The sequence below is a fragment of the Candidatus Methylomirabilota bacterium genome, assembly GCA_035315345.1.
Classification (GTDB): Bacteria; Methylomirabilota; Methylomirabilia; order Rokubacteriales; family CSP1-6; genus CAMLFJ01.
In genome coordinates this window covers 1-56,204 of sequence record DATFYA010000174.1, presented here as the reverse complement: position 1 = coordinate 56,204, position 56,204 = coordinate 1, and the positions used below count along the sequence as shown (strand labels likewise).

Annotated in this window: 53 protein-coding genes and 3 pseudogenes (1 of these 56 running past the window's edge); 44 read left to right on the top strand and 12 right to left on the bottom strand. The window is 71.9% G+C overall.

What is annotated here, in order from left to right:
• Both VKN16_22505 and VKN16_22500 read left to right on the top strand, forming a co-directional pair.
• Positions 1-529, top strand: the 3' portion of a protein-coding gene (locus VKN16_22505) for an MFS transporter (protein HME96983.1). 671 nt of this gene lie to the left of the window's left edge; 529 of the gene's 1,200 nt are visible here — the last part of the coding sequence; the start codon falls outside the window, past its left edge; its stop codon occupies positions 527-529.
• Positions 530-679: 150 nt separating this feature from the next.
• The gene (locus VKN16_22500) at positions 680-1,321 is read left to right on the top strand and encodes a hypothetical protein (protein ID HME96982.1); all 642 of its coding nucleotides are present in this window, start codon (positions 680-682) and stop codon (positions 1,319-1,321) included.
• Positions 1,322-1,370: 49 nt separating this feature from the next.
• Here the strand turns inward: VKN16_22500 and VKN16_22495 are convergent, their stop codons facing one another.
• The gene (locus tag VKN16_22495; GenBank protein HME96981.1) at positions 1,371-2,456 is read right to left on the bottom strand and encodes a sterol desaturase family protein; all 1,086 of its coding nucleotides are present in this window, start codon (positions 2,454-2,456) and stop codon (positions 1,371-1,373) included.
• Positions 2,457-2,537: 81 nt separating this feature from the next.
• Between VKN16_22495 and VKN16_22490 the strand changes: the two genes are divergently transcribed.
• A complete protein-coding gene (locus tag VKN16_22490; GenBank protein HME96980.1) occupies positions 2,538-3,503 on the top strand; it encodes a D-2-hydroxyacid dehydrogenase in 966 nt (321 codons plus the stop codon).
• Here VKN16_22490 and ligD (VKN16_22485) read toward each other — a convergent pair.
• The 4 genes from ligD (VKN16_22485) to VKN16_22470 all read right to left on the bottom strand — a co-directional run bounded on the left by ligD (VKN16_22485) (position 3,500) and on the right by VKN16_22470 (position 9,628).
• Entirely contained in the window at positions 3,500-6,154 is a 2,655-nt protein-coding gene (gene ligD, locus VKN16_22485; GenBank protein HME96979.1) for a DNA ligase D, read from the bottom strand. The two genes, VKN16_22490 and ligD (VKN16_22485), sit on opposite strands and share 4 nt — an antisense overlap.
• 2 nt (positions 6,155-6,156) lie before the next feature.
• Positions 6,157-7,365 (bottom strand): RtcB family protein, encoded by a 1,209-nt coding sequence (locus tag VKN16_22480; protein ID HME96978.1) that lies wholly within the window; start codon positions 7,363-7,365, stop codon positions 6,157-6,159.
• Positions 7,362-8,330: a DUF72 domain-containing protein gene (locus tag VKN16_22475; protein ID HME96977.1), complete on the bottom strand. Its 969-nt coding sequence runs from the start codon at positions 8,328-8,330 to the stop codon at positions 7,362-7,364. The genes VKN16_22480 and VKN16_22475 overlap by 4 nt, the downstream gene beginning before the upstream one ends.
• An 83-nt stretch (positions 8,331-8,413) precedes the next feature.
• Positions 8,414-9,628, bottom strand: a complete 1,215-nt coding sequence (locus VKN16_22470) for an MFS transporter (GenBank protein ID HME96976.1) — start codon at positions 9,626-9,628, stop codon at positions 8,414-8,416.
• 46 nt (positions 9,629-9,674) lie between these two features.
• On the opposite strand from VKN16_22470, the gene VKN16_22465 reads away from it, so the two are divergent.
• Complete coding sequence (locus VKN16_22465; GenBank protein HME96975.1) at positions 9,675-10,235, top strand: hypothetical protein; 561 nt, start codon at positions 9,675-9,677, stop codon at positions 10,233-10,235.
• Between the two features lie 33 nt (positions 10,236-10,268).
• Here the strand turns inward: VKN16_22465 and VKN16_22460 are convergent, their stop codons facing one another.
• Positions 10,269-10,586: a putative quinol monooxygenase gene (locus VKN16_22460; GenBank protein ID HME96974.1), complete on the bottom strand. Its 318-nt coding sequence runs from the start codon at positions 10,584-10,586 to the stop codon at positions 10,269-10,271.
• Between the two features lie 116 nt (positions 10,587-10,702).
• Here VKN16_22460 and VKN16_22455 point away from each other — a divergent pair, with 116 nt between their 5' ends.
• The 10 genes from VKN16_22455 to VKN16_22410 all read left to right on the top strand — a co-directional run bounded on the left by VKN16_22455 (position 10,703) and on the right by VKN16_22410 (position 22,337).
• Entirely contained in the window at positions 10,703-11,419 is a 717-nt protein-coding gene (locus tag VKN16_22455) for a haloacid dehalogenase type II (protein HME96973.1), read from the top strand.
• Positions 11,413-12,171 (top strand): glucose 1-dehydrogenase, encoded by a 759-nt coding sequence (locus VKN16_22450; GenBank protein HME96972.1) that lies wholly within the window; start codon positions 11,413-11,415, stop codon positions 12,169-12,171. The genes VKN16_22455 and VKN16_22450 overlap by 7 nt, the downstream gene beginning before the upstream one ends.
• Positions 12,172-12,242: 71 nt before the next feature.
• On the top strand, positions 12,243-13,310 hold the full coding sequence (locus VKN16_22445) for a phosphotransferase family protein (protein ID HME96971.1): 1,068 nt from the start codon (positions 12,243-12,245) through the stop codon (positions 13,308-13,310).
• 3 nt (positions 13,311-13,313) lie between these two features.
• The gene (locus tag VKN16_22440) at positions 13,314-15,398 is read left to right on the top strand and encodes a hydantoinase/oxoprolinase family protein (GenBank protein ID HME96970.1); all 2,085 of its coding nucleotides are present in this window, start codon (positions 13,314-13,316) and stop codon (positions 15,396-15,398) included.
• A complete protein-coding gene (locus tag VKN16_22435) occupies positions 15,395-17,440 on the top strand; it encodes a hydantoinase B/oxoprolinase family protein (GenBank protein HME96969.1) in 2,046 nt (681 codons plus the stop codon). The genes VKN16_22440 and VKN16_22435 overlap by 4 nt, the downstream gene beginning before the upstream one ends.
• A 28-nt stretch (positions 17,441-17,468) precedes the next feature.
• A complete protein-coding gene (locus tag VKN16_22430; GenBank protein HME96968.1) occupies positions 17,469-17,744 on the top strand; it encodes a hypothetical protein in 276 nt (91 codons plus the stop codon).
• Between the two features lie 120 nt (positions 17,745-17,864).
• Positions 17,865-19,616: a PHP domain-containing protein gene (locus tag VKN16_22425; protein HME96967.1), complete on the top strand. Its 1,752-nt coding sequence runs from the start codon at positions 17,865-17,867 to the stop codon at positions 19,614-19,616.
• The gene (locus tag VKN16_22420) at positions 19,613-20,233 is read left to right on the top strand and encodes a hypothetical protein (protein HME96966.1); all 621 of its coding nucleotides are present in this window, start codon (positions 19,613-19,615) and stop codon (positions 20,231-20,233) included. Before VKN16_22425 ends, VKN16_22420 begins: the two co-directional genes overlap by 4 nt.
• Positions 20,230-21,207, top strand: coding sequence for a non-homologous end-joining DNA ligase (ligD, locus tag VKN16_22415; protein ID HME96965.1), 978 nt, complete (start codon positions 20,230-20,232; stop codon positions 21,205-21,207). The genes VKN16_22420 and ligD (VKN16_22415) overlap by 4 nt, the downstream gene beginning before the upstream one ends.
• Positions 21,204-22,337 (top strand): ATP-dependent DNA ligase, encoded by a 1,134-nt coding sequence (locus VKN16_22410; GenBank protein ID HME96964.1) that lies wholly within the window; start codon positions 21,204-21,206, stop codon positions 22,335-22,337. The genes ligD (VKN16_22415) and VKN16_22410 overlap by 4 nt, the downstream gene beginning before the upstream one ends.
• A gap of 37 nt (positions 22,338-22,374) precedes the next feature.
• Here VKN16_22410 and VKN16_22405 read toward each other — a convergent pair.
• Positions 22,375-22,866 (bottom strand): annotated as a pseudogene (locus VKN16_22405) (NAD(P)-dependent oxidoreductase).
• Positions 22,867-23,329: 463 nt separating this feature from the next.
• Here VKN16_22405 and VKN16_22400 point away from each other — a divergent pair.
• The 7 genes from VKN16_22400 (at position 23,330) to VKN16_22370 (ending at position 29,347) form a co-directional block, all read left to right on the top strand.
• Positions 23,330-24,577: a branched-chain amino acid ABC transporter substrate-binding protein gene (locus VKN16_22400; protein ID HME96963.1), complete on the top strand. Its 1,248-nt coding sequence runs from the start codon at positions 23,330-23,332 to the stop codon at positions 24,575-24,577.
• Between the two features lie 117 nt (positions 24,578-24,694).
• The gene (locus tag VKN16_22395; GenBank protein ID HME96962.1) at positions 24,695-25,642 is read left to right on the top strand and encodes a branched-chain amino acid ABC transporter permease; all 948 of its coding nucleotides are present in this window, start codon (positions 24,695-24,697) and stop codon (positions 25,640-25,642) included.
• Positions 25,639-26,970, top strand: a complete 1,332-nt coding sequence (locus VKN16_22390; GenBank protein HME96961.1) for a branched-chain amino acid ABC transporter permease — start codon at positions 25,639-25,641, stop codon at positions 26,968-26,970. The genes VKN16_22395 and VKN16_22390 overlap by 4 nt, the downstream gene beginning before the upstream one ends.
• Positions 26,967-27,725, top strand: a complete 759-nt coding sequence (locus tag VKN16_22385) for an ABC transporter ATP-binding protein (protein ID HME96960.1) — start codon at positions 26,967-26,969, stop codon at positions 27,723-27,725. Before VKN16_22390 ends, VKN16_22385 begins: the two co-directional genes overlap by 4 nt.
• Positions 27,725-28,420, top strand: a complete 696-nt coding sequence (locus VKN16_22380) for an ABC transporter ATP-binding protein (GenBank protein ID HME96959.1) — start codon at positions 27,725-27,727, stop codon at positions 28,418-28,420. The genes VKN16_22385 and VKN16_22380 overlap by 1 nt, the downstream gene beginning before the upstream one ends.
• Before the next feature lie 17 nt (positions 28,421-28,437).
• Positions 28,438-28,845, top strand: coding sequence for a rhodanese-like domain-containing protein (locus VKN16_22375; GenBank protein ID HME96958.1), 408 nt, complete (start codon positions 28,438-28,440; stop codon positions 28,843-28,845).
• Position 28,846: 1 nt separating this feature from the next.
• Positions 28,847-29,347: a proteasome activator gene (locus VKN16_22370; GenBank protein HME96957.1), complete on the top strand. Its 501-nt coding sequence runs from the start codon at positions 28,847-28,849 to the stop codon at positions 29,345-29,347.
• A gap of 161 nt (positions 29,348-29,508) precedes the next feature.
• Here the strand turns inward: VKN16_22370 and VKN16_22365 are convergent, their stop codons facing one another.
• Positions 29,509-29,682, bottom strand: a complete 174-nt coding sequence (locus VKN16_22365) for a hypothetical protein (GenBank protein HME96956.1) — start codon at positions 29,680-29,682, stop codon at positions 29,509-29,511.
• A 97-nt stretch (positions 29,683-29,779) separates the two neighbouring features.
• Between VKN16_22365 and VKN16_22360 the strand changes: the two genes are divergently transcribed.
• From VKN16_22360 to VKN16_22315, 10 genes are all read left to right on the top strand, one after another.
• On the top strand, positions 29,780-31,018 hold the full coding sequence (locus tag VKN16_22360) for an amidohydrolase family protein (GenBank protein HME96955.1): 1,239 nt from the start codon (positions 29,780-29,782) through the stop codon (positions 31,016-31,018).
• 24 nt (positions 31,019-31,042) lie between these two features.
• The gene (locus VKN16_22355; GenBank protein ID HME96954.1) at positions 31,043-31,192 is read left to right on the top strand and encodes a hypothetical protein; all 150 of its coding nucleotides are present in this window, start codon (positions 31,043-31,045) and stop codon (positions 31,190-31,192) included.
• Positions 31,193-31,361: 169 nt separating this feature from the next.
• Positions 31,362-32,510 (top strand): amidohydrolase family protein, encoded by a 1,149-nt coding sequence (locus VKN16_22350; GenBank protein HME96953.1) that lies wholly within the window; start codon positions 31,362-31,364, stop codon positions 32,508-32,510.
• Positions 32,511-32,524: 14 nt separating this feature from the next.
• On the top strand, positions 32,525-33,304 hold the full coding sequence (locus VKN16_22345; GenBank protein HME96952.1) for a class II aldolase/adducin family protein: 780 nt from the start codon (positions 32,525-32,527) through the stop codon (positions 33,302-33,304).
• Positions 33,305-33,314: 10 nt separating this feature from the next.
• Complete coding sequence (locus tag VKN16_22340; GenBank protein ID HME96951.1) at positions 33,315-35,648, top strand: xanthine dehydrogenase family protein molybdopterin-binding subunit; 2,334 nt, start codon at positions 33,315-33,317, stop codon at positions 35,646-35,648.
• Between the two features lie 54 nt (positions 35,649-35,702).
• On the top strand, positions 35,703-36,281 hold the full coding sequence (locus VKN16_22335; GenBank protein HME96950.1) for a Uma2 family endonuclease: 579 nt from the start codon (positions 35,703-35,705) through the stop codon (positions 36,279-36,281).
• A gap of 8 nt (positions 36,282-36,289) precedes the next feature.
• Entirely contained in the window at positions 36,290-37,246 is a 957-nt protein-coding gene (locus VKN16_22330; protein HME96949.1) for a TauD/TfdA family dioxygenase, read from the top strand.
• A gap of 15 nt (positions 37,247-37,261) precedes the next feature.
• Positions 37,262-38,149, top strand: a complete 888-nt coding sequence (locus tag VKN16_22325; protein ID HME96948.1) for an LLM class flavin-dependent oxidoreductase — start codon at positions 37,262-37,264, stop codon at positions 38,147-38,149.
• Positions 38,150-38,317: 168 nt separating this feature from the next.
• Positions 38,318-38,656, top strand: coding sequence for a peptidoglycan-binding domain-containing protein (locus tag VKN16_22320; protein ID HME96947.1), 339 nt, complete (start codon positions 38,318-38,320; stop codon positions 38,654-38,656).
• Between the two features lie 46 nt (positions 38,657-38,702).
• Complete coding sequence (locus VKN16_22315; GenBank protein HME96946.1) at positions 38,703-39,929, top strand: aminotransferase class III-fold pyridoxal phosphate-dependent enzyme; 1,227 nt, start codon at positions 38,703-38,705, stop codon at positions 39,927-39,929.
• Here the strand turns inward: VKN16_22315 and VKN16_22310 are convergent.
• Positions 39,926-41,431 (bottom strand): alpha-L-arabinofuranosidase C-terminal domain-containing protein, encoded by a 1,506-nt coding sequence (locus tag VKN16_22310; GenBank protein HME96945.1) that lies wholly within the window; start codon positions 41,429-41,431, stop codon positions 39,926-39,928. The genes VKN16_22315 and VKN16_22310 overlap by 4 nt on opposite strands.
• 86 nt (positions 41,432-41,517) lie before the next feature.
• Here VKN16_22310 and VKN16_22305 point away from each other — a divergent pair, with 86 nt between their 5' ends.
• The 3 genes from VKN16_22305 (at position 41,518) to VKN16_22295 (ending at position 44,572) form a co-directional block, all read left to right on the top strand.
• Positions 41,518-42,825, top strand: a complete 1,308-nt coding sequence (locus VKN16_22305) for an ABC transporter substrate-binding protein (protein ID HME96944.1) — start codon at positions 41,518-41,520, stop codon at positions 42,823-42,825.
• Between the two features lie 71 nt (positions 42,826-42,896).
• The gene (locus tag VKN16_22300; GenBank protein ID HME96943.1) at positions 42,897-43,715 is read left to right on the top strand and encodes a sugar ABC transporter permease; all 819 of its coding nucleotides are present in this window, start codon (positions 42,897-42,899) and stop codon (positions 43,713-43,715) included.
• A gap of 2 nt (positions 43,716-43,717) precedes the next feature.
• Entirely contained in the window at positions 43,718-44,572 is an 855-nt protein-coding gene (locus VKN16_22295; protein ID HME96942.1) for a carbohydrate ABC transporter permease, read from the top strand.
• A gap of 20 nt (positions 44,573-44,592) precedes the next feature.
• Here VKN16_22295 and VKN16_22290 read toward each other — a convergent pair.
• Positions 44,593-44,847, bottom strand: a pseudogene (locus VKN16_22290) (NAD-binding protein).
• Positions 44,848-44,948: 101 nt separating this feature from the next.
• Between VKN16_22290 and VKN16_22285 the strand changes: the two are divergent.
• The 4 genes from VKN16_22285 to VKN16_22270 all read left to right on the top strand — a co-directional run bounded on the left by VKN16_22285 (position 44,949) and on the right by VKN16_22270 (position 48,844).
• Positions 44,949-45,836 (top strand): TauD/TfdA family dioxygenase, encoded by an 888-nt coding sequence (locus VKN16_22285; protein HME96941.1) that lies wholly within the window; start codon positions 44,949-44,951, stop codon positions 45,834-45,836.
• A gap of 70 nt (positions 45,837-45,906) precedes the next feature.
• Positions 45,907-47,289, top strand: coding sequence for an aminotransferase (locus tag VKN16_22280; GenBank protein ID HME96940.1), 1,383 nt, complete (start codon positions 45,907-45,909; stop codon positions 47,287-47,289).
• Positions 47,286-47,438, top strand: coding sequence for a hypothetical protein (locus tag VKN16_22275; protein ID HME96939.1), 153 nt, complete (start codon positions 47,286-47,288; stop codon positions 47,436-47,438). Before VKN16_22280 ends, VKN16_22275 begins: the two co-directional genes overlap by 4 nt.
• The gene (locus VKN16_22270) at positions 47,393-48,844 is read left to right on the top strand and encodes an amidase (protein ID HME96938.1); all 1,452 of its coding nucleotides are present in this window, start codon (positions 47,393-47,395) and stop codon (positions 48,842-48,844) included. The genes VKN16_22275 and VKN16_22270 overlap by 46 nt, the downstream gene beginning before the upstream one ends.
• Before the next feature lie 115 nt (positions 48,845-48,959).
• On the opposite strand, the gene VKN16_22265 is transcribed toward VKN16_22270, so the two are convergent.
• On the bottom strand, positions 48,960-50,054 hold the full coding sequence (locus VKN16_22265; protein ID HME96937.1) for a Zn-dependent alcohol dehydrogenase: 1,095 nt from the start codon (positions 50,052-50,054) through the stop codon (positions 48,960-48,962).
• 164 nt (positions 50,055-50,218) lie between these two features.
• Here VKN16_22265 and VKN16_22260 point away from each other — a divergent pair, with 164 nt between their 5' ends.
• A complete protein-coding gene (locus VKN16_22260; GenBank protein HME96936.1) occupies positions 50,219-51,334 on the top strand; it encodes an acyl-CoA dehydrogenase family protein in 1,116 nt (371 codons plus the stop codon).
• A 9-nt stretch (positions 51,335-51,343) separates the two neighbouring features.
• On the top strand, positions 51,344-52,585 hold the full coding sequence (locus VKN16_22255; protein ID HME96935.1) for an acyl-CoA dehydrogenase family protein: 1,242 nt from the start codon (positions 51,344-51,346) through the stop codon (positions 52,583-52,585).
• A 29-nt stretch (positions 52,586-52,614) separates the two neighbouring features.
• Here VKN16_22255 and VKN16_22250 read toward each other — a convergent pair whose 3' ends face one another.
• Positions 52,615-53,502: an ABC transporter substrate-binding protein gene (locus tag VKN16_22250; protein ID HME96934.1), complete on the bottom strand. Its 888-nt coding sequence runs from the start codon at positions 53,500-53,502 to the stop codon at positions 52,615-52,617.
• 60 nt (positions 53,503-53,562) lie between these two features.
• Between VKN16_22250 and msrB the strand changes: the two are divergent.
• From msrB to VKN16_22230, 4 genes and pseudogenes are all read left to right on the top strand, one after another.
• Positions 53,563-53,994, top strand: a pseudogene (gene msrB, locus VKN16_22245) (peptide-methionine (R)-S-oxide reductase MsrB).
• A gap of 11 nt (positions 53,995-54,005) precedes the next feature.
• Positions 54,006-54,188, top strand: coding sequence for a hypothetical protein (locus VKN16_22240; protein HME96933.1), 183 nt, complete (start codon positions 54,006-54,008; stop codon positions 54,186-54,188).
• 3 nt (positions 54,189-54,191) lie between these two features.
• Positions 54,192-55,271: a DUF3500 domain-containing protein gene (locus tag VKN16_22235; GenBank protein ID HME96932.1), complete on the top strand. Its 1,080-nt coding sequence runs from the start codon at positions 54,192-54,194 to the stop codon at positions 55,269-55,271.
• A gap of 144 nt (positions 55,272-55,415) precedes the next feature.
• Positions 55,416-56,204: AI-2E family transporter (locus VKN16_22230; protein ID HME96931.1), on the top strand; the 789-nt coding region annotated here is incomplete at its 3' end.

Genomic DNA, 56,204 nt, shown 5'->3' with positions numbered 1-56,204 from the left:
GAACGCGGTCGCGCGCACCGGCGCCCTCTTCAACATCATCCCGATCCTGGCCCGCGATCGGCTCGCCCTGGATCCGGCGCGCATCGGCTTCGGGCTGGCCCTGGCCAGCGTGGTCGGCCTGGTGCTGGCCTATCCGGCCGGCGTGCTGGTGGACCGCTACGGGCGGAAGATCATCATCGTGCCGGCCACCATCCTGTCCGGGCTCTCGCTCCTGATCTTCCTGCTCGCGCCGACCTACGCCTGGTATCTGGTCGCCTGCGCGGCGTGGAGCGTGGCCATGGGCATCAGCGGGGCCGCCCCCGCGGCCTACGCCGCCGACACCGCGCCGGGCGGCATGAACGCGGCCGCACTCAGCACCTACCGCATGCTCGCGGATCTGGGCTACGTGGTCGGCCCCATCGTGCTGGGCCTGGTCGCGGACCTCGCCGGGGCGGATGCCGCGCTGGCCGCCACCGCGGCGCTCCTCACCGTGGTGGCGCTGGCGTTCGCCCGCTTCGCGCCGGAGACCCTTCGGGCCAGCCGCTTCTGATGCGGGCGACGACGCCGGGCGCTTTCCCCGGACGGGTCGCTGCACTAGGAGACGAGCGCATCGAGCCGCTGGCCCCGCGCCCGCCCGGAGGCCGACATGGCGGAGATCGTGGCAGCCGCGTAGGCCGGGCTCGAGGCGGGCATCGACTTCGTGTACGCCTACGAGATCGAGAGCTGGGACGAATTGTCGGCGCCGCTGTCGTTCCTGATGCCGGCGGGCGACGTGCCGATCGTCACCGTGTACACCAACTGCGCGGCGCCGCCCCTGCCCTCGCCGCGGCGCTGCCGCGAGGTCGACGCCTTCGTGGGCGACTGCATCCGCGGCCGGGCCTCCCCGGAGCGGATCGCGCTCGTGGCCACCGGCGGGCTCTCGCACTGGGGTGGGCACGCTCGAGACCGGGCGCATCAATCCCGACTGGGACACCGCGTGCTCGATCACATCACCCGCGGAGATACCGTGCCTCTCACTCGGTTGACCTCGAGCGACATCGAGCGCGACGGCGGCAACGGCGGCCAGGAGATCCGGAACTGGATCGCCCTGATGGGCGCGGTGCCCGGCTGGAAGGGCGGAGCTGCTGGCCTACGAGCCGGTGGAGGAGTGGATCACCGGCTGCGCCACCGTGGGGGTCCACCCGTGACTCCCGCGGTCTCCTACGCGCTCAACGAGCTGCTGACCGACATCGCGCGGCAGCACCAGATGCGCGAGCGCGTGAGCGACGAGGAGATGGCGGGCCACGCGCTCAGCGAGCCGGAGCGCGCCGCGCTGCGCGCCGGCGACGTCGGCCGCCTCTAGGAGCCGGGGGCCAACCCCTACCTGATCCGCCCCGTCTTCCGCCCCCGCTTCACGATCTATGGCGGAACGGGAAGAGGAGCTGCGCCCAGTAGCCGTCGGGCACCGGCCGGCCGGCGAGCCCGTACGCCGCCGGCCAGCGATCGCCGGGCAGGTGCAGCGTCCCGAAGATCGCGTCGATGACCGGCAGGTGCACCGCGAAGTTGACGTCCACCGGCTCGACCGCGTGGTGCCAGTGGTGATACTGCGGAGTGGCCAGCACCCAGCGCAGCGGCCCGAAGCGCCAGCCCACGTTGGCGTGGATGAGCACGGCCTGGAACGACACGAAGAGCACGTAGGCGAACACCGGCGGCTGCGCGAAGCCCAGCACGTAGAGCGGCACGAAGCTGAGCCCGCGGGTGACCACGATGTCGACGAGGTGCAGGCGCGAGCCGGCCAGCCAGTCCATGGTGCGGCTCGAGTGGTGGATCTCGTGGAACCGCCAGAGCCACGGCACCGAGTGGAAGAGGCGGTGCACGGTGTACTGGCTCAGGTCGGCCACCAGCAGGACCTCCACGAACTGCAGCGCGTAGGGCTGCGCGGCGACCGCGGCCTGCACCTCGGGCGCCACCGCCCACCGGAAGAAGATCGCGGCCGGCGCCATGGTGAGGAACACGGTCAGCTGCACCAGCAAATGGCTGATGCCGAAGTGCCAGAGGTCGGTGCGCCAGCCTTCCCGGAAAATCGGCTGCTCCCGCAGTCGCCCGAAGAGCAGCTCGATCGGCACGAAGATGGCCGAGAGCAGGAACAGGTCGAGCAGGAACCAGTCGAGGCCGACGTGGTGGCCGCGCGGCACCGGGGTGGCCACCGCGACCTCGGAGCCGCCCATGAGCGTGGCCAGCAGCGCGAAGCCCGCCCCGGTGAGGCCGAGCGCCTTCCGACGCTTGGTCAGCACGCTCACCACCCCGAGAGCGAAGCCCACCCCGAGCGCGATCTTGATGGTGGTGCGGACGATCTCCATCGGATAGACGTCGCGCAGCGCGGGAGTCGTCAGCACCGCGGGGAACCACAGGCACAGCACCGCGCCGAACGCCAGCGCGCCCAGCACCGTCGAGACCACGCCGGTCACCCAGCCCAGCACCCCGATCCGGCTCGCCATCACCTGAGATCGTAGCGCCCCCGCGGATTTCCCTCCAAACCCGGCCGCCCGATCCCCGATGACGGTGCTAACGTGTGGGCCATGACGACCCTCCTGATGCTTCCACCGCAGACGGAGACCACGCGCCAGTGGGCGGCCCGCGTGGCCGCCGCGTTGCCGGACCTCTCGGTGGTGGTGGCGGAGGAGGAGGCGCACGCCGCGCGCGAGATCGGCCGCGCCGAGGCCGCCTTCGGCACGATCACGCCCGGGCTGCTGGCCAAGGCGCAGCAGCTGCGGTGGCTGCAGGCGCCCCAGGCCGCGCCGCCGGCCGGCTTCTACTATGCCGACCTGATCGCCCACCCGGTGGTCATCACCAATTTTCGCGAGATCTACAACGACCACATCGGCGCCCACATCATGGCCTTCGTGCTCGCGTTCGCCCGCGGCCTGCACTACTACGTGCCGCAGCAGCTAGCGCGTCAGTGGAAGCCGGCGCCCCTCGACACCGGCGTCGTCCATCTGCCGGAGGCCACCGCGCTGATCGTGGGCGTCGGCGGCATCGGCAGCGAGGCCGCGCGCCTCTGCGAGGCCTTCGGCATGCGGGTCATCGGCGTCGACGCGCGCCGCCGCGACGCGCCGCCCGGGGTGGTCAAGCTGGACGGCCCGGACGCCCTCGACGGGCTCCTGCCCGAGGCCGACTTCGTGATCCTCACGGTGCCGCACACCCCGCAGACGGAAGGCTTCATGCATCGCGGCCGGTTCCAGCGGATGAAGCGGTCGGCGTTCTTCATCAACATCGGGCGCGGCATGACCACGCGGCTCGACGACCTGGTGGCCGCGCTGCGCTCCGGGGAGATCGCGGGCGCCGCGCTGGACGTGTTCGAGCAGGAGCCCCTGCCCGCCGAGCACCCGCTGTGGACGACGCCCAACGTCCTGATCACTCCGCACACCGCGGGCTACGGTCCCTACCTCGACGATCGGCGATGCGACATCCTGCTCGACAACTGCCGCCGCTTCCTGGCGGGTCACCCACTGCGGAACGTGGTGGACAAGGCGCGCTGGTTCTAGCGCGCCCGCGCCGGCCCATCCGGCGGCGGCAGCGGCCGCCGCCGCGAGGCGTACTCCCGCCACGGATCCGACCGCAGCCCGGCCAGACGACGCGGCACGGTGACGATGGTGTAGTGATCCGACCGGCGCCGCGGCGACAGCTCGTCCCACCCGAGCGGGACGGAGACCGGCGCGGCGGGCTTCGCCCGGGTCGAATACGCGGCCACGCTGGTCGCGCCGCGGACGTTTCGCAGGTAGTCGATGAAGATCTTGCCGCCGCGCGCGGAGCGGGCCATCTGGGCGACGTAGCGGCGCGGCTCCTCGCGCACGATCGCCTCGGCGACTCGGCGCGCGAAGGCCGCCACCTCCTTCCACCCGGCGCCCGGCGTGAGCGGGGCCACCACGTGCAGCCCCTTGCCGCCGGTGGTCTTCACGAATCCCTCGAGCCCCAGCGCCTGCAGACGGCGCCGCACCGTGCGGGCGCCGTCGATCACCCGCGCCCACGGCACGTCGGGCCCCGGGTCGAGATCGAAGACCACGCGGTCCGGCCGCTCCAGATCGCGCACCGTCGAGCTCCAGGTGTGGATCTCCAGGATACCGATCTGCACCAGGCCGATCAGGCCGGGCAGGTCGTCGACCACGAGGTATTCGCCCGTCTTCTTCTTCTCCTCGATCGCCACCCGGCGCAGCGTGTCCGGGGCCCAGTAGCCGGTGTGCTTCTGATAGAAGCACGGCCGGTGCGCACCTTCCGGACAGCGCACCAGGGTCGTGGGCCGATCGACCAGGTGCGGCAGGATCCACTCCGCGATGGCCTCGTAGAAGCGGGCGAGGTCGAGCTTGGTGGTGCCCTGCGCCGGATAGAGCACGCGGTCGGCGTGGGTGAGGCGCACGCCCGCGACCACCGGATCGCCCGCGCCGACCTTCTCTGTCGGGCGCGGATGCGAGTCGGCAGACGAGGCGGGCCGGCGCGCGCGCCGGCCGCGCGACGCCGGCGGCGCCGCCGCCGACTCCGCCGGCTCGGCGGTCGAGGCGATCCCCGTCGCCGCGGCCACCGGTTGCTCGCGCACCACCTGGTCCGCCGGCTTGTCCTCGCGCAGCCCCTGGAAGGACGGATGGCGCATCCGGCCGTCGGCGGTCCACTCGCCGAAGGCCACCTCGGCCACCAGCCGGGGCTCGACCCAGTGCGGGCGCCCGATCCCGGTCGGCCGCGTCGCGAACGGAGACGCCGGCCGCTCGAGCGGCTTCAGGCGCTTGTGGAGCATCTGCAGGGTGCGGGCGGTGAACCCGGTCCCGACCTTGCCGACGTACACGAGCCGGCCGCCCTCGTAGACTCCGGCGAGCAGCGCGCCGATGCCGAGTCGCGACCCCTCGGGATCGGTGTAGCCGCCGATGACGACCTCCTGCCGCTTCACGCACTTGGCCTTGACCCAGTCCGCGCCGCGCGTGCTGCGATACGGCGCGTCTCGCCGCTTGGACACCACGCCCTCCAGTCCGAGCCGGCAGGCCTCGGCGAAGAACTCGGCTCCCGAGCCGACCACGTGATCGCTGTAGCGTAGCCCGCCCGGCTCCTCACCGCGCGGACCGAGCAGCCGCGCCAGCGCCGCCTTGCGGTCCTCGAGGCGGGCGCCGGTGAGATCCTGCCCGTCCAGGTGCAGCAGGTCGAAGAGCATGTAGACGAGTGCGTCGCGGTGCCCGCCGTTCATGTAGTTCTGCAGGGCCTGGAAGCTCGTCCGTCCGTCGGGCGTCACCACCGCGACCTCGCCGTCGAGCAGCGCCGCCCGGGCGGGCAGGCCGCGCAGGCTGTCCACCACGCTCGGGAACTGGTCGGTCCACTCGCGGCCGTTCCGGCTCACCAGCGTCACGCGTCCCGCGTCGAGACGCGCCAGGATGCGATAGCCGTCGAACTTCATCTCGTGCAGCCACGCGTCGCCGGCCGGGGGCCGCTTCACGGGGGTGGCGAGCTGAGGCGGCACGAATCGCGGCAACGTCGCGGCGCGCGCCCCGCGCACCTCGACCGGAGACACCCGCTCCCCGCCGCCGTCGCCCGAGCGGTTGGAGTGCCAGACGCGGTCCCGTGCCGCCGCGATCGCGTCCAGCGTGCGGCCGGTGGCCACGCTGTCGGGTCGCGCCTCGACGACGCGATACCGCGCGGTCGGCTTCGCCTCGGCGTCGTCGTGCTTGATGAGGAGCCAGCTGCGCCCCTCGTCGCGCGCCGTCCGGCGATCGCGGATGCGCACCAGCGCCCAGCCGCCGCGCAGCTTCTCGCCCTCCAGCGTGAACTTCAGGTTGCCCGCCCGGTAGGCCCGATGCGGATCGCCCTCCGGTCGCCACGTGCCGCGGTCCCACAGCATCACGGTGCCGCCGCCGTACTCGCCCTTCGGGATCACCCCCTCGAAGCCCCCGTACTCGAGCGGGTGATCCTCCACGTGCATGGCCAGCCGCTTGTCGGCCGGATCGAGGCTCGGCCCCTTGGGCACCGCCCAGCTCTTCAGCACGCCCTCCAGCTCGAGCCGGAAGTCGTAGTGCAGACGCGAGGCGGCGTGCTTCTGCACCACGAACACGCGCTCGCCCCCGCGGGGCTCCGGCGCGACCTCGCCGCGCGGCTCCGGAGTGCGCGCGAACCGGCGCTTGCGTCGGTACTCCCGGAGCGCCGCGCCGCCGTCCTCGGCCATCGTCAGCCCTTGACCGTGACCACCTGGCGCAGGGCGGTCACCACCTCCACCAAATCCGACTGGGCCGCCATCACCGCGTCGATGTCCTTGTAGGCGCCGGGCGTCTCGTCGAGCACGCCCGCGTCCTTGCGGCACTCGATGCCCGCGGTGGCGCGCGCGTGGTCATCGAGAGAAAACACGCGCCGGGCTTCCCCGCGGCTCATGCGGCGGCCGGCGCCGTGGGAGCACGACTCGTAGGAGGCGGGGTTGCCGCGGCCGCGCACGATGAACGAGCGGGCGCCCATCGAGCCCGGGATGATCCCCGCTTCCCCCGCGCGGGCGCTCACCGCGCCCTTGCGGGTGACGTAGCGCCCGGCGTCGCGCGCTCCGTCGCGCGGCTCGATGTAGTTGTGATGGCAGTCCACCGTCTCGACCCCGGGGGCGAGCGGCCGGTCCACCACCGCCGAGACCGCGGCGACCACCGCCGCGAGCATGAGCCGCCGGTTGACCCGCGCGTAGTCCTGCGCCCACCCCACCGCCTCGACGTAGTCGTCGAAGAGCGGGGTGCCCTCGTCGAGCCAGGCCAGCGCCCCGTCGGGAAGCCGGCGCTTCAGGACGTGCGCCTGATCGCGTGCGCGCTGGGCGAAGTACGTCCCGATGCGGTTGCCGACGCCGCGCGAGCCCGAGTGCACCATGAGCCACACCGCCCGGCTCTCGTCGAGACAGACCTCGATGAAATGGTTGCCACCGCCGAGCGTGCCGAGCTGGGCGCGCGCCGGGCTGGCCTTGATGCGCGGATGCTTGCCGAGGATCCGCTCGAACCGTCGATCGAGCGTGTCCCACTCACGCTGCACCGCCGCGGGGGTGCCGCGCCGCTCCTCCCACGAGCCCTTGACTCCCGGCCCGCCGACCGGCACGCCCGCCTCGATGCCCGCGCGCACCGCGGCGTGGCGACCCTCCAGCATGGATGCGGTCAGATCGGTGCGGGTGGCGATCATGCCGCAGCCGATGTCGACGCCGACCAGCGCGGGCACGACCGCGCCGCGCGTGGCGATGACACCGCCCACCGGGCCGCCGATGCCGAAGTGCGCGTCCGGCATGAGGCACACCGCCTCGGTGATCGGCAAGCTCGCCACCTGGCGCGCCTGCTGCAGCACCAGGGGCTCGAGCGGATGCCCGCTCGGCTCCCACACCCGGATGGGCACGCCCGACGAATCGATCGTCTCCTTCACGACGCGCGTCCTCCTGATCGCATGGTACCCCCGGGGCGTCGCGCCCGCGGTGCTCCTCGCGCGCGGCGGGCGCGCTCCGGGAAGACGAGCCGCTCACCCAGGCCGAGCCGCGCGGCCAGCGCGGTGGCGTCGAACGGCGCGCGCACCTTCGCGTCGTTGTCGAAGTAGACGAAGACGTCGCGCCCGGCGGCCCGCGGCGGCGCGGGCGGTGCGGTCAGGGCGGCCCCACGCGGGGTCTCGCCCGCGGCCCACGCGCGCACCCGCTGGGCCCAGACCGCGAGGGCCTCGTCGGTGTAGCCGCTGACGTACAGCTCGGAGTCACCGTGCAGGCGCGCGTAGACGAAGTCGGCGGTGACGTCCTCCATGAACGGCCAGCGCCCCGCGGTGTCGGCGACGACCAGGCCGATCCGGTGTCGTCGCAGCAGCGCGACCAGGCGCGCGTCCCGGAACGACGCGTGGCGCACCTCCAGGGCGTGACGCACCGGCCGCCGCGCGTCCGTTCGCAGCCACACCCGCGGCACCCGACGATCGTGCCGTCGGGCCAGCGCGGCCGCCGCGCGCGTATCGCGCGGCAGCAGCCGGAAGAACGCGTCGAGCCGCGCCTCGTCGAACGGCTGGGTCGGCGGCAGCTGCCAGAGGATCGGGCCGAGCTTGTCGCGCAGCCGGAGGACGCCCGACGCGAAGAAATTGGCGAGCGGCGTCTCGACGCCGATGAGCCGCTTCATGTGGGTGATGAAGCGGCCGCCCTTCACCGCGAAGCGGAAGCCGGGCGGGACCGCGTCGTACCACGCCGCGAAGTACTCGGGCCGCTGCAGCGAATAGAACGAGCCGTTCAGCTCGACCGAGTTGACGTGCCGGGCCGCGTACTCCAGCTCACGCCGCTGCGGCCAGCCGCGCGGGTAGAACGTGCCTCGCCACGGCGCGTACCGCCATCCGGAGATGCCGATGCGGATCTCGACCACGATCGCCTCCGGTTTCCAGCTTCCCACGGCGGGCGAGCGCGGCCCGGCGCGTGCCCGCGCTCTCGCCCGCGGAAAGCGCGCGGCGCTCAGGCGGAGACGGCGGCGGGCTGGGCGGTGCGGCGAACCTGGACGACGGTGGCGATGGTGCAGACCATCAGCAGCGCGACGGCCAGGAAGAGCAGCCGCGGGTCGGCGTGGTCCAGCAGCCAGCCGAAGGCCAGCGGGGTGAGGCAGGAGCCCAGGTCGAGCCCGGAATAGGCGAAGCCGAACACCTTGCCGGAGGCGCCCGGCGGGGTGGCCGCGCGCACCAGCATGTCGCGGGCGGGTCCGGTGACGCCGTAGCAGCAGCCGGTGACGCCGAGGAGCAGCGGGAGGAGGGCGGCCGGGACCGCGCCGGTCGCGAGCACGATCATCAAGCCGGCCGCGACGAGGAGACCGGTCGCGGCGACCACGTCGTGACGGCGGACGCGGTCGGCCAGCACCCCGCCGGCCAGGATGCCGGCCGCGCCGCCCACCAGGAACGCGGTGAGGGCCGCGGTGGCCTCGGCCAGCGGCGTGTCGTACATGCGCATCAGCGTGGTGACGCCGAAGATCTGCACGCCGATCACCGCGGTGGCGATCAGCGCGAAGTAGGCGAAGGCGGCCAGGATCGGCGCGGTCAGCAGCATGCGCACGTCGCCGACCACGCTCCCGGGGCCGCGCGGCGCCGGGCCCAGGACGCCGAAGGCCCGGCGCTGCGCGGCCAGCACCAGCACGACGACGAGGCCGGCCAGGCCAACGCCCACCAGCGCGGCCCGCCAGCCGAAGTGCGCGGTGAGGCCGACGACCGCGCCGGGGGCCACCGCGTAGCCCAGGTTGCCCGAGATGGCGTGCACGCTGTAGCCGCGGCCGATCCGGCGCGGCTCCACCGAAGCGTTGAGGATCGAGTAATCGGCGGGATGGAAGACACTGTTGCCGAGGCCGGCCAGCAGCGCCACCGGCAGCAGCATCCAGTACGACGGCGCGACGCCGGCCAGGGCGATGGACAGCGACAGCAGGGCCATGCCGCCCAGGAGCACCCGCAGCGCCCCGACCCGGTCCACCAGGAAGCCGGACAGCGTCTGCCCGACGCCGGACGAGGCGTAGAACAGACTCATGGCCGCACCCAGGGCCAGGTAGGGCACGCCGAAGACCTCCTTCAGCACCGGAAAGAGCGGCGGCAGCGAGAGCTGAAAGAAGTGGCTGAAGAAGTGAGCCATCCCGATGAGACCGATGACGCGGGCGTCACGACGCAGGCTGGAGGGAGCGATCGGACCGGACACGGGATGCTAGTGTACACTACCCACCGAACGCCAAAGGAGGCTCACCATGGCCAGTGAGACGACGTACTCCCTCGACCAGTTCCTCGCCGACACCCGGGCCACCATCAAGAGCAAGGGCATTCCGGCCGGCCTGGCCGAGATCCGCGACCACCTCGAGAAGCTCCTGCACAATCCGGAGCTGCTCACCAAGCACCTGGGCGACCCGGTCCCCTACACCGAGCGCACCACGATCGGCCACGATCCCGACACCGACGTGCACGTGCTCGTGCACGGCCGTCCGAAGGCGGGCAAGTCCTCGGTGCACGATCACGGCCCGTGCTGGGTCGTCTACGGCAACTACCGCAATGCCACCCGCATGCGCCGCTGGCGCCGCCTCGACGACGGCAGCCGGGCCGGCTACGCGGATCTCACGGTGCAGCGCGAGTTCCTGAACGAGCCCGGGCATGCCGCCGCCTTCGCGGTCGGCGACATCCACTCCATCGAGTTCGGCGACGACACCTTCTTCATCCGCGTCACCGGCGGCGACGTCGAGACCCAGGAGACGAACCGCTTCGACGTCGAGAAAAAGACCGTCGAAGTCGCGAACCGCGCGATCGGCCAGCGCTAGCCGCCTCACGCGGCCTGCCGACCGTCGCCGGCGCTACGCCTTCCCCCAGTAGGTGCGGGCGGACGGGAACAGCGGCTTGCAGCGGGTGGGCTCGGTGGGGCCTTCGAGCACGTCGGCGACTCCGCGCCAGACCGCGTAGTGGGGGGTGTTGCGGTGAGCCTCCAGCGCGGCCTGGTCCTTGTAGACCTCGTAGAAGTAGTAGGTGTTCTCGTCCTTCTCGTCCTGCAGCACGTTGAACCGCAGGCAGCCCGGCTCGTCCCGCTCCGAGCCCAGCGCGTCGTGCTCGATGGCCTTGAGGAACTTCTCCCGCATCGCCGGCTTGATCCGCACCTTCACCCAGATCGCGAGCATCGTCGCCTCCGTCGGTTGAGTTGAGCCGCGCCGCGACCATATCACGCCGGCGGCGGGGCCCGCGGCTTGCCTTGCCCGTCCCGGCCGTCGTAGCATGCGCGACGGAGGAACCTGCCATGGATCCCGCCTCGGTCGGCGCGCTGACCTTCGACGTGTTCGGCACGGTCGTGGACTGGCGGAGCAGCATCACCCGCGAGGGCGAGGCCTTCGGAACGGCGCGCGGCCTGGACGTGGACTGGGCGAAGTTCGCCGACGCCTGGCGCGGCCTCTACCAGCCCGCCATGGAAGAGGTGCGCAGCGGCCGCCGACCGTGGGTGAAGCTCGACGATCTCCACCGCGAGAGCCTGGTCCGCCTCCTCGCCGAGTTCAAGATCACGGACGTCTCGCCCGCCGAGGTCGACCAGTTCAACCACGCGTGGCATCGGCTCGACCCGTGGCCGGACGCGGTGGCCGGGCTCACCCGGTTGAAGCGCCACTACGTGCTGGCCACGCTCTCCAACGGCAACATCGCGCTGATGGTGAACATGGCCAAGCGCGCCGGTCTGCCGTGGGACACGATCCTCGGCGCCGAGGTGGCGCGCGCCTACAAGCCGATGCCCGAAGCGTATCTGCGCAGCGCCGAGGCCCTGGGCCTGGCCCCGGAGCAGTGCCTCATGGTCGCCGCGCATCCCAACGATCTCGCCGCGGCCGCCCGCTGCGGCCTCCGCACCGCCTACGTGCCGCGCCCGCTCGAGTTCGGGCCCGGCCGCGGCGCCTCCGAGCCCGAGCCCGCGCAGCCGTTCGACATCGTCGCGGGCGACTTCGTGGAGCTGGCCGAGCGGCTCGGATGCTGAGCCGCCTCTTCGACCTGGGCGGCAAGGTCGCGCTGGTCACCGGAGGAAGCCGCGGGCTCGGCCGCGCCATGGTGCTGGCCTTCGCCGAGGCCGGCGCCGACGTGGTGATCGCCAGCCGCAAGCTCGCCTCGTGCGAGGCCACCGCGAAGGAGGTACAGGCGGCCACCGGCCGTCGCGCCCTCCCGGTGGCCTGCCACGTCGGGCACTGGGGCCAGGTGGAGGCCCTCGCCGAGGCCGCCTACGCCGAGTTCGGCCGCGTGGACGTGCTCGTCAACAACGCGGGGATGTCGCCGATCTACGATCGCGTCGAGCACGTGAGCGAGGATCTCTGGGACAAGGTCATCGACGTCAACCTCAAGGGGCCGTTCCGCCTCACCGCGCTGGTCGGCGCGCGCATGGCCGCGGGCGCGGGCGGCTCGATCATCATGGTCTCCAGCACCGCGGCGGTGCGGCCCACCGCCGGCGTCATCCCGTACGCGGCGGCGAAGGCGGCGGTGAACGCCATGACCGAAGGCTTCGCGCGCGCCTTCGGCCCCGCCGTGCGGGTGAACTGCATCATGCCGGGACCGTTCCTCACCGACATCTCCAAGGCGTGGGACCTCGAGGCCTTCCGGCTGCGGGCGAAGCAGACGATGCCGCTCGGCCGTGGGGGCGATCCGGACGAGATCGTGGGCGCCGCGCTCTACTTCGCCTCGAGCGCGTCCAGCTTCACCACCGGCGCCGTGCTCGGCGTGCACGGAGGCGCGGCCTGACCGGCCGCTCCTCGCGCGCGGCCGTCGGGGCCGGCGCGCCCGCTCCCGACGCCCGCGCATCGGACGATCCGGTGGAGATCGCCCCGGTCCGCGCCGGCGAGGCGCTCGACTGGGGCGCGCTCGAGTCCTGGCTGCGGCCGCGACTGGCCGGGGCGCTGCCCGAGGCGCGCGGTCCCATCGAGGTGCTGCAGTTCCCGAACGGCAGCGCCAACCTCACCTACCTGCTGCGGATCGGCGATCACGAGCTGGTGCTGCGCCGCCCGCCGTTCGGCCAGATCGCCCCGGGCGCCCACGACATGAAGCGCGAGTTCAAGGTGCTCTCGCGGCTCTGGCGGCACTTCGACCGGGCCCCGCGCGCCTATCTCTTCGGGGACGATCCCGCGGTGCTGGGCGCCGATTTCCTCGTCATGGAGCGGCGGCGCGGCCAGGTGATCCGCGACACGGTGCCGTCGCCGCTGCGCGGTCACCGCGACGTCGGCCGCCGCGTCGGCTTCGCGCTGGTGGACGCCATGGTTGACCTGCACGCGGTCGACCCCGCCGCCTGCGGCCTCGCCGACCTGGGCCGCCCCGACGGCTTCGTGGACCGGCAACTCGACGGCTGGGCGAAGCGCTGGGCGCTCGCGCGGCCCGAGGACGCGGGCGAGGACATGGAGCGCATCCACGAGCGGCTGGCCCGCGGCAAGCCGTTGCCCCGCCGCGTGTCGATCGTCCACAACGATCTCAAGCTCGACAACTGTCAGTTCGCCGCGGAGAACCCCGACCGCGTGACCTCCATCTTCGACTGGGACATGACGACCCTCGGCGACCCGCTGGTGGACCTCGGCACCCTGCTCAACTACTGGCCCGACCCGAGCGACACGGCGGCCACCCAGCGCGGCACCCGGCCGGGGCTGGCCCGCATCGGCCTGCCGACCCGCGCCGAGATCACCGACCGCTACGCGGCCCGCACCGGCGCGGATCCGGCCGCCGCGCGCTGGTGGGAGGCCTTCGCGCTCTGGAAGACGGTGGTAGTGGTCGTGCAGCTGCACCGGCGCTGGGTGCGGGGCGAATCCACCGATCCGCGCATGGCCCACATCGCCGACCGCGCGCCCTCGCTGGTGGCGGCGGCGCGCGTCGTGCTCGACGCGGCGGGACTCTGAGCCGTGTACATCGTGGGCATCGACGTGGGCGGCACCTTCACCGACCTCACCGCGGTGGACGAGGCCACCGGGCGCGCGGTGGTGACCAAGGTGCCGTCGCGGCCCCGCAACGAGGCGGCCGCGGTGCTCGAGGGCCTGCAGGCGCTCCGCATCGCCAGCGCGGACGTGCGCCGCCTCGTGCACGGCACCACCGTGGGCACCAACGCGGTGCTCGAGCGCCGCGGCGCGCGCGTCGCCCTGCTCACCACCGCGGGGTTCCGCGACCTGATCGAGATCGGGCGCACCAAGCGCAACATCCCGGCCCTCTTCATTCCCACCTTCGTGCGGCCGAAGCCGGTGGTCGAGCGCCGAGACCGGTTCGAGGTGATCGAGCGCCTGGGCCCCGACGGCGCGGTGCTCGTCCCGCTCGACCGCGGCTCCATCGAGCGCGCGCTGAACGCCGCGGTCGCCGCCCCCGCCGAGGCCATCGCGGTGTGCCTGCTCCACGCCTATCTCAATCCCGCGCACGAGCACGCGGTGGCCGACGCGGTGAAGGGCCGCGCCCCCGGCCTCCCCGTCTCCTGCTCGGCCGACGTGGTCGCCGAGTACCGCGAGTTCGAGCGCTTCTCCACCACCGTGCTCAACGCCTACCTGCAGCCGCTGATGGAGGGCTATCTCACGTCGCTGGAGGAGCGCTTGCTCGCCACCGGCTACGTGCACGGCGTGCTGACCGTCGCCTCGAGCGGCGGCATGATGACGACCGACACCGCGCGCCGCCTGCCCATCAAGACCATCTTCTCGGGTCCGGCGGGCGGGGTGAGCCAGGCCTGCTTCGTGGGAGCGGCGGCCGGCATCCGCGACTTCATCACCTACGACATGGGCGGGACTTCTACCGACGTGTGCCTGGTCCGCGACCTGCAGCCGCTGACCACCGCCGACGCGATGGTGGGCGCCTTCCCGGTGAAGGTCTCGCAGATCGACATGCACACCGTCGGCGCCGGCGGCGGCTCCATCGCCTGGCTCGAGGTCGACGGCAGCCTCGCGGTCGGGCCACGCAGCGCCGGCGCCGCGCCCGGCCCCGCCGCCTACGGTCTGGGCGGCACCGAGCCCACCGTCACCGACGCCAACGTGGTGCTGGGCCGCATCGGCCCGACGCGGCGACTGGGCGGCAGCATCGTGATCGACGCGGAGCGGGCGCGCGCGTCGGTGGCCGCGCTGGCCGCGCGCCTGCAGCGCCCGCTCGGGGTCGAGGCCCTCGCCGAGGGCATCGTGACCATCGCGGTCGCGCGGATGACCTCGGCGATCCGCGAGATCTCGATCCAGCGCGGCCACGATCCGCGCGACTTCACCCTGATCGCCTTCGGCGGCGCCGGGCCCATGCACGCGCTGGCCATGGCCGAGGAGATCGGCATCCCGCGCGTCCTGGTCCCGCGGCACCCCGGCAACTTCTCGGCCCTCGGCCTGCTCGCCGCCGACATCAAGCACGACGACGTCCGGACCCGCGTCGGTCTCCTGGGCGAGCGGCTGCCCGCCCTGACCGCCGCCTTCGCCGAGATGGAGACGGCGGCCCGGCAGCAGCTGGAGCGCGAGGGCTTCGCGCCCGAGCAGCAGCGCCTCCTGCGGTCGCTCGACCTGCGCTACCGGGGACAGGCCTTCGAGCTCACGCTGGCGCTCGGCGAGACACCGGCCGACGGCGCACTCGCGCCGGTCGACGAGATCGAGGCGCGCTTTCACCGCCAGCACCGGGAGACCTACGGGCACGCGAATGAGGCGGCCGCCATCGAGCTGGTCAACGCGCGGCTCACCGCCTACGGGCTCGTGCCCAAGCCGGCGCCGGAGCGTCGCGCGGCCTCGGGCTCCGGGCTCGACGCCGCGCGCATCGAGCGGCGGCCGGTGTGGTTCCACGGGCGCCCCCACGACTGCCCGGTGTGGGAGCGCGACCGGCTGCCCGGGGACGCCGCCGTGATGGGGCCGGCGATCGTCGAGGAGTTCGGGGCGACGACGGTGGTGCCGCCGGGCTGGCGGGGCGTGGTGGATGGGCACGGGAACTTGATGTTCCTCACCCTGCCCTCTCCCCCGGGGGGAGAGGGAGGTAGAACGGCGAGATGAGTCTGGCGGGGGCGGTGGATCCGATCACGCTGGAGGTGCTGCGCGAGACGTTCTCGTCGATCGTGCGCGAGATGCGCGTGACGCTGGTGCGCACCGCGTACTCGTCGATCCTCTACGAGGGCGAGGACTTCTCCTGCGTGCTGCTGGACGGCGACGCGCAGATCGTCTCGATGTCCAAGGGCCAGGACCATCCGCTCCACATCGTGCCGATCGGCTGGTCGATGAAGGCGGTGCGGGAGAAGTTCGGCGACGACCTCCATCCCGGCGACATCTTCCTGCACAACGACCCCTACACCGGCGGCACCCACCTCAACGACGTGGCCATGCTCTACCCGCTCTTCGCGGACGGGCGGCTCTTCGTCTTCCCGGTGGTGCGCGCGCACTGGGGCGACGTGGGCGGCATGAGCCCGGGCAGCCTCACCGGCGACGCGACCGAGATCTTCCAGGAGGGCGTGCGCATCCCGCCCATCCGCATCGTGGACCGCGGGACGCCGAATCAGGCCGCGCTCGACCTCATCTTCGCCAACATGCGCGGCCCGCGGGAGCGGAAGGGCGACTTCGACGCCATGATCGGCACCTGTCGCAAGGCGGCCGAGCGGGTCGAGGCCCTGGCCGCCCGCTACGGCGCCCCGGTGGTGCGCGCGGCGGTCGCCGAACTGATGGACCGCGCCGAGCAGCGCATGCGCCGCGCCATCGCCGCCCTGCCCGACGGCGAGTACGCCTACGAGTCGCACCTCGAGAGCGGGCGCACCCGGCTCGAGCCCTTGACCATTCGCGCCCGCGTGACGGTGACGGGCGAGAGCATCACGGTGGATCTCGCCGGCACCTCGCCGCAGACCGCCGCGCCGACCAACGTCGGCCCCGCGATGGCGCCGACCGGCGCGTTCACCATCCTCAAGGCGTTCCTCGATCCCGGCACCGACGTCAACTCCGGGGCGTTCCGGCCGCTCACCGTCCTGACCCCCTACCGGTCGATCGTCAACGCGGCGCCGCCCGCCCCGTGCGGCGGCATGGTCGAGGTGAAGTACTGCGTGGAGACCGCGGTCATGGGCGCGCTGGCCCAGGCCCTGGACGGCCGCGTGACCGGCGACCTCAAGGGCGGCGGCAACCACTGCTACGTCGGCGGCCCGGATCCGCGCACCGGCGAGACCTTCATCTTCTACGAGTATCCGGCGGGCGGCACCGGCGGGTTCGACGGCGGCGACGGCAGCAACTCGGTGCGCACGTGGACCGAGAGCGACATGACCACGCTGCAGCCCATCGAGGCCGTCGAGCAGATCTACCCGGTGCGCATCGAGCGCACCGCGCTCCGCGAAGACTCGGGAGGCCCCGGCCGCTGGCGCGGCGGCCTCGGGCTGACGCGCGAGGTGCGGGTGCTGGTGGACGGCAGCCGCCTCTCGGTGCTCGCGGAGAAGGCGGTGCTGCCGCCGTTCGGGGTCTGCGGCGGCGCCGCCGGCGCGACCAATCGCTTCTGGGTGCGGCGCGGCGAGCGCCCGATGCAGCCCTCGCCCCTGCCCGGCAAGGTCGGCGGTTTCCCGCTGGAGCGCGACGACGTCGTCCTGATGGAAAGCTCCGGCGGCGGCGGCTTCGGCGATCCGCTCGATCGCGACCCGGCCCGCGTGGCGGCCGACCTCGCGGAAGGCTACGTGACGCCGGCGGCCGCCGCGCGGGAGTACGGGGTGATCTGGCGCGGCGGCGCGGTGGACGGGGCGGCCACCCGCGCGACGCGCGAGGCCCGCCGAGCAGCTCGCCCGCGGATCCGGCTGAGCCCGGTGGGCGATCTCGATGCCGACCGCGGCCGCCTCGTGCGTCTCGACACGGCCACCGCGGCGCGCCTCGGGGTGTCGCCGGGGGCGATCGTCGAGCTGGTCAACCCGCGCGGCGCGCCGCTGCGCGCATGGGTGGCCGCGCTGCTGCCCGGCAACGGCGCCCGCGGCGAGATCGCCGCCGGCGCGCTCGCGATGCTCGCCCTGGCCGACGGCGCTATGGTGGAGATCCGGGCGGTGCACTCCGGAGCCCTCGGTCCGGCAGACACCCGCTGACGGCAGACACGCACGCCAGGAGGCCCGCATGGCCAGGACGAAGCGACAGGCCGCCAAGCCGAAGCGCCGCAAGCTGCGAACCGCGCCCCAGGAGTCGCCGGATCCGGTGAGGGTGTCGGTGCGCCTGGATCCCCGGCTGATCCAGTGGGCGAAGCTCCACGCCGTCCAGACCGCGTCCTCGGTTCACGAGGTCATCGAGGTCGCGCTCGTCAATCACCTGAAGTCGCACGCGCTGACCCACGAGGAGCTGGACAGCCGCCTGATGGAGGCGGCCAGCCGGCACGCGGGCCGGCGTCGTCGCTGACCGGCACCCTCCCGGCTTTACCGCGTAGGAACGTCCCGGCCGAGCGCGCTCGCGAGGCGATCCGAAGACCCTGTCGCGATCCGTTGCGCGTCGGCACGTGGCTTGCTCCAATTGAAATCGATGGATCGTCTCGGGATCGCACGGGCGCTCGGTGAGACCGCCGACCTGCTCGCCCTCACCGGCGAGGAGCCGTTCCGGGCACGGGCCTATCAGCGCGGGGCCAGGGTCCTCGAGGCCCTGAGCGATGGCGACTTCGGGCGCCTGCTCGCCGAGGGCCGGCTGACCACCCTGGCCGGCATCGGCCGCGGCCTGGCCGTGGTGATTGGCGACCTGGCGCGAAGCGGCCGGTCGTCGGCGCTCGAGCAGGTGCGTGGCGCACTGCCCGGGGGCGCCCGCGAGCTGAGCCGCATCCCCAACCTGGGCCTCAAGAAGATCCGCACCCTCCACCAGGCCCTGGGCGTCGAGACCATCGCGGAGCTGCGCGCGGCCTGCGAGGCCGGGCGCGTGCGCACCGTGAAGGGCATGGGCGTGAAGACGGAGCGGCGCATCCTCGACAGCATTCTCGCGCTGGAATCGGGCGCGCCGCCGCCCGAGCGCCCGGCCGCGCGGGTCCTGCTCTCGCAGGCCCTCGACGTGGCCGACCGCGTGCTCGCCCATCTGCGCACGGTGCCGGGCGTGACCGCGGCCGAGGTGGCCGGGGACCTGCGGCGCTCGACCGAGACGGTGGACCGCCTCGTGATCGTGCTCGCCTCGCGCCGGCCGGAGGCCACGCTCGATGCGGCGCTGGCCTCGCCGCTGCTGGTCTCGCCCGGCACGCGGGACGGCCACCTCGCCCGCGCCATGCTGGTGACCGGTCTCCCGCTGGAGCTGCACGTCACCGCGCCGGATCGGTGGGCCGCGACGCTGCTCGCGGCCACCGGGTCCGCCGCGCATCTGCGCGATCTCGAGCCGCTGGCCCGCGAGCGCCACGTCGACCTGGCGCGCGCGCCCGGCACCGACGAGGCCCAGCTCTACCGGCGGCTCGGCCTGCCCTACCTTCCACCCGAGGTGCGCGAGGGCGCGGGCGAGGTGGAGGCGGCGCGCGCCGGGACGCTGCCCACCGACCTGGTGACGCGCGACGATATCCAGGGGCTCGTGCACTGCCACACCGTCTACTCCGACGGACGTCACACGGTGGAGCAGATGGCCCACGCCGCGGACGCCCTCGGCGTCGGCTATCTCACGATCACCGACCACTCGCCGACTGCGTTCTACGCCAACGGCCTCGACGTCGACCGGCTCCGCGCCCAGTGGGACGAGATCGCGCGGGTGCAGGAGACGGTGTCGGTGCGGCTGCTCCGCGGCACCGAGTCCGACATCCTGGCCGACGGCGGCCTCGACTATCCGGACGCGATCCTCGAGCAGCTCGACGTGATCGTCGCGAGCATCCACGCCCGCTACCGGATGGACGCCGACCGGATGACCGCGCGGATCGTCCGGGCGATGCGCCACCCGTGCTTCAAGATCTGGGGGCACGCCCTGGGCCGGCTGATCAACTCGCGGCCGCCGATCGAGGCGCGCGTGGAGGAGATCCTGGACGCCATCGCGGAGTCGCGGGCCGCGATCGAGATCAACGGCGACCCGCACCGGCTCGACCTGCCGCCCCGCTGGGTGCGCGCGGCCCGCGAGCGCGCGATCCCGTTCGTGATCTCCACCGACGCCCACGCCACCGGCGAGCTGCACAACGTGCGCTACGGCGTGGCGATGGCCCGGCGCGGCTGGGTGCGTCGCTCCGAGGTCCTCAACACGCTCGACGCCGACGGCTTCCTCCGCGCGGTCTCGCCGCGGGGCCGGCCCCGCGCCGCGGCGCGGCGGCAGCGGACCGGCCGATGAGCCGGCGCCGCCGGGTCTTCCTGCTGTCCCCCGCCCATTGCGGCGGCGAGCGCGCGCAGCTCCTCTTCCGGGACGGCGCCAGCTTCGACCTGGCCCGGCGCGTGCGCCGCGCCCCGGGCGCCCCGCTCGGCGAGGTGTTCTCGTTCCTCAGCGGCCTGTACTTCCGCGGCAAGCTGGCCTACGCCGAGGCCTTCGCCACGCCGCCGTCGGGTCTGCCCGGCGTCTACGTGATCACGCCCAGCGAGGGCCTGCGGCTCCACGACGAGCCCACCGACCTCGAGCGGCTGCGGCGCTTCGCGCGGGTGGACATCGCCGCCGCCGACGCGCGCTACCACGGTCCGCTGCGTCGCGACGCGCGGGCTCTCGCCGAGATGCTCGACGCGGCCTGCGAGGTGGTGCTCCTGGGCAGCGTCGCCACCGCGAAGTACGTCGATCCGCTCGCCGAGACCTTCGGCGACCGGCTCTGCTTCCCCGCCGAGTTCGTCGGCCGCGGTGACATGAGCCGGGGCGGCCTGCTCCTGCGCTGCGTGCGGGCCGGGCGGGAATTGCGCTACGTGCCGGTGGCCGGCGCGGTGCGACGCGGGCCCCGGCCGGCCCGGCTCGGGCCGCCGCGATGAGCCCGCGCGCGCCCGCTCGCCGCCGCGCGTCCCGCGGGGCACCCGCGTCGGCCGCGCCGCGGCTGCCCCGCGACGTCGACACGCTGCAGGTGCGGGTCGGCGGCCGCACGGTGACGCTGACGAACCTCCGCAAGCCGTTCTGGCCGGAGGAGGGCCTCACCAAGCGCGACCTGCTGCAGTACTACGCCGACATCGCGCCGGTGCTGCTGCCCCACCTGCGCGACCGCGCGATGGTGATGAAGCGCTATCCCAACGGCGCCGGCGGGCCGTTCTTCTTCATGAAGCGGGCGCCGTCGCCGCGGCCCGACTGGATCGAGACGTGCTCGATCGAGCACGCCTCCGGGAGCGTGATCGACTTCCCGATGGTGCAGGACGTGGCCTCGCTCCTCTGGGTGGTCAACCTGGGCTGCATCGACCTGAACCAGTGGTACGCGCGGTGCGACGACACCGACCGTCCCGACTACGTGCACTTCGATCTGGATCCGGTGAAGGGCGCGGACTTCGAGCAGGTGCGGCAGAGCGCCCTGGTCCTGCGCGAGGCCCTCGACGGCCTTCAGATGCCGAGCCATCCCAAGACCACCGGCTCCCGTGGCATCCACGTCTACGTGCCGATCGTGCGCGGCCCGACCCAGAAGCAGGTCTGGGGGGTGGCCAAGGCCATCGCGCAGGCGCTGGCCGCGGCGCGGCCGGCGCTCATCACCGCGGAGTATCGCGTGGCGAGACGGCCGGTCGGCCGCGTGCTGGTCGACTACAACCAGAACGCGTGGGGCCGCACGCTGGCGTCGGCCTATTCGGTGCGCCCCCGCCCGCGCGCGCCGGTGTCCGCGCCGCTGACCTGGCGCGAGGTCGAGCGCGGCGTGCGCATCGAGGACTTCCGGATGGACAACATGGCCGCCCGCGTGGCCCGCCACCGCGACCTGTTCGCGCCGATGCTGGCGCGCAGCGGCCGCTTCCGGCTGGAGCGGCTGCTGTGAGCCTCCCGCTGCGTCCGCCGTACGCCCCGATGGAGGCGCGGGTCGTCGACGAGATCCCCACCGGCCCCGGCTGGCAGTACGAGCCCAAGTGGGACGGCTTCCGCTGCCTGGCCTTCCGCGACGGCGACCGGATCGAGCTGCAGTCCAAGAGCGGCCAGCCGCTCGCGCGCTACTTCCCGGAGGTCGTCGCGCACCTGCGCGCGCTCTCCGCGCATACCTTCGTGCTCGACGGCGAGCTGGTGATCCCGGTGGATGGCCACCTGTCGTTCGACGATCTCCTGCAGCGCATCCACCCCGCGGCGAGCCGCATCGACCGGTTGTCGCGCGAGCGCCCGGCCGTGCTCATCGTGTTCGATCTGCTGGTGGATGCGGCCGGCCGGTCCCTCGTGGATCGGCCGCTCCGAGAGCGCCGCCCGAGGCTCGAGGCCTTCGCGGCGAAGCATCTGGCCGGCCGGGACGGGCTGCGGCTGTCCCCGGCCACCGAGGACGCGGCCCAGGCCCGCGGGTGGCTCGATACCGCGGGGCCCACGCTCGACGGCATCGTGGCCAAGCGGGTCGACCTGTCGTATCAGACCGGCGAGCGCACCGGCATGCAGAAGATCAAGCGGCGCCGGACCGCCGACTGCGTGGTGGGCGGCTTCCGCTACGCGTCGAAGTCGACGGCGGTGGGCTCGCTGCTGCTGGGGCTCTACGATGCCGACGGCCTGCTCCATCACGTGGGGTTCACCTCGGGCTTCCCGACCGACGCCCGCAAGGCGCTGCTGGCCAAGCTCCGGCCGCTCGTCGAGGAGCCGGGCTTCACCGGGCGCGCGCCGGGCGGGCCCAGCCGGTGGAGCAGCGAGCGATCGGGGGAATGGACGCCGCTGGCCCCGCGCCTGGTCGTGGAGGTGAGCTACGACCACTGGAGCGGCGACCGCTTCCGTCACGCCACCCGCTTCCTGCGCTGGCGCCCGGACAAGGCGCCGCGCCAGTGCACCATGGGCCAGGTGGTTTCTAGTAGCCGCGACCCCGATCCACCAGGTTCAGCAGCGGTTGCCCCTCCAGATACCGCCGCAGGTTCTCGGCGAAGAGCACCGAGCACTTCTCGTCGTAGCTCGGCAGGAAGCCGGAAACGTGCGGGGAGACGATGACGTTGTCGAGGGCATAGAGCGGATGGCCCGCGGGCGGCGGCTCCTCGGCGAACACGTCCACCGCCGCGCCGGCGATGCGCCGCTCCCGGAGGGCGGAGGCCAGGGCGGCCTCGTCCACGCTCGCCCCGCGGCCCACGTTGATGAAGTACGCCGAGGGCTTCATGCGGGCGAAGGCGCGCTCTCCCATCATCCCGCGCGTCTCGTCGGTGAGCGGCGCGCACAGCACCACCGCGTCCGAGCCGGCCAGCAGCGCGTCGAGCTGACGGTGGCCGAGCCATTCGTCGGGCAGCCGCCCTTCCGGATCCCCGGTGCCGGGCAGGCGGTACCCGTCGTCGGCGCGACGTGACGGATCGCGCTTGAGGGCCAGCACCGTCATGCCGAAGGCCGCCTTCGCGATGCGCGCCAGCTCGCGCCCGATGCTGCCGTAGCCGATGATGCCGAGGGTGGCGCCGCGCACCTCGGCGGGCACGAACAGCTCCCAGCGCCGCTCGTCGGGCGGCCAGCCGCCGCGCTGCTGCCATTCCACCATGCGGGGCACGCGGTGGGCGAGGGCCAGCAGCATGGTCACCGCGTACTCCGCGATGGTGGCCGCGTGCACGCCGCTGGTGGTGGTCAGCGGCAGCGCGGTCTGCGTGTAGAGCGGGTGGTCGGCCAGCGCGTTGACGCCGGCCATGTGCAGCTGCACCCACCGGAGCGCGGGGGCGCGAGCGAGATCGCGCGGCGGGGCGCCCGCGTAGAGCACGTCCACCTTGGAATAGTCGGCGGTGTCGGCGTCGGCCTGCGATACCGAGACCTCCGGGGACACCGCCCGGAGCCGGTCGAGCTGGGTCCGATCGAAGCGCATGGTCACGAGCACGTTGAGCATGGGCGCTATCCTACTGCTTCTTTGACTTCCACCACCGGGCGGGATACCCTCGCCGTGCCCGACACATGGACGACAGCGCGTCCGGCGCGCCTGCCGCGCGGCCGGCGCCACTCACAGAGGAGGTCCCATGCTCGACCGGCTCGATCGCATCCTCTCGTCGCTCCTGGCTCTCGCCCTCGTGCTCTCGGCCGCGCCGGCCGACGCGCAGGGCACGATTAAGATCATGTACACCGATCCCCTCTCGGGTCCGTTCGCCCAGGTGGGCGACCAGAACCTGCAGCAGTTCAAGTACATCATCGACTACATCAACGGGCGCGGCGGCGCGCTCGGCCGGAAGTTCGAGCTGGTCTCCTTCGACAACAAGTCGCAGCCCTCGGAAGCCCTGCTGGCGCTCAAGGCGGCGACCGACCAGAACATCCCGGTGATCATGCAGTGCTCGGGCTCCAACATCGCGGCCGCCCTCATCGAGGGGGTGGACAAGCACAACGAGCGGAACCCGACCAACCGCATCGTCTACGTCAACTGCGGGGCGGTGGCCACCGAGCTGACCAACGAGAAGTGCAGCTACTGGCACTTCCGCATGGACGCGCACGTGGGGATGAAGGCCGAGACCATGGTGCGGGCCCTCCCCAAGGACGTGACCCGGGTCTACCTGCTCAACCAGGACTACCTCTTCGGCCAGTCGGTGCAGCGGGACGTGAAGACCTTCCTCGGCAAGCTGAGGCCCGACGTGAAGGTGGTCGGTGACGAGCTGATCCCCCTCGGCAAGGTGAAGGACTTCTCGCCGTACATCACCAAGATCAAGGCCTCCGGGGCGCAGGCCCTGCTCACCGGCAACTGGGGACCGGACATGACGCTCCTGATCAAGGCGGGCATGGACGCGGGCCTCGACATCCGCTACTACACGATGTACGCCCATCTGGGCGGCGGCGCCACCGCGATCGGGCCCGCCGGCAACGGCAAGGTGCGCTCGGTCATGCCCTTCCACGAGAACATCGCGGTCGAGACCGGCAAGGCCGACACCGAGGGCTGGACCAGGCAGTTCCGCTCCCAGCACGACTTCGACTTCTACGCGGCCGGCTTCCGGACGATCTTCGAGTTCCTCCAGGCGGCCATGAACAAGGCCGGCTCGGCGGACCCGGTGAAGTTCGCGGCCGCGATGGAAGGCCTCACCATCACCGACATGCTCGGGCATCAGGTGACGATGCGGAAGGCCGACCACCAGATCCTGAGCGAGTACTTCGTGGGCGTGTTCACCAAGGGCGTGAAGTACGACTCCGAGAAGACCGGCCTCGGCTGGAAGACCGAGACCACGGTGCTGCCCAAGGACCTCGATCAGCCCAACACCTGCAACATGAAGCGGCCGACGTCGTAACCGGACCGCGGACAACCGCCCCTCACCCCGCCCTCTCCCCTCTCGCCCACCCTCTCCCCTGCGGGGAGAGGGCAGGGTGAGGGGGCGAGGGTGCAGGTGGGGAAACGGCTCTACTAGATGGAAGTCCTGATCGTCTCGCTGCTCAACGGCCTCGTCTACGGCATGTTGCTGTTCATGCTGGCGAGCGGCCTCACCCTGATCTTCTCGATGATGGGCGTGCTCAACTTCGCCCACGCCAGCATGTACATGCTGGGCGCCTACTTCGCGTACTCGATCAGCCGGATCACCGGGTTCTGGCCCGCCCTGGTCCTCGCCCCCGTCCTGTGCGGCCTGCTCGGCGCGATCATCGAGATGTACGCGCTACGGCGCGTGCACAAGAACGGCCACATCGCGGAATTGCTCTTCACCTTCGGGCTGGCCTTCATCATCGAGAAGGGCGTGCAGATGGCGTGGGGCCTGCTGCCGGTGCCGTACCGGGTGCCCGCGGTGCTGGACCACCCGCTGTTCCGCATCTACGGCTCGAACTTCCACGCCTACCGCGGATTCATGCTCTTGATCTCGGCCCTGATGTTCGTGGCCATCTGGCTGCTGCTCACCCGCACCCGCATCGGCCTCGTCATCCAGGCCGCGCTCACCCATCCCGACATGGTCGGCGCCCTCGGGCACAACGTGCCGCGCGTGTTCACCATCGTGTTCGCGGGCGGCTCGGCCCTGGCCGGGCTGGCCGGGGTCATCGGCGGCAACTTCCTGGTGACCGAGCCGTCCATGGCCATCACCATGGGCCCGATCGTCTTCGTGGTGGTGGTGTTCGGCGGCCTGGGTTCCCTCGCCGGCTGCTTCATCGCCTCGCTGATCATGGGGCTCGTGCAGACCTTCGCGGTGGTGCTGGACGTGTCGTTCGCGGATCTGCTCGCGCGCGTCGGACTGCACGTGACCGCGGCCACCCCACTCGCCGAGTTCCTGACGATCCCGCTGCCCCGCGTGGGCGCGCTGCTGCCCTATCTCATGCTCATCCTCGTGCTGCTGGTGAAGCCGCGCGGGCTCATGGGCACGCGCGACACATGAGCGAGCCGCTCGCCCACCCCGCGGCCCGTCCGATCGCCGCGGAGCGGCCGGCCGGGCGGCTGGCCCGGCAGTGGCCGTGGCTGCTCACCCTCGCGGTGGCGGTGCTGGTGCCGTGGCTCTTCTACAACTGGGCGGCGGGACGCCACTCCGGGTTCATGGTCGCGATGCTCAGCCAGATGGGCATCATGATCATCTTCGCGCTCAGCTACAACATGCAGATGGGCCAGGCCGGGCTCCTCTCGTTCGGCCACGCGGTCTTTCTCGGCCTCGGCGGCTACGTCACCGCCCACACCCTCACCGCGGCCCGGAGCGGCCCGCTCTGGCTGCCGCTGGAGATCACCCCGCTGGTCGGCGGGCTCGGCGGGCTCGCCTTCGCCATCGGGCTGGGCTACTTCGCGACCAAGCAGCGCGCCACCGCGTTCGCCATGATCACGCTCGGCATCGGCGAGCTGGTCACCGCGTGCGCGCTCATGTTCCAGACCTTCTTCGGGGGCGAGGGCGGCGTCAGCACCAACCGCATGATCGGCCACAGCCTCTTCGGTCTCGCCTATGCCGCCCCGATCCAGGTCTACTACCTGATCGTGGCGTGGACCGCGATCGCGGTGGCCCTGATGCTCCTGCTCACGCGCACCCCGGTCGGGCGCATGGCCAATGCGTGCCGGGACAACTTCGAGCGCGCCCAGTTCGTGGGCTACGACCCGCGCATGGTGCGCTTCGTCCAGTTCTCCCTCTCCGGCTTCTTCGCGGGCATCGCGGGGGCGCTGTACACGCTGACCTACGAGATCGTGACGTACGACACGGTGGGCGGGGCCATGTCCGCCAACGCGCTGCTCATGACCTACATCGGCGGCGTCGGCGCCTTCGGGGGGCCGGTGATCGGCGCGGTGCTGATCGTGCTGCTCCAGAGCTGGGTGAGCCTGCTCTCCAACTCGTGGCTGGTCTACGCGGGCGTGCTCTTCATCCTGATGGTCACCTTCGCGCCGGGCGGCATCGCCGGCCTCGTGCTCATGCACCAGCCGATCGCGCGCGCCGGGCGGCTCGGCCGGCTCGCCGGGCCGTACCTGCGCCTCATCGGCCCGGGCCTGCTGGTCGCGGTCGGCTTCGTGCTGGCGGTGGAGCTGTGCTCGTTCCTCACCATCGGCGCCGCGCAGGGCAAGACCCTCGCCCTGGCCGGCGTCACCGTCGATCCGCGCCACTGGGGCCCGTGGCTGACCGTCCTGGTCCTGCTCGCGGGCGGCGGCTGGTGGCTGCGGCACGCGGCGCGGAGCTTCGGCCGCGCCTGGACCGCGGTCACCGAGGAGATCAAGGCCGGGGAGAGCCGGCCGTGACCGCGCCCGCGCTGCGGCTCACCGACGTGCACAAGAGCTTCGGCCCGACCGCGGTCATCATGGGGGTGAGCCTCGACGTGGCGCGCGGCACGCGCCACGCCATCATCGGCCCCAATGGGGCGGGCAAGACCACGCTGTTCAACCTGATCAGCGGGCGGTTCCCGGTGTCCTCGGGCACGATCGAGCTGAGCGGGCGGCGCATCGACTCACTCGAGCCGCACCGGATCAACCGGCTCGGCCTCTCCCGCAGCTTCCAGGTGACGTCGATCTTCGCGCGCATGACCGTCTTCGAGAACATCCGCTGCGGGCTCCTGTGGTCGCGCGGCTACCGCTACTCGTTCTGGCACCTGCTGGGCGGCGAGCGCGCGCTGAACGAGCACGCGGCCCGCCTGCTCGCCGACGTGAACCTCGAATCGCGGCGCGACGTGCCGGCCGGGCTCCTCTCCTACGCCGAGCAGCGCGCGCTCGAGATCGGCATCACCATCGCGGGCGGCGCCGACACCATCCTGCTCGACGAGCCCACCGCGGGCATGAGCCGGAGCGAGGCCGACCACGCGGTCGCCCTGATCCGCCGGGTCACCGCGGGCAAGACGCTCGTCATGGTCGAGCACGACATGAGCGTGGTGTTCGACCTCGCCGACGTGGTCACGGTGCTGGTCTACGGACAGGTCATCGCCTCCGGCCCGCCCGCCGAGATCCGGGCCAGCCGCGCGGTGCAGGACGCGTATCTGGGCGCGCCCGCGGAGATCGCTTGATGCTGGCGGTTCGCGATCTCCACGCGTACTACGGCAAGAGCCACATCCTCCAGGGCGTGAACCTGGAGGTGCGCGCGGGCGAGATCGTGAGCCTGCTCGGCCGCAACGGCGTCGGCCGCTCCACCACCTGCAAGGCGATCATGGGGCTGGTCGAGCCGGTCGGCGAGGTGCTGTGGAAGGGCAAGAGCCTGGCCGGGCTGCGCCCCGATCAGATCGCGCACGCCGGGATCGGCTACGTGCCGGAGGACCGCCAGGTCTTCCCCACCCTCACCGTTCGGCAAAACCTCGAGCTGGGCCTCAAGCGCGCGGGACGATTCGGCCGCTGGTCGTTCGACGACATGTTCGCGCTGTTCCCCCACCTCCGGGAGCGGCAGTCCAACCTGGCCGGCGTGCTGTCGGGGGGTGAGCAGCAGATGCTGGCGATGGGGCGCACCCTCATGGGCGATCCCGAGCTGGCCATCATCGACGAGCCCACCGAGGGATTGGCCCCGATGCTGGTGGCCCAGGTGGGCCGCTTCCTCGACGAGATCGCCCGTCGGGGCGTGTCCATCCTCCTGGTCGAGCAGAAGCTCACCATCGCGCTCACGATCTCGCACCGCGTGTACGTGATGGGTCACGGGCGTATCGTGTTCGGAGGCACGCCCGCGGCCCTGGCCGCCAACGAGGCGGTGCGGAAGGAAAACCTGGAAGTCTGATCGAGGAGACGGCACCCATGAAGGCGTCGCGCAAGGGATACAAGCAGATGGTGGACGAGGCGAAGTCCCGCATCACGTCGATCACTCCGGAGGAGGCCAAGGGGCGGCTCGGCCGCGACGAGGTGGTCTTCGTCGACCTGCGGGACGTCCGCGAGCTGGAGCGGGAGGGCATGGTGCCGGGTGCCTTCCACTGCCCGCGCGGGATGCTCGAGTTCTGGATCGACCCCGACAGCCCCTATCACAAGGACATCTTCGCGGGCGACAAGCAATTCGTCTTCTACTGCAACGGGGCGTGGCGCTCCGCCCTGGCCGCCGATGTGGCCCAGCAGATGGGCCTCGAGAACGTGGTGGAGATGGAAGGCGGCTTCACCGAGTGGAAGAAGAAGGGCTTGCCGGTGGCCGAGCGGCCCACCCGGAAGGCGTAGCATGCCGATCCGCTCGTCCGATCACGAGCCGGAGCCGACGCCCGCGCCGGAGCCGGAGCCGCAGCAGCTGCCGATGATGCTGCCGCCGGCCCAGGGGCCGGCGGTCGAGCAGCCGGCCAAGCTGATCCGCATCGCCGCCATGATCCGCGAGCTGCTGCAGGACGTCCGGCAGTCCACCCCCGACGAGGCCGGGCGCAAGCGTCTGCGCGACATCTACGGGCGCGCGGTGGCCGCGCTGAAGGAAGGCGTGTCGAAGGAGCTGCAGGACGAGCTGGAGACGCTGGTGCTCCCGCTGGGCGACAGCCCGAGCGAATCGGAGATCCGGCTCGCCCAGGCGCAGCTGGTGGGCTGGCTCGAGGGACTGTTCCAGGGCATCCAGGCCGCGCTCTGGACCCAGCACATGCAGGCCCGCGCCGAGATCGAGGAGATGCGGCGCCATCGCGGCCTGCCCCCCGGGCCGGGCGGCGATATCGTCCCGCGCGATCCCGGTCAGTATCTCTAGATCCAGCGGGTCAGCAGATCCGACGGGCCGACGCAGAACGGGCGCCCGTGTCGCCACGAGCGCCCGCTCGACCCGGAGCCGGGATCCGCTACCGCTTACTCACCGGCCGTCCTCTTACACGCCCGTCCTGGTCTCTCCGGGCCAGGGAGAGATGGCGGCAATTACCGTGTAAGTCTTTCTGCTTCCCGGATCAGCGCGTCCTCGCTCGGCGTCACCTTGACGCCGTGGGTCGGAAACGCGCGGAGGTGCCGCACCCCTTCGGTTTTCGCGTCGGGCTCGGTGCGGAACATGACTTCGTAACCGCAGTGCGTGCAGGTCATCATGTAGCTGGCCATCGGGTCGGCCCTCCTTGACCGTGGGAATAGAGCAAGTCGGGTGCCATCGCGATCCCGCGGCCGCGAGCGCGCCGAGGCGGTGCTAGAATCCGCGATCATGACGAGCCGACTGATCACCGGCGTGCGGATCCTGGACGGGACGGGCCGCGAACCCTTCGCGGGCTCGGTGCGCATCGAGGGCGACCGGATCGCGGAGGTCTCGCCGACACCGCTGGCCGCGCGACCGGGAGAGCCGGCCATCGACGGACGGGGGGCGACCCTCATGCCCGGCCTCGTGGAGCCTCACGCCCATCTGAGCTTCGCCGACGTGAGCAGCCACGATCTCACGCGCCTGCCCGTGGAGGAGCACGTGCTCGCCACCGTCCGCAACGCGCGCACGATGCTCGACGCCGGCTACACCAGCGCGCTCTCCGCCGCCGCGGCCAAGCCGCGCCTGGACGTGGTGGTCAAGCGCGAGATCGAGGCCGGCCGCATTCCCGGCCCGCGGCTGCTCGCCAACGGCCCCGAGATCACGGTCACCGGCGGCCTCGGCGACACCAACCTGCTCCACCTGCCGCACCACGAGACACCCACGTTCTGCTGGATCGTGGACGGGCCCGACGCCATGCGCCGGGCGTGCCGCCTGCTCGCGCGCGAGGGCGTGGACCTGCTCAAGCTCAACCTCTCCGGCGATCTGGGCACCTCCGCGTGGTCGTCGGAGCTGACCCCGATGACGGCAGCCGAAGTCGAGGCGGCGATGGAGGTGGCCCGGTCCCGCGGGCTCCGGGTCTGCGCCCACTGCCGCAGCGGCGACGCCGTGCGGATGGCGGTCCGGCACGGCGTCGAGATCATCTACCACGCGAACTACTGCGACGAGGCCGCGCTGGACGCCCTGGAAGCCGCGCGCGGCCGCGTCTTCGTAGCCCCGGCGCTCGGCATCACCTACACGCTCAGCCAGGCCAGCGGCCAGTGGGGCGTGACGCCGGCGCGCGCGCGGGAGTTCGAGCGGGAGCTGGCCGCGTCGGTGGAGAGCATCGCCCGGATGCGCGCACGCGGCATCCGCGTCCTGCCCGGCGGCGACTACGGATTCCCGTTCAGCCCGCACGGCACGTACGCCCGCGATCTCTGGCTGTTCGTCAAGGTCCTCGGCTTCTCGCCGATGGAGACGCTCGTGGCGGCCACCCGGCAGGGCGGCGAGATCATGGGCCTGCCGGGGGAGCTGGGCGTGGTGCGGCCGGGCGCGCTCGCCGACCTGCTCCTGGTCGACGGCGACCCCCTCGCCGACATCGCCATCCTGCAGGACCCCAGCGCGATCCGGATGATCATGAAGAACGGTAACTTGCACCGCGCCCCCTGACCACCCGCTCGAAGGAGTCGCCCCGTGATCAGAAAGCTGCCCTCCGGCCGGTACCGTCTCTACTCCCGGAAGAAGGACCCGCGCACCGGACACCGTCGCAACCTCGGCACCTTCAAGACCCGCGCGGCGGCCTTGAAGCACGAGCGCGCGGTGCAGTTCTTCAAGCGCGGGTGAGAACTGCTTCGCCACGGAGCGAATCCGACCCTCCGGAGCCGGGACGGCAAGAGCCCGCTCGATCTCGTGCGCAACCGGCGCGACAGGACCCTGTTCGCCTTGCTCTCGCGCGGGATTCAGGAGTAGGATCACGGCGTCCAGGCAGCTCCCATCTGCCAAGGAGAGTGTCATGCTCGAGCGGCTGATCTCCGGCGACAACCACATCGACCTCACCTACTGTCCCCCCGACCTCTGGTCGTCGCAGGCGCCGTCGAAGTGGAAGCTGCTGGTGCCGCGGGTCGAGGAGCTGGAGGACGGCTGCCACTGGTTCGTGGAGGCGCAGGACAAGGGCATGTGGAACGGCGTCGGGCCCGGCTTCCTCAAGCGCACGCCGGGCTCCTTCGCCCGCATCGACGAGATGGCCGCCTGCGGCTTCGAGTGGGACCACCGGGCCGGCGCCCGGCCCCGGCCCACCACTCCCGAGCTGCGGCTGGCCGATCTCGATCGCGACGGCCTCGACGCCGAGGTGGTCTACGGCTGTCTGATGATCAACGACATGATCGCCAGCGGCGACCGCCGCGCGTGGGCCAACGCGATCTACAACGACTGGGCCGCCGACTTCGCCAGGAAGTCGGATCCCAACCGCATCTTCCCGCTCGCCATCGTGCCCAGCAACGACCCGCAGGTGGCCGCGGCCGAGGTGCGGCGCTGCGCCAAGATGGGGTTGCGGGGCGGCGATCTCGGCTTCAAGTCCATGAGCATCCCGCTCTACCAGCACGAGTGGTATCCGCTCTGGGAGGCCGCCGCCGAGTGCCACTTCCCGATCGCGTTCCACTCGACCGGCTTCAAGGCCCTGCGCGCCCCCGACTCGCCCGCGATGGAGCAGCAGTACATGCTGCAGTGGCGCCTGGTGCGCTCCTCGCTCTTCCAGCTGGACACCATGGAGGTGCTGGTCTCGCTGATCACCTCCGGGGCCTGTGAGAAGTACCCCGACTTCAAGTTCGTGCTCGGCGAGTCGGGCGTGACGTGGCTGCCCTACGTGTTCGACCGCTTCGACACCGAGTACGAGGACCGCGCCCGCGGTCTCGGCTTCTCGATGAAGCCCAGCGACTACTTCCGGCGCCAGGGTTACGTGACCTATCAACAGGATCAGTACCTGGAGCCGATCATCCCGCTCATCGGCGAGGACAACATCATCTGGGGCGCGGACTACCCGCACCCCGACTGCGTGTGGCCGGACTCGCGGCGGCACCTCGAGAAGAACCTCGGCAACCTGCCCGAGCGCGTGCAGCGCAAGATCACCTACGACAACGTGGTCAAGCTCTACAATCTCCGCTGAGCGAAAGGATCCCCATGACTCCCAGCGCGCTCGATATTCCGTCGCTTCAGGGCAAGGTCTCTCCGGAGGAGTGGGCGGTTCGCGTGGACCTGGCCGCCGCCTACCGGCTGGTCTCCCGCTACGGCTGGGAGGACCTGGTCTTCACCCACATCTCGGCCCGGGTGCCCGGCACCGAGGACCAGTTCCTGATCAACCCGTACGGCTTGTTCTTCGACGAGATCACCGCGTCGAGCCTCGTGAAGATCGACCAGCAGGGCCGAAAGCTCGAGGACACCCCGTTCACCGTCAACGCGGCCGGCTTCATCATCCACAGCGCGATCCACGGGGCCCGGCACGACGCCAAGTGCGTGCTGCATACCCACACCCCGAACGGGGTCGCGGTCTCCACCCAGCGCGCCGGCCTGCTGCCGATCTCGCAGCACTCGCTCTTCGTGCTCAATAGCGTCGGCTACCACGATTTCGAGGGCCCCGCGCTCGACGAGGACGAGAAGCCGCGCCTGGTCGCCGATCTGGGCGACAACCGCTGCCTGATCCTCCGCAACCACGGCTTACTGACGGTGGGCGAGACGGTCGCGGACGCCTTCGTGAACATGTACTACCTGGAGGCCTCCTGCCAGATCCAGGTGCGCGCCCAGTCGGGCGGCGGCGAGCTGATCAACGTGCCCAAGGAGGTCATGGACAAGGGCTACGCCAACGCGGCCGCCAACCAGCGCAAGAATGGCGGCCAGGGCAAGCTCGTCTGGCCGGGGCTGCTGCGCCGGCTGGATCGCACCGACCCGTCGTTCCGGAACTGACGGCTCCGAGTTGACCGGTCCCGAATCCTCGCTGCGCTTCGGCGCCGTCGCCGGCGGGCGGCGCAGCGAGGACGGTCCCCTCCTGACCGGCCGGGGCCGCTTCACCGACGACATCGCGCTTCCCGGGCAGGCCCACGGCGCCTTCGTCCGCGCGCCCGTCGCCCACGCCCGCATCCGCTCGATCGACGTCACCCCCGCGCTCGCCCTGCCCGGCGTGCTCGCCGTGCTCACCGGGCGAGACCTGCAGGCCGCCGGCCTCGGCGCCATCCCGCCCGCCGCGTCGTTCCCCGGCCGCGGCGGCAAGCCGCTCGCCGCCGCGCCCATCCCCCCGCTCGCGGTGGACCGCGTGCGCCACGTCGGCGAGGCGGTGGCCCTCGCGGTGGCCGAGACTCCCGAGCAGGCGGCCGACGCGGCGGCCGCGGTCGTGCTCGACCTGGATCCGCTGCCCGCGGTCGCCGACGTGGACCACGCGCTCGCCCCCGCCGCGCACCCGGTCTGGCCGGACGCGCCGGACAACGTGGCCTTCGACTGGACCGACGGCGACGCCGCCGGCGTGGCCGCGGCCTTCGCCGCCGCGGCCCACGTCGCGCGCGTGCGCCTCGACGATACGCGCGTGGCCCCCGCCGCGCTCGAGCCGCGGGCCGCGATCGGCCAGTGGGACGAGGCCGCGCAGCGCTACACGCTGACCGCGAGCACCCAGGGCGTGGCGGTCGTGCGCCGGCTGCTGGCCGAAGGCGTCTTCAAGATCCCCCCGGCCCGGCTGCGCGTGCTCACCCCCGACGTCGGCGGCGGCTTCGGCATGAAGGTCCAGGCCTATCCCGAATATGCCGCGCTGCTCTTCGCGGCCCGCCGCGTCGGCCGCCCGGTGAAGTGGCGGGCCACCCGCATCGAGAGCTTCCTCGCCGACACCGCGGGCCGCGACGGGATCCTCGAGGGCGAGCTGGCGCTGGACGCCTCCGGCCGGTTCCTCGGCCTGCGGGTGCGCACCCGCGTCGGCCTCGGCGCCTACGTCTCGGCGTTCGCGGCGGTGTTCGGCACCAACAACACCAAGAACTGCCTCTCGAGCGTGTACCGGATCCCGGCCATCGCCATCGACGTCACGCTGGCCTTCACCAATACCGCGCCGCTCGGCCCCTATCGCGGCGCCGGCCGGCCCGAGGCGCTCTACCTGATCGAGCGGCTGATCGATCAGGCCGCCGCCGCGATGGGCAGCGACCGCGTCGCGCTCCGCCGCCGGAACTTCATCCCGCCCGCGGCCATGCCGTACCGCACGCCCAACGGGCCCACGTACGACAGCGGCGAGTTCGAGACGGTGATGGACCGCGCGCTGGACCTGGCGGACTGGGCCGGCTTCCCGGCGCGCCGCGCGGCCGCCGAGCGCGCCGGGCGCCTGCGCGGCATCGGCCTCTGCTGCTTCCTGGAGGTCGCCGGCGGCATCCTGGACGAGACGGTGGACCTGCGCTTCCGGGCGGACGGCACGGTGGCGCTGCATACCGGCGCCCAGCCGATGGGCCAGGGCCATCTCTCGACGTTCCCGGCGGTGATCGCTCGCCGGCTCGGCATCGATCCCGGCGCGGTGCGCCTGGTCCAGGGCGATAGCGACCTGGTGCCGGCGGGCACGCCCAGCGTGGCCTCCCGATCCATGATGATGGCGGGCAGCGCGGCCGCGATGGCGTGCGACGTCGCCATCGAGAAAGGGCGCCGCGTGGCTGCGCACTACTTCGAGGCCGCCGCGCCGGACGTGGAGTTCGCGGCCGGCCGCTTCCGCGTCACGGGCACCGATCGCGCGATCGGCCTGCTCGACCTGGGCGCGCGCGCCCGCGCGCTGCCCGGGCTGCCGCCGGACCTGGCGGACGGGCTCGACAGCACCGCCAAGTTCGTCTCGCCGCAGATGACCTTCCCCAACGGCTGCCACGTCACCGAGGTCGAGATCGACCCCGACACCGGCGCGGTGGCGGTGGTCGGCTACGCGGCGGTGGACGACGTCGGCCGCATCGTGAACGAGACCATCGTCGAGGGACAGATCCACGGCGGCATCGCGCAGGGACTGGGCCAGGTGCTGGGCGAGCACGTGGTCTACGACGCGGACGGCCAGCTCCTCACCGCCTCGTTCATGGACTACGGGCTGCCGCGCGCCGAGGACCTGCCGGCCCTGCGCGTGGGCCATCACGGCGTCGCCTGCACCACCAACCCGCTCGGCGTGAAGGGCGCGGGTGAGTCGGGCGTGGCCGGAGCGCTCCCCTCCGCGGTCAACGCGGTGCTGGACGCCCTCGCGAGCCGCGGCGTGCGCGCGCTCGACCTGCCGATGTCGTCCTCGCGGGTGTGGACGGCCCTGCGGGCCTGAGCGTCCCCGCCGGGACACATTGACGGCGCCGGCGCGGATCGCTACGCTCGACGCATGTCGCCGCCCGAGATTCCGGTTCGTCGATGGAAGCGGCTCGAATACGAGCGCCTCGTCGAGGGCGGATTCCTCGGCCCGGGCGATCCGATCGAGCTCCTCGGCGGACAGCTCATCGTGGCGGAGCCCCAGGGCAGCCGTCACTTCGCCGCGATCCGGGCGGCGGAGGAAGCGCTCCGCTCCGCCCTGGGCCCCGGCTGGGAAGTGCGCGGCCAGGGGCCGCTCGCCCTGGACGACGAGTCGGAGCCCGAGCCGGATCTGGCGGTCGTGCCGGGAAGCTTTCGCGACTATCGCGCGGAGCACCCGTCACGCCCGGTGCTCGTCGTCGAGGTGGCCGAATCGAGCCTCCTCCTCGATCGAGAGCACAAGGGAAGCCTCTACGCGCGAGCCCGCATCGCCGACTACTGGATCATCAACCTGGTAGACCACGCGCTCGAGATCTACCGCGAGCCGGCACGCGACGCCTCCGCGGTGTTCGGTTGGCGCTACGGGTCTCGCCTCGTGCCGGAGCGCGACGGCTCGGTGTCGCCGCTCGCCCGGTTGACGGCCCGCGTGCGCGTGGCCGATCTTCTGCTCTGACGCCCGCCATGCTGACGCGCCCCCTGCCCGAGTCCGCCGCCTGGCACGGCCCGTCGCTGCCGGCCGACCGGTACCTGCTGCCGATCCCCGTCGAGGTCCTGGCCGAGCTGGCCGCCGCGCTCCGCGAGCTGCGCCGCGCGCCGGTGCCGACGCTGCTGCTGCTGCCGGAGCACTTCCCGCTCGCGGCCACCGTGACGTGGATGGCCGAGGTGCGCCGACGGCTCGACGTCGGCCCGGGTTTCGTGATGCTGGACCGGCTGCCGGTGGACGCGATGACCCGCGACGAGGCCGTCGCGGTCTACTGGATCCTCATGAGCCTGCTCGAGCCGCCGGTGGCGCAGGAGTGGAAGGGCACCGTCATCTACGACGTGCGCCACGACGGCGCGGCCTACACCGCCGAGACCCGCGGCGCGCTGACTCCCGAGGGTCTCGAGATGCACACCGACAGCAGCATGGGCGAGGCCCCCCCGAGCTACGTGACGCTCTTCTGCCTGCAGCCGGCCCGCGACGGCGGCATGAGCATCGTGTCGAGCGCGGCGGCCGCCCACAACTATTTCCTGAGCGAGCACCCCACGCTGCTGCGCCGGCTCTACGAGGTCTTCTACCGCGACCACCAGGAATACCAGGCGGCCGACGCGGCGCCGACGAACTTCCGCCCGGTGTTCGCCTGGGACGGCGCCCTGCGCACGCGCTTCAACGCCCGGCACATCGTCCGCGGCTACGAGAAGACCGGCCGCACCCTCGACGCCGACGGCGCCGAGGCGGTGCGGCGGATGGACGCCTTCCTCAGCGATCCGGCGCATCGCCTGGACCTCTGGCTCGAGCGCGGCCAGATCCAGGTGCTGAACAACCGCGTGATCGTCCACGGGCGCACGCCGTACCAGGATCACGACGACCCGGAGCGGCGACGTCACCTCGTGCGGCTGTGGCTCCGGTCTGGCGACCGGCGACAGTTCCGCGGCTAGAGAGCTGCGGCGGCCATGGGGGTCCCGGTCGGCCTCAACATCTGGTCGCGCCTCGTCGAGGACACCTTCCCCTACTTCGACCGGACCATCGCGCCGTTCGACGCGCTCTGGATGCCGGACCACGTGCAGTATGGCTCCCACAAGGTGGCCGAGGGCTGGACGCTGCTCACCTGGGCGCTCGCCCGCTATCCGGACAAGCGGTGCGGCCACGAAGTGCTGTGCAACAGCTTCCGCAATCCCGCGCTGCTCGCCAAGATGGCCGCGACCGCCCAGGCCCTGTCCGGCGGCCGCGTGATCCTGGGCATCGGGGCTGGCTGGAACGAGGAGGAGTACCGCGCCTACGGCTGGCCCTACCCGCCGGCGCGCGTGCGCATCGATCAGCTCGCGGAGGCCATCGAGCTGATCCGACGCCTGTGGACCCAGGCCCCGGCCGACTACCACGGCCAGCACTACTCCATCACCGGCGCCGCCTGCGAGCCGCGCCCCACCCCGGTTCCGCCGATCATGGTCGGCGGCTCGGGGGAGAAGTTCCTGCTCCGCGTGGTCGCCCGCCACGCCGACTGGTGGAACTACGTCTGGAAGGGGCCGGAGGCCTACGCCCACAAGCAGGAGGTCCTCAAGGGGCACTGCCGCGACGTGGGCCGCGACTACGACGCGATCGAGCAGGTGGTTCGGGTGGGCATCCTCATCGCCGAGAACGAGCGCGAGGTGGAGCGGCTCAAGACGTCGCCCGGGATCCGCTCGCTGAACGACATCCAGCTGGTCGGCACGCCGGCCCAGGTGACCGAGGCGATGCTCGGAATCGTCAAGCAAGGAGCACGACGGCTCACCGTGAACTTCGCCGACGTCCCGCGCCCGGAAGGCACCTGGCTCTTCGCCTCCACCGTCCTGCCGCATCTCTAGTTCGGCAGTTCGTACCGGGTCGTTTCTTCCTCGCCCTCCCCTCCGTCGCCGATCGTGACGGCAGTTTCGGGCTCGATACGTGGCGTTCGGCGTAGAGTCGCCCGGGCATGGCGGTTGCACCCGCGGCGGGCCATGACGAGCCCGCTGCGAGCGTGGATCACCCGACCGATGATCTTCTTTCCCCTCGTGGCCATCGTCGCCGTGCTCACCGTCTACGGCTTCCTGGAGGTGGGGCTCGCCGCCAGCGCCCGCTGGGAGCGCGACCTGGCGAAGCGCATGGAGCGGTACCGCGCGAACCAGCCGTCGGTGCTGGTCAGCCGATATGAAGAGCGCTTGAAGGCGGTGCGCCTGGCCCTGCGCGAGCGCGGCTACAACGCCGGCTCCCCCGAGGCCGCGATGGGTCCGCGCACGGCGGAGGCGCTCCGCTCGTTCCAGCGACGCCAGGGCCTGCCGGTCACGGGCCGCCCCGACCCTTCGACGCTGATCGCCCTCGGCCTCGTCCAGTAGCCGGCCCCCGTGTCACCGCGCGCGCCGGTGCTATGATGCGCGCGCCATGGAGCATTCGCCGGCGCGTCTGACCCGGAGTCACGCCCTGTGGGAGCGCGCCCGCAAGGTCATGCCGGGCGGCGTCTACGGCCACCAGAACGGCGCGGTGCTGGGCGACGGCCACCCGCGTTTCCTCGCCCGCGCCGAGCGGAGCCGCATCTGGGACGTGGACGGCAACGAGTACGTCGACTGGATGTGCGCTTACGGCCCGATGATCCTCGGCTACGGCCATCCCGCGGTCGAGGCCGCGGTGGCCGAGCAGCGGGCCGGCGGCGACTGTCTCCCCCTGCCCGGCCCGCGCATGGTGGAGCTGGCCGAGCGGCTCGTCGCCCTGACCCCGCGGGCGGACTTCGCGGTGTTCGGCAAGAACGGCGCCGACGCCACCAGCTGGGCCGTGGACGTGGCCCGCGCCCACACCGGCCGCCCGCGCATCGCCCGAGTGCGCGGGGCCTATCACGCCGCACGCCCGTGGGCCCTGCCCCACCTGCCCGGCGTCCCCGCCCACTACCGGGATGACCTCCTCGAGTTCGGCTGGAACGATCTCGACGAGCTGGCCGGCCTCTTCGCGGCAGAGCCCGGCCACATCGCGGTGGTGATGGCCACCCCGTTCGATCACGTCACCGGGACCGCGCCCGCGGCCGGCTTCTTCGCGGGCGTTCGCGCCCTCTGCGACGCACACGGCGCCCTCTTCGCGATGGACGACGTGCGCGCCGGCTTCCGCTTCCACCTGGGCGGCTCGTGCGAGCACTTCGGCGCGGCCCCCGATCTGATCTGCTACTCGAAGGCCATCGCCAACGGCCACCCGCTCGCCGCCGGGCTCGCCCGCGAGGGCCTGCGCGCGGCGGCCGAGCGCATCTACTTCACCGGCTCGTTCTTCTTCGCGAGCGCGCCGTTCGCGGCCAGCCTGGCCACCCTCGACGTGCTGGCGGGCACCGACGCCATCGCGCGCATCCATCGCATCGGCGGCCTGCTCACCGACGGCCTCGCCGAGCAGGCGCGCCGGCACGGGGTGCCGCTGCAGCCGGTCGGCCAGCCCGCCATGCCGGTGATCCGCTTCGCCGATGATCCCGAGCGGCGGCGCATCCGCCGGTGGTGCTCGCTCGTGACCGAGGGCGGGGCGTACGCCCATCCCGCTCACAACTGGTTCGTGTCGGCGGCCCACTCCGAGGACGACGTGGCCCGCACGCTCGAGGCGAGCGAGCGCGCGTTCCAGACGGTGGCGAGCGAGACCTAGCTACCGCGCGTCAGGCGCAGGATCGTGATGGAGTGGGCGGGACAGACATGATCGAGCCCGCCCGGGCGGGCGGTGGCGCGCCCCTCGCGCACGTCGACCCGCCGCGGGTCCTCGAAGGAGTTGGTCGCTCCCACGTCGGGGCCGTTCACCTCCCAGAGGGTCACCGTGCCCGCCACGTCCATGCCCGCGATCTCGATCGACGCGGGCAGATCGCGGTCCCGATCGCGATTGACCAGCGCGATCGAGAGCGCCCGGCCCCCCTCGTCGACGCTGGCCGCCGCGTCGATGAGCGAGAACGGCCCCAGGTCGGCCACGTGGTGCACGCGCCCGCCCCCGGCGTCGCTCTCCTGCCCGGGGGCGAGCGCGTACTGCGCGCCGTCCACCGTCACGTCGAGCGCCACGTCGAGCGTGTGCTCGGCGTAGAGCCGCAGCGGATGGTAGATCGTCTGGAGGAACAGGCCCCGCCGGCTCGTGAAGATCGGGGCGATGGCGTTGACGAGCTGGGCGAAGTTGGCCATGCGCACGCTGCGGCAGTGGCGCAGGAAGCCGTTCAGGTAGGTCGCCACCGCGAGGGCGTCGGTCAGGGTGTAGCGCTCCTCCACGCCGCCCACCCGATCCTCGTGGCTCCGGGTGCGCCACCACACGTTCCACTCGTCGAACGCGATATGGATGGGGTGCGCGATCTGCTTCCGGCGCCGCACCCGCTCGATGAGCGCCGTGCAGATGCGCACCGCGCGCTCCGCCTCGTGCGACTGCATCACGGTCACGTAATGATCGGGGTGGCCGGTGTAGAGATGGATGGAGTGGAAGTCGATCAGCTCCGCGAGGCCGTCCAGCACCACCTCGTCCCACTCGCTCCAGCCGTTCTGCCCGCAGCCGATGAGCTGGATCGACGGGTCGGTGCGCTTCATGACCATCGCGAAGGCGCGCGCCTTCTTGACGTAGTCGCGCGCCTCGAGATTGCCGATCTGCCAGCCTCCGTACATCTCGTTGCCCAGCCCCCAGTACCGCACCCGGTGCGGCTCGGGGTGGCCGTGGGCGCGGCGCAGGTTGGCCCACGAGGTGTTGCCGGTGCCGTTGCAGTACTCGACCCAGGCCTGGGCCTCGTCCATGGTGCCCGAGCCCATGTTCACGCAGATGATCGGCTCGGCGCCCATCGCGCGGCAGTACTCGATGAACTCGTTGGTGCCGAAGCGGTTGGACTCCTCGGCGTACCAGGCCAGGTCGCTGCGGCGCGGGCGCTCCTTCTTGGGCCCCACCCCGTCGAGCCAGTGATAGCCGCTGACGAAGTTGCCGCCGGGCCAGCGCAGCACCGGGAAGCGGAGCGGACGCGCCGCCTCCATGACGTCGCGGCGGAAGCCCCGCTCGTCGGAGAGATTCGAGCCCTCCTCGTAGATGCCGCCGTAGATGCAGCGGCCGAGGTGCTCGATGAACTGGCCGAAGATGCGCCGATCCACCGGGCCGAGGCGCCGTCGCGTGTCGATGCCGATGCGCGTGGTCATGGCGCCAGAGTCTAGGAGCCGGTCCATCGCGTGTCAATTTGACAGTGCCGGTGAGGGGGACGTACAGTCTCGCCCGGAGGAAACCCATGAGCGCTCGTGATCGCGGCGTCAACGGCAGTGACGGCATCTCCCCCACTCGCGCGCGGGTGAGCCGCCGCGCCTTCGTGGCCGGCGTCTCGGCCGCCGGCGTGGCCGCGTGGACCCGCCGTACCGGCGCGCAGCCGAAGTCCACCATCACCTACTGGAACGGCCTCACCGGCGCCGACGGCAAGGTGATGGACGAGCTGATCGACTCGTTCACGCGCGACACCGGTATCCGCCTCGAGCAGCAGCGCCTGCCGTGGGCCGACCTCTACGCCAAGCTGCAGGTGGCGGTGCCCGCCGGCGAGGGCCCGGACCTGGCCCTGATCCACACCGTGGAGGTCCCGCACTTCGCCAACGACGGCGTGCTCGAGGCCATCGACGACGCCACCGCCTCCGGCAAGGGCTTCCGCGGCGACGACTACCTGCCCGCCACCTGGCAGGGCGGCACCTACCAGGGCAAGCGTTACTCGCTGCCCCTCGACGTGCCGCAGCACATCCTCTACCTCAACGTGAAGGTCATGAAGGACGCCGGCCTCGTGGGCGCCGACGGCAAGCCGCGGGGGCCGGGCAGCCGCGACGAGCTGGTGACCATGGCCAAGCGCATCGCCAAGTCGCCCGACGTGTTCGGCTTCGCCATCGGCACCGTGGGGCCCGGCCGCTACACCTGGGGCTTCCACAACCTGCTCTGGCAGAACGGGGCCAACATCTACACCGCCGATCTCAAGCGCGCCGCCGTCACCGAGCCCGCCGCGCTGGAGGTCGCCGAGTTCTGGGCCGCGCTCGAGGGCCAGCACAAGATCGCCCCGCCCGCCAACGCCAACTGCCGCGACGCCTTCATCGCGGGCAAGCTCGGCATGTGGATCGCCGGCTCCTGGAACTTCGCCGGCCTGCGCGAGGCCAAGGTGGAGTTCGTGGCAGTGCCGCTCCCGCGCCTGTTCAAGCAGCCGGTGGTGTGGGCCATGCCGCACCAGTACGCCTTCCCCAAGGTGAAGACGGTCGACCGGTCCAGGCGCGACGCGGCCTGGGCCCACGTGCGCTGGATGACCGATCACGTGGCGGAGTGGACCCTCAAGGCCGGCCAGGTCTCGGCCAGCCGCAAGGCGCACGGCGATCCGCGGATCACCGGCGATCCGGTGCTGAAGGCGCTGCTCTCGCAGGCCCCGAACTGGCAGGTCGGCCAGCCCACGCCCAAGTGGGTCGCGGCCGAGAACCTGACTCGGCCGGTGATCGAGTCGGTCTACACCGGCCAGAAGCCGGCGAAGGCCGCGATGGAGGATCTGGCGCGCCAGATCAACGCGCTGCCCGACTAGGAGCGCGTCTGCGTCACCTTCGTCCGTCGCGCGAGACGCGCACGGCGTACGGCTTCCTCGCGCCGGGCCTCGTGCTGTTCGCCGTCTATCGTCTCTATCCCCTGCTCGAAGGCCTGCGCCTGTCGTTCACCAACGCGCGGCTGGGCCGTCCCACCCAGCAGTGGGTGGGCCTCGCCAACTACACGCGGCTCGCCGAGGACACCCGCTTCGGGGTGAGCCTGTGGAATACCGCGTTCTACACGGTGGCCAGCACCCTGCCGATCCTCGCCGTGCCGCTGGTGCTCGCGCTGGCGCTCAACCGCGGGCGGCTGCGCGGCCTGCTGCGCAGCGTGTTCTTCTTTCCCTTCACGCTCTCGGTGGTCACGGTGGGGCTGGCGTGGCTCTGGCTGCTCGACCCGGTGGTGGGTCCCTTCAACTACTATCTCCGCTCGATCGGGGTGCCAGCGCGCTCGTGGCTGGCCGATCCGCACACCGCGATGTGGGCCATCATCGGCACCACCGTGTGGTGGGTGACCGGCTACTACCTGGTCATCTACCTGGCCGGCCTCCAGGACATTCCCCGGGATCTCTACGAGGCGGCCGCGCTCGACGGCGCCTCGTCGCGGCACGCGTTCTGGGCCATCACCCTGCCTCTCCTGCGTCCGGTGCTGCTCTTCGTGGGGGTCACCCACGTCATCGGCTCGTTCCAGCTCTTCGGGCAGGTGTTCGTGCTCACCGGCGGCGGACCCGGCGACTCGACGCGCACCGTGGTGCAGCACCTCTACGAGACCGCCTTCCAGAACTTCTTCCAGTTCGGGGCCGCCTCCGCGATGGCCTGGGTGCTCTTCGCAGTCATCCTGGCCTTCTCGGTGCTCCAGTTCCGGCTGCTGCGCGGCCACACCGAGTACTGACCGTGGCCGCCACGCCCCGGATCGACCGGCAGAGCTGGGCGCTCACCGTCGCGCTCCTCGCGCTGGCCGTGCTGTGGCTCGCCCCGATCGCCTGGGTGGTGGCGACATCGCTCAAACCGGCCGAGAACATCATTCGCCTGCCGCCCGAATGGATCCCCTGGCCGGTCACGGGCGCGCACTACCACGAGGTGCTGCTGGGCTCCTCCCGCACCGCGCGCATCGGCCGGGCCTTCGTCAACAGCCTCGTCGTGTCCATCGGCAGCGTGGTCGTCGTGCTGGGCACCAGCGCGCTGGCCGCCTATCCGCTGGCCCGCATGCGGTTCCCGGGGCGCGACCTGATCTTCGCGCTGCTCGTCGGCAGCCTGATGATCCCCAACGCGGTGCTGCTGGTGCCGCAGTACGTGCTCACCCAGCAGCTGGGCTGGCTCAGCACCTACCAGGGCCTGATCGTGCCGGAGGCCGCGATGCTCTTCGCCTTCGGCGTCTTCCTCCTGCGCCAGTTCTTCCTCGGGATGCCGCGCGAGCTGGAGGACGCCGCCCGCATCGACGGCGCCGGCCCCTGGCAGGTCTTCTGGCGCATCATCGTGCCGCTCTCGCAGCCGGTGCTCGCCGCGCTGGCCATCTTCGCGTTCCGCTCCGCCTGGAACGACTTCCTCTGGCCGCTGATCGCGGTGAACAGGCCCGAGATGTTCCCGCTGCCGGTGGCCCTGGCGCTCCTGCGCAGCGCCTACAGCTCGGAGTCCTACGGCCCGATCATGGCGGGCGCGGCGCTGAGCGCGGTCCCGCTGCTGGTGGTGTTCGTGGTGGCCAACCGGCGCATCGTCGAGGGGGTGCGACTGAGCGGCCTCAAAGGCTAGGCAGGCTGTGAGGCCCCGCACTAGCGGGCGTCTTCGTCGAGGATCTGCTTGATCCGGTCGCGGGGAACTGCGATGTGGACGTTGGCGCGCTCCGTCTCCAGCAGCATGAAGGTGCTGGAGTCGCGGTCGCCCCAGCCGCGGTTCAGCGCTTCGGTGATCTCCTCCAGCGCGAGATTGGCCAGGCGCATCGGGACGCCGTGCTCGCGCCCGAGCGCGGTGGCCAGCGACACGTCCTTGTGACCGAGGCGCAGCGCGAAGGACGGCGGCTCGTACTCGCCGGGGAGGAACTTCTCGCGCCGCGACGGCTTGTCGACGGAGCCGCCACTTCTTGACTCGCCGACCCGCGCGGCCTAGGCTTCCCGAAGGGAGGCGCCCAATGGCCCTGACATTCCGCCCGCTCCACCCGCTCTTCGCCGCCGAGGTGAGCCCGGTCGATCTCAAGCAGGTCCGCGACGCGTCGACCCTCGCGGAGATCCGGGCCGGCATGGACGAGCACGCGGTCCTGGTCTTCCGCGACCAGGTCTGGAGCGACGCCGAGCACCTCGACTTCGCCCGGCGTCTGGACGGGGCGCTCCACACCAAGCTGGGCAGCAGCGTGCTGCACAAGAATCGCTTCGGCAACGAGGCGCTCGGCGACATCTCGAACGTCGACGAGAACGGCGAGATCATGAAGTCGGACAACCGCAAGCGGATGTACAGCCTGGGCAATCGACTCTGGCATACCGACGCCTCGTTCCAGGATCCGCCGGGTCGCTACTCGATGCTCTCGGCGAAGGTCGTGCCCCCGATCGCGGCGGACACCGAGTACGCCGACATGCGCGCGGCCTACGACGCCCTCCCCGAGGAGGAGGCGGCTCGGCTGGAAGGGCTGCGGGTCCATCACTCCATCGCCCACTCGCGCCAGACGCTCGGCTTCGAGTTCTCCGACAGCGAGCAGGACGCGCTCCGGGGCGCGATCCACCCCCTGGTGCGCACGATCCCCCGCTCCAAGCGCCGCTCGCTCTACCTGGCCTCGCACGCCTCCCGCATCGTCGACTGGCCGGTCCCGGAGGGTCGCCTGCTGCTGCGTGACCTGATCGAGCACGCCACCCAGCCGCGCTTCGTCTACCGCCATCACTGGCGGGTGGGCGACCTGGTGATCTGGGACAACCGCGCCACCATGCATCGCGCGACGCCCTTCGACGACGCGCGGTACCGTCGCGAGCTGCGCCGGGTCACCACGCTCGACATCGAGTCGCCGGAGCCGGTGGCCCGCGGGGGCTGATCGCCCGCGCCCGTCCGCCGTCGTCCGGCCACCGCGTCCGATCCCGGTAGACCGAGAACAGGAGAGCGACATGTCCACCACCGCCGACCGGCCCTCCGTGGTCAAGCAGGACCTGGCCAACGTCATCCACCCGATCGTCCCTCACAAGCAGCTGGAGGAGCACCAGCTGGTCATCGTCTCCGGCCAGGACTCCACGGTGGTGGACGCCGACGGCCGGGAGTACCTGGACGGCATGGCCGGGCTCTGGTGCGTGAACATCGGCTACGGGCGCACCGAGCTGGCCGACGTGGCCGCGGCGCAGATGCGCAAGCTCTCGTACTATCCGCACACCGCGATGAACCTGCCCGCGGCCGCGCTGGCCGAGAAGGTCAACGGCCTGCTCGGCGGCGACAACCACGTGTACTTCGTCAGCTCGGGCTCGGAGGCCAACGAGGCCGCGTTCAAGTTCGCGCGCCAGTACGCGCGCCACGAGTTCCCGCAGCAGAATCGCTACAAGACGATCAGCCGCTACTACGGCTACCACGGCACCACGCTGGCCACCCTGGCCGCCGGCGGCATGGGCGACCGCAAGATGAAGTTCGAGCCGCTCTCCGGCAACGACTTCGTCCACGTGGCCCCGCCCTACTGCTACCGCTGTCCCTTCGGCCTCGAGCCCACGAGCTGCGAGCTGGCCTGCGTGAAGAACATGGAGACGACGATCCTGGGCGAGGGACCCCAGACGGTGGCGGAGATGATCATCGAGCCGGTGATGAGCGCGGTCGGAGTGGCGGTCCCGCCCGACGATTATCTGCCCGCGGTGGCCAATCTCTGCAAGCAGTACGGCATCCTCCTGCACGTGGACGAGGTCATCAACGGCTTCGGCCGCACCGGGCGGCTCTTTGCCCACGAGCACTCGGGGGTGAAGCCCGACATCGTCACGGTGGCCAAGGGCATCTCGAGCGCCTACCTCCCGATGGCCGCCACCGTGGTGCGCAACTCCGTCTTCAAGTCGTTCATCGGCGACGCGTCGGAGAACCGCCAGGTCAACCAGGTCAACACCTATGGCGGTCATCCGGCGGCCGCGGCGGTCGCCCTGCGCAACATCGAGATCCTGCTCGACGAGAAGCTGGTCCAGCGCTCCGCCGAGAACGGCGCCTACCTGCTCGACGGGCTCCGGACCCTGACGCGCCACCCGTGGGTCGGGGACGTGCGGGGGAAGGGCCTCTACGCTGGCGTCGAGCTCGTCACCGACCGCAAGTCCAAAGCCATCATGCCCGCGCCGCAGATCAAGAAGCTCGTGGATCGCTGTCAGGAGCGCGGGGTGATCGTGGGCCGCTCGGGCGGCGGTGCTCACCTCGGCAACACGCTCGTCCTCGCCCCCCCGCTCGTCCTGACCCGCCCCGAGATCGACCGCATCGTCTCGGTGCTCGACCAGGTGATCCCGGAGGTTTGCCCGGAGGCGGCGGCCGCATGACCGCGGCGCTCGCGCATCACGTCCTGCGAGGCACCCACCGCACCTTCGCGTCGCTGATCGCGGATCTGGACCCGGGCTCCCCGACGATCGCGGTGGGCCCGCCGTGCCAGCACGAGTACGCGACCTACTCGCTCGGGGACCGGCCATAGCCTCCGCCCTCTGGCGACTGCCCGCGGCCGAGCTGGCCGCCCTGATTCGCGCCGGCAAGGTCTCCTGCCGCGAGGCGGCGGCCGACGCCCTGGCCCGGCTCGACGCGGTCAATCCGCATCTCAACGCGGTGGTGCGCCCACGGCACGAGGAGGCGCTGGCCGAGGCCACCGCGGCCGATGAGGTGCTGGCGCGCGGAGGCCCGGTGGGTCCGCTGCACGGCGTGCCGATCACCGTCAAGGTCAACGTGGACATGGCCGGCTGCCCCACCGACAACGGCGTGGTTGCCTTCAAGGAGCTGCTGGCCACGCGCGACAACCCGGTGGTGGCAAACCTCCGCCGCGCCGGCGGCATCGTCATCGGCCGCACCAACGCGCCCGCGTTCTCGATGCGCTGGTTCACCGACAACACCCTGCACGGCGCGACCCGCAATCCGTGGGACGCCGCGCGCACGCCGGGCGGCTCGAGCGGCGGCGCCGCCGCGGCCACCGCCGCCGGCATCGGCGCGATCGGCCACGGCAACGACATCGCGGGCTCGGTGCGCTACCCCGCGTACTGCTGCGGGCTGGTCGGCCTGCGCGTCAGCTACGGGCGCGTGCCGTCCTACAACTTCTCGGCCCCGGCGGCCCGGCCGATCTCCGCGCAGCTCATGGCCGTGCAGGGCCCGCTGACCCGCCGGGTGCGCGACGCGCGCCTGGCGCTCGCCGCGATGGCCGGCACCGATCCGTACGACCCGCGCTGCGTGGACATGCCGCTCGAGGGCCCGCCGGTGCGGCGGCCGATCCGCGTGGCGCTGGTCACCAACCCGGCGGGCCGCGGCGGTGTGGCGCCCGCGGTGGCCGACTCGGTCCGCCAGGCCGGGCGCTCGCTGGCCGAGGCGGGCTATGCGGTGGAAGAAGTGGAGCCGCCCGAGCTGGGCGCGGTCGCCGATCTCTGGGCCACGATCGCGATGGACGATACGATCGCCGCGCTGGAGCCCGCGGTGCAGCAGTTCGGCGACGACGGCATCAAGCGCGCGCTCGGTTTCTGGCGCGCGCTCCATCCCGCGCGGGACGCGCGCCACGTGCTGGACGGCCTCGCCCGCCGCGACCACTTCCTGCGCCTCTGGGAGGTGTTCCTGGCCGAGCATCCGCTCGTGGTCACGCCGGTCTCCAACGAGCCGGCGTTTCCGGTGGATCTGGACCTCGTCGACGCGGACACCACGCGGCGGCTCATGGCCGCCCAGATCATGCAGCTCGCGGTGCCGGTCCTGGGCCTGCCCTCGGTCTCGGTGCCCACCGGTGTCGCCGACGGCCTGCCGATGGGCGTGCAGATCACCGCGGGCCGCTTCCGCGAGGACCTCTGCCTCGACGCCGCCACCGCCATCGAAGCCCGCACCCCCAGACTGACCCCGATCGACCCCCGCTAGAACCGGGGTCAGGTCTTACATTCCTACATTTTCACCCGGACGGCGTGACGGCAGCCCGATGAAAATGTCGTAATGCAAGACCTGACCCCGCCGGACGCCGAACTCCTCGATCTCGCTAGTAGACGATCACGCTGCGCTTCACCTCGCCCTGGAGCATCAGGTCGAAGCCCTGGTTGAGCTGGCCGAGCGGCAGGCGCCGGCTGATCAGCTCGTCGAGCTTGTACTTGCCCGCCATGTAGAGGTCGATCAGCATCGGCACGTCCGTGCGCTGGTGTCCACCGCCGAACGAGGTGCCGGTCAGCACGCGCTGCTGCAGGAAGAGCGTCGGGTCCAGCGAGATCCGCGTGCCCGCCGGTGACACGCCGACGACCACGCAGGTGCCGCCCCGATGCGTGGCGAGCACCGCCTGCTCGATGGTCTGCTGGGTGCCGACGACCTCGAACGAGAAGTCCACCCCGCCGCTCCCGCTGATCCGCTGCACCGCCGCGACCGGGTCCTCCTTCGAGGCGTCGACGGTGTGCGTGGCCCCGAACTCCTCGGCCCACGCGAGCTTCTGGCGCATCACGTCGACCGCGATGATCTTGCCGGCCCCCAGCATGCGCGCGGCCTGGATCGTGTTGAGCCCGACGCCGCCGGTGCCCCAGACCGCCACGCTCGCCCCCGGCGGCACCTTGGCCCGGTTGAACACCGGCCCGGCGCCGGCCAGCACGCCGCAGCTCACGAGGCAGACCACGTCGAGCGGGGCGTCGGCGCGGATCGGGATCACGCTCAGCTCGGGCAGCACCGCGTGGGTCGCGTACCCCGCCACCTGCAGGAAGTGGTGCAGCGGCTGGCCGTTGCGCCGGAAGCGCGTGGTGCCGTCGTGCATGAACCAGCGCGGCTTGTCGCGGAGCGCGCACATCGTCGGCTGGCCGCCGATGCAGTAGGCGCAACGCCCGCACGACGGGATGTAGCTGGAGCAGACGTGATCGCCCACCTTCACGGTCTCGACGTCGGGTCCGACCTTCTCCACCACCCCGGCCGCCTCGTGGCCCAGCACCACCGGGAGCGGATGCGGGTAGTCCCCGGTGATCACGTGCAGGTCGCTGTGGCACACCCCGTTGGCGGCCCACCGCACGAGCACCTCGTGCGAGTCCGGCTCGAGCACCTCCACGTCCTCGACCACCACCGGTTTCTTGACTTCGTAGAGCACCGCCGCCGTCGCGCGCATGATTTCCTCCTGTTCTTTCACCGCCCCTCACCCTGCCCTCTCCCCTCGCGGGAGAGGGTCACCTGGCGCCGGGGGGTGAGGGGAGTTTCCCGAACTCCCGCGTCGGGCACAAGAGGGCCGGTCGGCTGGCGTCGCCCTGCCCGATGCCGTATGATCCTCGCGCCATGAACTTCGACTTCTCCGCCGATCAGAAGTCGCTGCGCGAGCAGGCTCGCAAGTTCCTCGGAGAGCACGCCTCGTCGGCCCGCGTGCGCCGCATCCTGGAGGGGGCCGCGCCCTACGACGCCGAGCTGTGGCGCGGCATGGGCGAGATGGGCTGGCTCGGGACCGCGATCCCCGAATCCTACGGGGGCGCCGGCTTCGGCTATCTCGAGCTGTGCGTGCTCGCGGAGGAGCTGGGCCGGAGCCTCGCGCCCACTCCGTTCTCCTCGACGATCTACCTGGCCGGCGAGGCGCTGCTGCTCGCCGGCACCGACGCCCAGAAGAAGCGCTGGCTGCCGCGCATCACCCAGGGCGCGGCGATCGGCTGCTTCGCGATGGCCGAGGGGCCCCACGTGGCGACGCCGGCCAACCTGACCGCGCGGGTCGAGAGCGGCCACCTGACCGGCACCAAGATGCCGGTACTGGACGGCGACGTCGCCGACGTCGCCGTGGTGCTGGCCGCCGACGGCGGCGCCGGACGCGCCGGGCTGTTCCTGGTGGACCTGGGCGGCCCCGGGGTGACGCGCACACCGGTCGCCACCGTGGATCCCACCCGCTCACACGCGCGGATCGTCTTCCAGCGCGCGCCCGCCGAGCCGCTGGGCGCGGCGGGCCAGGGCTGGGCGCTCACCGAGCGCCTGCTGAACCGCGCGGCGGTGCTGGTGGCCTTCGAGCAGCTCGGCGGCGCGCAGGCCTCGCTCGAGATGGCGCGCGAGTACGCGCTGGGCCGCTTCGCGTTCGGACGGCAGATCGGGTCGTTCCAGGCCATCAAGCACAAGCTCGCCGATATGTACGTGGCGGTGGAGCTGGCGCGCTCCAACGCCTACTACGGGGCCTGGGCGCTGTCGACGGACGCGCCCGAGCTGCCGGTGGCCGCGGCCGCCGCGCGCGTGGCCGCGTGCGAGGCCTATTACCAGGCCGCCAAGGAGAACATCCAGATCCACGGCGGCATGGGCTTCACGTGGGAGTTCGACTGCCATCTCCACTACCGGCGCGCCAAGCTGACCGGGCTCATGCTCGGCAGCGCGCGCCGGTGGAAGGATCTGCTGGTGGCCCGCCTCGAGGCGGGCGCCGCCTAGGAGCGCATCGTGGACTTCAACGACACGCGGGAAGAGGCGGAGTTCCGGCAGGAGGCGCGGCAGTGGCTCGGCAGGCACGCCGAGCCCAAGAGCGGCGCATTCGAGACGTGGCAGAGCCGGTATCCCGGGCGTGAGGGCTACGACGGCCTCGAGCGCGCCAGGGCCTTCCAGGCGAGGAAGGCGGAGGCCGGCTTCGCCGCGCTCCACTGGCCGGCCGAGTGGGGCGGCCGTGCGCTGCCCCCGATCTACCAGGTGATCTATGCGCAGGAGGAGACGAAGTTCCTCGTCCCCCGCGGCTACTTCGAGATCGGCCTCGGCATGTGCATGCCCACCCTCTTCGCCTACGGGACGGAAAGCCAGAAGCGGCGGTATGCGCCCTCGGCCCTGCGCGGCGACGAGGTCTGGTGTCAGCTCTTCTCGGAGCCGGGCGCCGGCTCGGACCTGGCCGGCCTGCGCACCCGCGCGCAGCGCGACGGCGACGACTGGGTGATCAACGGCCAGAAGATCTGGACGTCGGGTGCGCACTGGGCGGACTGGGCGATCCTGGTCGCGCGCAGCGACCCCAAGGCGGCCAAGCACAAGGGCCTCACCTTCTTCTTCCTGTCCATGAAGTCGCCGGGCATCGAGACCCGGCGCATCAAGCAGATCTCCGGCGCGTCCCACTTCAACGAGGTGTACTTCACCGACGTGCGCATCCCGGACGGCCAGCGGCTGGGCGCGGTGGGCGCGGGCTGGGGCGTGGCGATCACCACGCTGATGAACGAGCGGCTCACCTCGGGCGACCTGCGCGGCCCGGACTTCGAGGAGATCTTCGGCCTTGCCCGCTCCACCGTGCTCGAGGACGGCCCGGCCATCACCAACGCGGCGGTGCGTGAGCGGCTGGCCGACCTCTACGTGAAGACGCAGGGCGTGCGGCTCACCCGCTTCCGCACGATGACCGCGCTCTCGCGCGGCGAGACGCCGGGCCCGGAGAATTCCATCGGCAAGCTCGTCAACGCGCCCAAGGCTCAGGAGATCGCCTCGTTCGCGATGGATCTGCTCGACATGGGCGGCGTGGTGATGGACAAGGACGTGGCCCCCCTGCGCGCCGCCTTCCAGGAGTCGCTCCTGACCTCGCCGGGCGGGCGCATCGCGGCCGGCACCGACGAGATCCTGCGCAACATCATCGCGGAGCGCGTGCTGGGCCTGCCCCAGGACGTGCGCGTGGACCGCGACCTGCCCTTCGACGAGCTTCCGACGGGCACCCGGTAGCCCGGAGGCGAACCCGCGCTCCAGGCGACCTAGCCGGCGGGCGGGACCGCGATCACGTCCTCGTAACGGTGGCGCCGGGTGATCAGGCCCGAGTGCTGGAAGACGTCGAGCGCGGCCTCGAACGCGGGCCGGGTGATCTCCACGTGCGGGGTCCAGCAGCCCAGCTTCTGGTAGTAGCCGATGGTGGCGGCCAGCACCGACCGGTCGATGTCGGGGAAGAACGAGGCCTCGGCCTCCGCCACCTTCGCGGCCGGCGTGGCCAGCAGCCACTGGCGCGCCTTGCGATAGGCGCGCATGAAGGCGCGCGCCATGTCCGTCTGGAGCCACGTGCGCGTCGCAGCCAGGCTCGAGAAGGCCAGCGGACCGATCGCCTGGCCCACCGAGGCCACCACGTGACCGACGCGGTCGTGCTCGAGCTGCTGCGGGGCGGGGCCCTGCTGGTGGATGTAGTCGCCCTCGCCCTGCCGGAAGGCCGTGTCCATGCGATCGCTCGGCACGTTCACTGCCCGGATCGCTCCCCAGTCCAGGCCGCGCTTGTGGCAGGCGTACTTGAACATGGCGAGCGGCTGGCCGCCGTGGTCCACCAGCACCCGCGTGCCGCGCAGCTTGTCCCACGTGAAAGAGGGATCGGCCGCGCGGCCGGTCAGAAAGAACCCGTCCATCTCGTTGATCTGGGCGAAGTGCACCGCGGGCGGCGTCTGGCCCTTCTCGAGCGGACCGAAGCCCTGCGAGGGCGCCGACTGGCAGACGTGGACCGTCCCCGCCACCACCCCTTCGATCGCGGACTTGCCGGCCGGGGCGATCGAGTGCTTCGGCGTCAGCCCCTCCTCCTTGAGGAACCCGCCGGCCATCGTGGCGATCAGCGGGGAATAGAAGGCGGAGAAGCGGGTGAACTCGATATTGATCTCATCGCTCATGACTTGCCTCGCAAGGGTATACTCACTGGTGCCATGGCTACCGACAAGCGCGCCGACCCGGACCTCAAGCAGCGTCTGACGCCGGAACAGTACAACGTCACACAGTGCAGCGCCACCGAGCCGCCGTTCCGGAACGAGTTCTGGGACCACCACGAGTCCGGCATCTACGTGGACGTGGTGTCGGGCGAGCCGCTCTTCTCTTCGACCGACAAGTTCGACTCGGGCACCGGTTGGCCCAGCTTCGTCCGGCCGATCGAGGACAAGCACGTCACCGAGCACGCCGACGATTCCTATGGCATGCGCCGGGTCGAGGTACGCTCGAGCGAGGGCGATTCGCACCTGGGCCATCTCTTCCCCGACGGCCCCGCCCCGACCGGCATGCGGTATTGCATCAACTCGGCCGCGCTGCGGTTCATCCCCCTCGCCCGCCTCGAGGAGGAAGGCTACGGCCAGTACCGCGCGCTCTTCGAGAAGGTGACGCCGCGCCCGTAGGCTTCTCCGCGATGGCGATCCGGCCGCTCGCCGCCGCCTACGCGGGCGCCATCGATGATCGTCCCACCACGCGCAAGGCCGACGTGCAGGGCGCCAGCAACTACGTCAAGGCGGCGCTCGACGCGGTTGCCGCGGGCCAGCCAGTGAAGACGCCGGTCACGCGCGCCTACGGCTGCACCGTGAAGTACTCCTAGCCCGTGCTCTCGCGCCGGCGCCTGCTCCACGGCCTGGCCGCGAGCGCGGCGGCCGCAGCCGTCCCGCGCCACGGTCATGCCCAGTCGCCGCCCGCCCTCTCCGAGGTCCCCGAGGCGGCGCGGGCGGCCATGGCGGCGGCCGCGCTCGCCTTCCTGGGCGCCCTCTCCGCCGACGCGCGCAAGCGCGCGGTGTTCGCGGTCTCCGACAAGGAGCGCCTCAACTGGCACTACGTGCCGCGCCGGCGCGAGGGCGTCGCCTTCAAGGACATGCCGGCGCCGGCGCGCAGCGCCGCCCACGAGCTGATGAAGGTGAGCCTGAGCGCGGCGGGCTACGGCAAGGCGGTCAGCATCATCCGGCTGGAGGAGGTGCTGCGCCGGCTCGAGACCATCGGCCTCCTGCGCGATCAGGAGAACTACGCGTTCACCGTCTTCGGCAACCCGGGACCGTCGGCGCCGTGGGGCTGGCGTGTCGAGGGCCATCACCTCTCGCTCAACTTCCTGCTCGCGCCGGGCAAGCCGGTGGCGATGACGCCCGCGTTCCTCGGGGCCAATCCGGCCCAGGTGCCGTCGGGCCCGCAGAAGGGCGCCCGCGCGCTCGCCGCCGAGGAGGATCTGGCTCGCGCCCTCGTGGGCAGCCTCGGCGAGGCGCAGCGCTCCCGCGCCATCATCGCGACCCAGTCGCTCGGCGACATCGTGAGCGGGCCGGGCCGCGGCGAGAGCCTGACCCGGCCGGCGGGCCTGCCGCTTGCCGACATGAGCGCGGAGCAGCGCGCGCAGGCCCTGCGGCTCGTCGAGGAGTACGCGCGCAACATGCGCGCCGAGCTGGCCGAGCAGGAGCTGTCCCGCATGCGGCAGGCGGACCCGACGCAGATCCACTTCGCGTGGGCCGGCGGCACCGAGCCCGGCAAGGCGCACTACTATCGGCTGCACGGGCCGACGCTGCTCATCGAGCTGGACAACACCCAGAACGACGCCAACCACATCCACTCGGTCTGGCACGATCCGCAGGGCGACTTCGGCCTCGACGCGCTCAAGGCCCACTACGACCGTGGACATCACGACGGCGGCCATCGCCACGCCTGAGCCCCGGCCGCGCGACTGAGCCGGCCAGCCCGCGCGCGGTCGTCCTTACCGCGAAGAAACTACCCGCGCGCTGAGCTACTGGGCGAACTCGCTCGGTTTACCGGGCGGTCCGCGGTGGCACATGGCTTGCTCGACCGAGAGGCGATGAACAGGCTGGCCACGGTCGTCGCGGTGATCGTGGGCGTCACGGCGCTGTACCTCGCGCGCGCCGTACTGGTGCCGATCGCGCTGGCCGCGCTGCTCACCTTCATGGTCTACCCGATCGTCACCGGCTTGACCCGTCTCGGGCTGGGCCGCGCGATCTCGGTGGGCGTCGTGGTGACGATGCTCTTCCTGGCCCTGGGCGGCGTCTTCTGGATCCTCACGGTGGAGTTCACGGCCCTCTCGACGCAGATCCCGGTCTATCGCGACAATCTCATCGCCAAGATCGGCGAGGTCAGGCGGCTCGGCAGCGGCGGCGTGCTCGAGAAGATGCAGACCGCGATGACCGACGTGACCCGGGAGCTGGAGAAGGAGACGGAGACGCGGCGCGTGCCGGGGGCGGCGGCGCCGGTCGTCGTCCGCTCCGAGCCCACCGGCCGGTGGCAGCTGCCGGGCTATGTCGAGTACCTGGGCTCCGCCGGCGCGGTCATCGTGCTCGTGATCTTCATGCTGATCGAGCGCGAGGACCTCAGGAACCGGGTCATCCGGCTCGGCGGATACAACCGGCTGATCACGACCACTCGTGTGCTGGACGAGGCCGCGCATCGCATCAGCCGGTACCTGCTGATGCAGACCATCATCAACACCAGCTTCGGCATCGGCATCACCGGCGGCCTCATGCTGCTGGGCGTGCCCTACGCGCTGCTCTGGGGCTTCCTGGCCGCGGTGCTGCGCTTCATCCCCTACGTCGGCGTGTGGCTGGCCGCGCTGGTCCCGATCGTGTTCACGCTG

What these genes read in the sequence shown, in the direction of transcription:
- VKN16_22330 (HME96949.1), top strand. Translation starts at nt 36,290, where the DNA reads ATGCTGACGCGCCCCCTGCCCGAGTCCGCCGCCTGGCACGGCCCGTCG.
- VKN16_22495 (HME96981.1), bottom strand. Translation starts at nt 2,456, where the DNA reads ATGGCGAGCCGGATCGGGGTGCTGGGCTGGGTGACCGGCGTGGTCTCG.
- VKN16_22400 (HME96963.1), top strand. Translation starts at nt 23,330, where the DNA reads ATGCTCGACCGGCTCGATCGCATCCTCTCGTCGCTCCTGGCTCTCGCC.
- VKN16_22265 (HME96937.1), bottom strand. Translation starts at nt 50,054, where the DNA reads ATGCGCGCGACGGCGGCGGTGCTCTACGAAGTCAAGAAACCGGTGGTG.
- ligD (HME96965.1), top strand. Translation starts at nt 20,230, where the DNA reads ATGAGCCCGCGCGCGCCCGCTCGCCGCCGCGCGTCCCGCGGGGCACCC.
- VKN16_22455 (HME96973.1), top strand. Translation starts at nt 10,703, where the DNA reads ATGGATCCCGCCTCGGTCGGCGCGCTGACCTTCGACGTGTTCGGCACG.
- VKN16_22320 (HME96947.1), top strand. Translation starts at nt 38,318, where the DNA reads ATGATCTTCTTTCCCCTCGTGGCCATCGTCGCCGTGCTCACCGTCTAC.
- VKN16_22350 (HME96953.1), top strand. Translation starts at nt 31,362, where the DNA reads ATGCTCGAGCGGCTGATCTCCGGCGACAACCACATCGACCTCACCTAC.
- VKN16_22390 (HME96961.1), top strand. Translation starts at nt 25,639, where the DNA reads ATGAGCGAGCCGCTCGCCCACCCCGCGGCCCGTCCGATCGCCGCGGAG.
- VKN16_22345 (HME96952.1), top strand. Translation starts at nt 32,525, where the DNA reads ATGACTCCCAGCGCGCTCGATATTCCGTCGCTTCAGGGCAAGGTCTCT.
- VKN16_22435 (HME96969.1), top strand. Translation starts at nt 15,395, where the DNA reads ATGAGTCTGGCGGGGGCGGTGGATCCGATCACGCTGGAGGTGCTGCGC.
- VKN16_22425 (HME96967.1), top strand. Translation starts at nt 17,865, where the DNA reads ATGGATCGTCTCGGGATCGCACGGGCGCTCGGTGAGACCGCCGACCTG.
- VKN16_22315 (HME96946.1), top strand. Translation starts at nt 38,703, where the DNA reads ATGGAGCATTCGCCGGCGCGTCTGACCCGGAGTCACGCCCTGTGGGAG.
- VKN16_22465 (HME96975.1), top strand. Translation starts at nt 9,675, where the DNA reads ATGGCCAGTGAGACGACGTACTCCCTCGACCAGTTCCTCGCCGACACC.
- VKN16_22380 (HME96959.1), top strand. Translation starts at nt 27,725, where the DNA reads ATGCTGGCGGTTCGCGATCTCCACGCGTACTACGGCAAGAGCCACATC.
- VKN16_22260 (HME96936.1), top strand. Translation starts at nt 50,219, where the DNA reads ATGAACTTCGACTTCTCCGCCGATCAGAAGTCGCTGCGCGAGCAGGCT.
- VKN16_22275 (HME96939.1), top strand. Translation starts at nt 47,286, where the DNA reads ATGACCGCGGCGCTCGCGCATCACGTCCTGCGAGGCACCCACCGCACC.
- VKN16_22450 (HME96972.1), top strand. Translation starts at nt 11,413, where the DNA reads ATGCTGAGCCGCCTCTTCGACCTGGGCGGCAAGGTCGCGCTGGTCACC.
- VKN16_22365 (HME96956.1), bottom strand. Translation starts at nt 29,682, where the DNA reads ATGGCCAGCTACATGATGACCTGCACGCACTGCGGTTACGAAGTCATG.
- VKN16_22490 (HME96980.1), top strand. Translation starts at nt 2,538, where the DNA reads ATGACGACCCTCCTGATGCTTCCACCGCAGACGGAGACCACGCGCCAG.
- VKN16_22285 (HME96941.1), top strand. Translation starts at nt 44,949, where the DNA reads ATGGCCCTGACATTCCGCCCGCTCCACCCGCTCTTCGCCGCCGAGGTG.
- VKN16_22325 (HME96948.1), top strand. Translation starts at nt 37,262, where the DNA reads ATGGGGGTCCCGGTCGGCCTCAACATCTGGTCGCGCCTCGTCGAGGAC.
- VKN16_22375 (HME96958.1), top strand. Translation starts at nt 28,438, where the DNA reads ATGAAGGCGTCGCGCAAGGGATACAAGCAGATGGTGGACGAGGCGAAG.
- VKN16_22280 (HME96940.1), top strand. Translation starts at nt 45,907, where the DNA reads ATGTCCACCACCGCCGACCGGCCCTCCGTGGTCAAGCAGGACCTGGCC.
- VKN16_22240 (HME96933.1), top strand. Translation starts at nt 54,006, where the DNA reads ATGGCGATCCGGCCGCTCGCCGCCGCCTACGCGGGCGCCATCGATGAT.
- VKN16_22370 (HME96957.1), top strand. Translation starts at nt 28,847, where the DNA reads ATGCCGATCCGCTCGTCCGATCACGAGCCGGAGCCGACGCCCGCGCCG.
- VKN16_22335 (HME96950.1), top strand. Translation starts at nt 35,703, where the DNA reads ATGTCGCCGCCCGAGATTCCGGTTCGTCGATGGAAGCGGCTCGAATAC.
- VKN16_22460 (HME96974.1), bottom strand. Translation starts at nt 10,586, where the DNA reads ATGCTCGCGATCTGGGTGAAGGTGCGGATCAAGCCGGCGATGCGGGAG.
- VKN16_22305 (HME96944.1), top strand. Translation starts at nt 41,518, where the DNA reads ATGAGCGCTCGTGATCGCGGCGTCAACGGCAGTGACGGCATCTCCCCC.
- VKN16_22395 (HME96962.1), top strand. Translation starts at nt 24,695, where the DNA reads ATGGAAGTCCTGATCGTCTCGCTGCTCAACGGCCTCGTCTACGGCATG.
- ligD (HME96979.1), bottom strand. Translation starts at nt 6,154, where the DNA reads ATGGCCGAGGACGGCGGCGCGGCGCTCCGGGAGTACCGACGCAAGCGC.
- VKN16_22250 (HME96934.1), bottom strand. Translation starts at nt 53,502, where the DNA reads ATGAGCGATGAGATCAATATCGAGTTCACCCGCTTCTCCGCCTTCTAT.
- VKN16_22360 (HME96955.1), top strand. Translation starts at nt 29,780, where the DNA reads ATGACGAGCCGACTGATCACCGGCGTGCGGATCCTGGACGGGACGGGC.
- VKN16_22420 (HME96966.1), top strand. Translation starts at nt 19,613, where the DNA reads ATGAGCCGGCGCCGCCGGGTCTTCCTGCTGTCCCCCGCCCATTGCGGC.
- VKN16_22310 (HME96945.1), bottom strand. Translation starts at nt 41,431, where the DNA reads ATGACCACGCGCATCGGCATCGACACGCGACGGCGCCTCGGCCCGGTG.
- VKN16_22430 (HME96968.1), top strand. Translation starts at nt 17,469, where the DNA reads ATGGCCAGGACGAAGCGACAGGCCGCCAAGCCGAAGCGCCGCAAGCTG.